This window comes from Arthrobacter sp. PM3 (assembly GCF_003352915.1).
Classification (GTDB): Bacteria; Actinomycetota; Actinomycetes; order Actinomycetales; family Micrococcaceae; genus Arthrobacter.
On record NZ_CP022314.1, the window covers coordinates 3733172 to 3790342 of the forward strand.

Annotated in this window: 52 protein-coding genes and 1 tRNA gene (1 of these 53 running past the window's edge); 33 read left to right on the plus strand and 20 right to left on the minus strand. The window is 68.2% G+C overall.

Annotation, left to right across the window (positions count from 1 at the left end; all coding sequences use genetic code 11):
• On the plus strand, nucleotides 1–234 hold the final stretch of the coding sequence (locus CFN17_RS17000; protein WP_208748896.1) for a MaoC/PaaZ C-terminal domain-containing protein. 681 nt of this gene lie to the left of the window's left edge; 234 of the gene's 915 nt are visible here — the last part of the coding sequence; its start codon lies beyond the left edge, outside the window; its stop codon occupies nucleotides 232–234.
• Between the two features lie 21 nt (nucleotides 235–255).
• Here the strand turns inward: CFN17_RS17000 and CFN17_RS17005 are convergent, their stop codons facing one another.
• The 4 genes from CFN17_RS17005 to CFN17_RS17020 form a co-directional block, all read right to left on the minus strand.
• On the minus strand, nucleotides 256–1323 hold the full coding sequence (locus CFN17_RS17005) for an aromatic acid exporter family protein (RefSeq protein ID WP_395925447.1): 1068 nt from the start codon (nucleotides 1321–1323) through the stop codon (nucleotides 256–258).
• Between the two features lie 161 nt (nucleotides 1324–1484).
• Nucleotides 1485–2552 (minus strand): glutathione S-transferase family protein, encoded by a 1068-nt coding sequence (locus CFN17_RS17010; RefSeq protein WP_208748898.1) that lies wholly within the window; start codon nucleotides 2550–2552, stop codon nucleotides 1485–1487.
• Nucleotides 2553–2582: 30 nt separating this feature from the next.
• Nucleotides 2583–3353 (minus strand): M50 family metallopeptidase, encoded by a 771-nt coding sequence (locus CFN17_RS17015; RefSeq protein ID WP_208748899.1) that lies wholly within the window; start codon nucleotides 3351–3353, stop codon nucleotides 2583–2585.
• A 9-nt stretch (nucleotides 3354–3362) separates the two neighbouring features.
• Nucleotides 3363–3716, minus strand: a complete 354-nt coding sequence (locus CFN17_RS17020; protein ID WP_208748900.1) for a TraR/DksA C4-type zinc finger protein — start codon at nucleotides 3714–3716, stop codon at nucleotides 3363–3365.
• 59 nt (nucleotides 3717–3775) lie between these two features.
• Here CFN17_RS17020 and malQ point away from each other — a divergent pair, with 59 nt between their 5' ends.
• Nucleotides 3776–5959 (plus strand): 4-alpha-glucanotransferase, encoded by a 2184-nt coding sequence (malQ, locus tag CFN17_RS17025; protein WP_208748901.1) that lies wholly within the window; start codon nucleotides 3776–3778, stop codon nucleotides 5957–5959.
• A 45-nt stretch (nucleotides 5960–6004) separates the two neighbouring features.
• Here malQ and CFN17_RS17030 read toward each other — a convergent pair whose 3' ends face one another.
• Entirely contained in the window at nucleotides 6005–6274 is a 270-nt protein-coding gene (locus CFN17_RS17030) for a hypothetical protein (protein ID WP_208748902.1), read from the minus strand.
• A gap of 173 nt (nucleotides 6275–6447) precedes the next feature.
• On the opposite strand from CFN17_RS17030, the gene CFN17_RS17035 reads away from it, so the two are divergent.
• On the plus strand, nucleotides 6448–7971 hold the full coding sequence (locus CFN17_RS17035) for a CYTH and CHAD domain-containing protein (protein ID WP_208748903.1): 1524 nt from the start codon (nucleotides 6448–6450) through the stop codon (nucleotides 7969–7971).
• A gap of 30 nt (nucleotides 7972–8001) precedes the next feature.
• A complete protein-coding gene (locus CFN17_RS17040) occupies nucleotides 8002–9099 on the plus strand; it encodes an AI-2E family transporter (protein ID WP_261792250.1) in 1098 nt (365 codons plus the stop codon).
• A 77-nt stretch (nucleotides 9100–9176) separates the two neighbouring features.
• Here CFN17_RS17040 and CFN17_RS17045 read toward each other — a convergent pair.
• Nucleotides 9177–9259, minus strand: a tRNA-Leu gene (locus CFN17_RS17045).
• A 164-nt stretch (nucleotides 9260–9423) separates the two neighbouring features.
• On the opposite strand from CFN17_RS17045, the gene CFN17_RS17050 reads away from it, so the two are divergent.
• Nucleotides 9424–10740, plus strand: coding sequence for a M20/M25/M40 family metallo-hydrolase (locus CFN17_RS17050; RefSeq protein WP_208748904.1), 1317 nt, complete (start codon nucleotides 9424–9426; stop codon nucleotides 10738–10740).
• Nucleotides 10741–10751: 11 nt separating this feature from the next.
• Entirely contained in the window at nucleotides 10752–11915 is a 1164-nt protein-coding gene (locus CFN17_RS17055; protein WP_208748905.1) for an acyl-CoA dehydrogenase family protein, read from the plus strand.
• Between the two features lie 21 nt (nucleotides 11916–11936).
• On the opposite strand, the gene CFN17_RS17060 is transcribed toward CFN17_RS17055, so the two are convergent.
• Complete coding sequence (locus CFN17_RS17060; RefSeq protein WP_018772920.1) at nucleotides 11937–12170, minus strand: DUF5703 family protein; 234 nt, start codon at nucleotides 12168–12170, stop codon at nucleotides 11937–11939.
• A 39-nt stretch (nucleotides 12171–12209) separates the two neighbouring features.
• Here CFN17_RS17060 and CFN17_RS17065 point away from each other — a divergent pair, with 39 nt between their 5' ends.
• A complete protein-coding gene (locus tag CFN17_RS17065) occupies nucleotides 12210–12488 on the plus strand; it encodes a hypothetical protein (RefSeq protein WP_208748906.1) in 279 nt (92 codons plus the stop codon).
• Nucleotides 12489–12514: 26 nt separating this feature from the next.
• Here CFN17_RS17065 and CFN17_RS17070 read toward each other — a convergent pair whose 3' ends face one another.
• Entirely contained in the window at nucleotides 12515–13450 is a 936-nt protein-coding gene (locus CFN17_RS17070; protein WP_208748907.1) for an aldo/keto reductase, read from the minus strand.
• Between the two features lie 52 nt (nucleotides 13451–13502).
• Here CFN17_RS17070 and CFN17_RS17075 point away from each other — a divergent pair, with 52 nt between their 5' ends.
• The gene (locus CFN17_RS17075; protein ID WP_208748908.1) at nucleotides 13503–14336 is read left to right on the plus strand and encodes an undecaprenyl-diphosphate phosphatase; all 834 of its coding nucleotides are present in this window, start codon (nucleotides 13503–13505) and stop codon (nucleotides 14334–14336) included.
• A gap of 15 nt (nucleotides 14337–14351) precedes the next feature.
• The gene (gene mshC, locus CFN17_RS17080) at nucleotides 14352–15659 is read left to right on the plus strand and encodes a cysteine--1-D-myo-inosityl 2-amino-2-deoxy-alpha-D-glucopyranoside ligase (protein WP_208748909.1); all 1308 of its coding nucleotides are present in this window, start codon (nucleotides 14352–14354) and stop codon (nucleotides 15657–15659) included.
• Between the two features lie 133 nt (nucleotides 15660–15792).
• Here the strand turns inward: mshC and CFN17_RS17085 are convergent, their stop codons facing one another.
• Nucleotides 15793–16698, minus strand: coding sequence for a PAC2 family protein (locus tag CFN17_RS17085; protein WP_208748910.1), 906 nt, complete (start codon nucleotides 16696–16698; stop codon nucleotides 15793–15795).
• 163 nt (nucleotides 16699–16861) lie between these two features.
• On the opposite strand from CFN17_RS17085, the gene CFN17_RS17090 reads away from it, so the two are divergent.
• From CFN17_RS17090 to CFN17_RS17175, 18 genes are all read left to right on the plus strand, one after another.
• Entirely contained in the window at nucleotides 16862–17623 is a 762-nt protein-coding gene (locus CFN17_RS17090; protein ID WP_208748911.1) for an HAD family phosphatase, read from the plus strand.
• On the plus strand, nucleotides 17610–18800 hold the full coding sequence (locus CFN17_RS17095) for a site-2 protease family protein (RefSeq protein ID WP_208748912.1): 1191 nt from the start codon (nucleotides 17610–17612) through the stop codon (nucleotides 18798–18800). Before CFN17_RS17090 ends, CFN17_RS17095 begins: the two co-directional genes overlap by 14 nt.
• Before the next feature lie 101 nt (nucleotides 18801–18901).
• Nucleotides 18902–19978, plus strand: a complete 1077-nt coding sequence (locus CFN17_RS17100) for a tRNA (adenine-N1)-methyltransferase (RefSeq protein ID WP_208748913.1) — start codon at nucleotides 18902–18904, stop codon at nucleotides 19976–19978.
• 84 nt (nucleotides 19979–20062) lie between these two features.
• A complete protein-coding gene (gene arc / locus CFN17_RS17105; RefSeq protein ID WP_208748914.1) occupies nucleotides 20063–21862 on the plus strand; it encodes a proteasome ATPase in 1800 nt (599 codons plus the stop codon).
• Entirely contained in the window at nucleotides 21859–23532 is a 1674-nt protein-coding gene (gene dop, locus CFN17_RS17110; RefSeq protein ID WP_395925459.1) for a depupylase/deamidase Dop, read from the plus strand. The genes arc and dop overlap by 4 nt, the downstream gene beginning before the upstream one ends.
• Nucleotides 23533–23623: 91 nt before the next feature.
• The gene (locus CFN17_RS17115) at nucleotides 23624–23827 is read left to right on the plus strand and encodes a ubiquitin-like protein Pup (RefSeq protein ID WP_208748915.1); all 204 of its coding nucleotides are present in this window, start codon (nucleotides 23624–23626) and stop codon (nucleotides 23825–23827) included.
• 84 nt (nucleotides 23828–23911) lie between these two features.
• The gene (prcB, locus tag CFN17_RS17120) at nucleotides 23912–24754 is read left to right on the plus strand and encodes a proteasome subunit beta (RefSeq protein WP_208748916.1); all 843 of its coding nucleotides are present in this window, start codon (nucleotides 23912–23914) and stop codon (nucleotides 24752–24754) included.
• Between the two features lies 1 nt (nucleotide 24755).
• Nucleotides 24756–25463, plus strand: a complete 708-nt coding sequence (gene prcA / locus CFN17_RS17125) for a proteasome subunit alpha (RefSeq protein ID WP_208748917.1) — start codon at nucleotides 24756–24758, stop codon at nucleotides 25461–25463.
• Between the two features lies 1 nt (nucleotide 25464).
• Nucleotides 25465–26829 carry a Pup--protein ligase gene (gene pafA / locus CFN17_RS17130; protein ID WP_208748918.1) on the plus strand — a complete coding sequence of 455 codons (1365 nt, stop codon included), beginning with the start codon at nucleotides 25465–25467 and terminating at the stop codon, nucleotides 26827–26829.
• Between the two features lie 110 nt (nucleotides 26830–26939).
• Entirely contained in the window at nucleotides 26940–27875 is a 936-nt protein-coding gene (locus tag CFN17_RS17135; protein WP_208748919.1) for an FKBP-type peptidyl-prolyl cis-trans isomerase, read from the plus strand.
• A 52-nt stretch (nucleotides 27876–27927) separates the two neighbouring features.
• Nucleotides 27928–28323 (plus strand): FKBP-type peptidyl-prolyl cis-trans isomerase, encoded by a 396-nt coding sequence (locus tag CFN17_RS17140; protein ID WP_090956012.1) that lies wholly within the window; start codon nucleotides 27928–27930, stop codon nucleotides 28321–28323.
• 102 nt (nucleotides 28324–28425) lie between these two features.
• Nucleotides 28426–30435, plus strand: coding sequence for a YafY family protein (locus CFN17_RS17145; protein ID WP_208748920.1), 2010 nt, complete (start codon nucleotides 28426–28428; stop codon nucleotides 30433–30435).
• Between the two features lie 10 nt (nucleotides 30436–30445).
• Nucleotides 30446–30823, plus strand: coding sequence for a hypothetical protein (locus CFN17_RS17150; RefSeq protein WP_208748921.1), 378 nt, complete (start codon nucleotides 30446–30448; stop codon nucleotides 30821–30823).
• A 35-nt stretch (nucleotides 30824–30858) separates the two neighbouring features.
• Nucleotides 30859–31128: a Sec-independent protein translocase subunit TatA gene (tatA, locus tag CFN17_RS17155; protein ID WP_208748922.1), complete on the plus strand. Its 270-nt coding sequence runs from the start codon at nucleotides 30859–30861 to the stop codon at nucleotides 31126–31128.
• Between the two features lie 48 nt (nucleotides 31129–31176).
• Nucleotides 31177–31971, plus strand: a complete 795-nt coding sequence (gene tatC, locus CFN17_RS17160) for a twin-arginine translocase subunit TatC (protein WP_208751559.1) — start codon at nucleotides 31177–31179, stop codon at nucleotides 31969–31971.
• Nucleotides 31972–31995: 24 nt separating this feature from the next.
• Nucleotides 31996–34902: an RNA helicase gene (locus CFN17_RS17165; protein WP_208748923.1), complete on the plus strand. Its 2907-nt coding sequence runs from the start codon at nucleotides 31996–31998 to the stop codon at nucleotides 34900–34902.
• A 102-nt stretch (nucleotides 34903–35004) separates the two neighbouring features.
• Complete coding sequence (locus tag CFN17_RS17170) at nucleotides 35005–36666, plus strand: amidohydrolase (protein ID WP_208748924.1); 1662 nt, start codon at nucleotides 35005–35007, stop codon at nucleotides 36664–36666.
• A 441-nt stretch (nucleotides 36667–37107) separates the two neighbouring features.
• Nucleotides 37108–37842, plus strand: a complete 735-nt coding sequence (locus CFN17_RS17175) for a polyprenol monophosphomannose synthase (RefSeq protein WP_208748925.1) — start codon at nucleotides 37108–37110, stop codon at nucleotides 37840–37842.
• 187 nt (nucleotides 37843–38029) lie between these two features.
• Here the strand turns inward: CFN17_RS17175 and CFN17_RS17180 are convergent, their stop codons facing one another.
• The 4 genes from CFN17_RS17180 to CFN17_RS17195 form a co-directional block, all read right to left on the minus strand.
• Nucleotides 38030–38377 (minus strand): RNA polymerase-binding protein RbpA, encoded by a 348-nt coding sequence (locus CFN17_RS17180; protein ID WP_208748926.1) that lies wholly within the window; start codon nucleotides 38375–38377, stop codon nucleotides 38030–38032.
• A gap of 425 nt (nucleotides 38378–38802) precedes the next feature.
• Entirely contained in the window at nucleotides 38803–39762 is a 960-nt protein-coding gene (locus CFN17_RS17185; RefSeq protein ID WP_208748927.1) for an SPFH domain-containing protein, read from the minus strand.
• Between the two features lie 96 nt (nucleotides 39763–39858).
• A complete protein-coding gene (locus CFN17_RS17190; RefSeq protein ID WP_208748928.1) occupies nucleotides 39859–40320 on the minus strand; it encodes an NfeD family protein in 462 nt (153 codons plus the stop codon).
• 189 nt (nucleotides 40321–40509) lie between these two features.
• Entirely contained in the window at nucleotides 40510–41421 is a 912-nt protein-coding gene (locus CFN17_RS17195; RefSeq protein WP_208748929.1) for a putative RNA methyltransferase, read from the minus strand.
• Nucleotides 41422–41543: 122 nt separating this feature from the next.
• Between CFN17_RS17195 and CFN17_RS17200 the strand changes: the two genes are divergently transcribed.
• Nucleotides 41544–43604 (plus strand): S9 family peptidase, encoded by a 2061-nt coding sequence (locus CFN17_RS17200; RefSeq protein WP_208748930.1) that lies wholly within the window; start codon nucleotides 41544–41546, stop codon nucleotides 43602–43604.
• Here the strand turns inward: CFN17_RS17200 and CFN17_RS17205 are convergent.
• The 5 genes from CFN17_RS17205 to CFN17_RS17225 are packed head-to-tail and all read right to left on the minus strand — an operon-like array spanning nucleotide 43601 to nucleotide 48514.
• The gene (locus CFN17_RS17205) at nucleotides 43601–44275 is read right to left on the minus strand and encodes a peptide deformylase (RefSeq protein ID WP_208748931.1); all 675 of its coding nucleotides are present in this window, start codon (nucleotides 44273–44275) and stop codon (nucleotides 43601–43603) included. The genes CFN17_RS17200 and CFN17_RS17205 overlap by 4 nt on opposite strands.
• Nucleotides 44276–44284: 9 nt before the next feature.
• The gene (locus tag CFN17_RS17210) at nucleotides 44285–45307 is read right to left on the minus strand and encodes a hypothetical protein (RefSeq protein WP_261792251.1); all 1023 of its coding nucleotides are present in this window, start codon (nucleotides 45305–45307) and stop codon (nucleotides 44285–44287) included.
• A 54-nt stretch (nucleotides 45308–45361) separates the two neighbouring features.
• Nucleotides 45362–46525 (minus strand): NAD(P)/FAD-dependent oxidoreductase, encoded by a 1164-nt coding sequence (locus tag CFN17_RS17215; RefSeq protein WP_208748932.1) that lies wholly within the window; start codon nucleotides 46523–46525, stop codon nucleotides 45362–45364.
• Nucleotides 46518–47240 (minus strand): class I SAM-dependent methyltransferase, encoded by a 723-nt coding sequence (locus CFN17_RS17220; protein WP_261792252.1) that lies wholly within the window; start codon nucleotides 47238–47240, stop codon nucleotides 46518–46520. Before CFN17_RS17220 ends, CFN17_RS17215 begins: the two co-directional genes overlap by 8 nt.
• Before the next feature lie 26 nt (nucleotides 47241–47266).
• On the minus strand, nucleotides 47267–48514 hold the full coding sequence (locus CFN17_RS17225; RefSeq protein WP_208748933.1) for a type III polyketide synthase: 1248 nt from the start codon (nucleotides 48512–48514) through the stop codon (nucleotides 47267–47269).
• Nucleotides 48515–48619: 105 nt separating this feature from the next.
• Here CFN17_RS17225 and CFN17_RS17230 point away from each other — a divergent pair, with 105 nt between their 5' ends.
• Genes CFN17_RS17230 through CFN17_RS17240 form a run of 3 tightly spaced genes read left to right on the plus strand, consistent with a single transcriptional unit; the run spans nucleotide 48620 to nucleotide 51952 of the window.
• A complete protein-coding gene (locus CFN17_RS17230; RefSeq protein WP_261792253.1) occupies nucleotides 48620–49087 on the plus strand; it encodes a helix-turn-helix transcriptional regulator in 468 nt (155 codons plus the stop codon).
• Between the two features lie 5 nt (nucleotides 49088–49092).
• Nucleotides 49093–49503: a VOC family protein gene (locus CFN17_RS17235; RefSeq protein ID WP_208748934.1), complete on the plus strand. Its 411-nt coding sequence runs from the start codon at nucleotides 49093–49095 to the stop codon at nucleotides 49501–49503.
• Between the two features lie 55 nt (nucleotides 49504–49558).
• Nucleotides 49559–51952: an excinuclease ABC subunit UvrA gene (locus CFN17_RS17240; protein WP_208748935.1), complete on the plus strand. Its 2394-nt coding sequence runs from the start codon at nucleotides 49559–49561 to the stop codon at nucleotides 51950–51952.
• 3 nt (nucleotides 51953–51955) lie between these two features.
• On the opposite strand, the gene CFN17_RS17245 is transcribed toward CFN17_RS17240, so the two are convergent.
• On the minus strand, nucleotides 51956–53053 hold the full coding sequence (locus CFN17_RS17245) for an ATP-binding protein (protein ID WP_208748936.1): 1098 nt from the start codon (nucleotides 53051–53053) through the stop codon (nucleotides 51956–51958).
• A 192-nt stretch (nucleotides 53054–53245) separates the two neighbouring features.
• Here CFN17_RS17245 and CFN17_RS17250 point away from each other — a divergent pair, with 192 nt between their 5' ends.
• Nucleotides 53246–54115 carry a ThuA domain-containing protein gene (locus CFN17_RS17250; RefSeq protein WP_208748937.1) on the plus strand — a complete coding sequence of 290 codons (870 nt, stop codon included), beginning with the start codon at nucleotides 53246–53248 and terminating at the stop codon, nucleotides 54113–54115.
• A gap of 795 nt (nucleotides 54116–54910) precedes the next feature.
• Here the strand turns inward: CFN17_RS17250 and CFN17_RS17255 are convergent.
• Nucleotides 54911–55213: a DUF4193 domain-containing protein gene (locus CFN17_RS17255; RefSeq protein ID WP_208748938.1), complete on the minus strand. Its 303-nt coding sequence runs from the start codon at nucleotides 55211–55213 to the stop codon at nucleotides 54911–54913.
• Between the two features lie 539 nt (nucleotides 55214–55752).
• Here CFN17_RS17255 and CFN17_RS17260 point away from each other — a divergent pair.
• On the plus strand, nucleotides 55753–57042 hold the full coding sequence (locus tag CFN17_RS17260) for an MFS transporter (RefSeq protein WP_208748939.1): 1290 nt from the start codon (nucleotides 55753–55755) through the stop codon (nucleotides 57040–57042).
• The last annotated feature ends 129 nt before the right edge of the window (nucleotides 57043–57171 follow it).

Consider the following 57171-nt stretch of genomic DNA (forward strand, 5'->3'; position numbering starts at 1 on the left):
GCCCACGGCATGTACCTGGCCTCGCGTGCGCTGGCCGACGTCGGCGCCGTCAAGGGGGACGCGTTCAGCTGGGAGGTGGCGTTCGAGGCCCCGGTGTTCCTGCCGGCCAGGGTGGCGCTGGACATCAGCACCGTACAGGCCGACGGCGGCGCCTGGCAGCGTTCGGACTATGTGGCGTGGAACCCGCTGTCCGGCCGCCGGCACTTCAGCGGCACCGTGGCGGCGCCGGCCTAGGCGAATTGCTGAGGGAACTGCTCAGGCCGGGTGCTTCACCACCCGCAGCATCCGGTGCAGGCTCACGAGGATGGATTCCACCGCGCTGGCCGCACCAACGGGGCGCGGTTCGGAGGCGAGCCTGGCGGTGAGGCTGTCGATCGCCGCGTCGGCGGCTGCGGAAAGCTCGGCCTGGCGTTCCGGCTGGTCCTCTTCCGTGGCCCGCAGCACGTCGCCGACGGCGGACACGGCATCGCCGAGCGGCTCCGTGTACTCGTCGGGCACCACGAAGGGGGCGTCCTCGGCCCAGATCACGTCCGAGAGGACCTGGGTGACGTCCTGGACGTGAAACGTAAGCCGCTCGAGGTCCCGCAGGTTCCGGTAGTCGCGGTCCATGTCGCGCGGGTGCAGGTGGCGCCGGGGATTGGCCCGCCGGCTTGCGTCGGCCTTCTCGACGGCGAACCGCACCGAGCGGGCGTGCGCGGCCAGCGCCTCGGAGCGGCGGGACCAATCGACGTGCTCCGGCGGCCAGCTCTCCTTGAGGGCCTTGCCCATGTCCCAGAGCTGCTGGGCGAGGGCCTGGCGCAGTTCGGCGATGCTCAGGGCCGCGGCCCGGAAGTGCAGCGGCGGGAACACCAGAAGGTTGACGACGATCCCCACCGTGACGCCGACCCCCATTTGGAAGAGGTAGCCGAACGAGAACGTGTCCGGGTTGTGGCCGCCGACCAGCAGGACCAGGAGCGCCGCCGTCGGGATCCAGTCCCGGCCCGAACCGATCTTCGGCAGTCCGGCCAGGATGACCCCCACGCCCATGACCACCGCGACTGTCACCGGGGACGGCTGGCCCAGGCTGAACAGCACGAACGCCAGCCCCACCCCGATCGCGAGCCCCACGAGCGTCTGCAGGCCCTGCCGCATGGATCCGGCGACGTTCTCATACATGGCCACCAGGGCGCCAAGCGGAGCGTAATACGGGTATTCAGCGGCGGAGCCGGGCATATAGGGCGCTATCGCGAAGGCAATGCCCGCCGCAATCGCCGCTTTCAGGGCCAGTTGGAGCCGCGGCCACAGCACGGCCGCGGCGACCGCGCTGCCCGCGGAGCGGGACAATCTGAGCAGGCGGGAGGGGGGTCGGGCGGTTGTCTTTTCACGGGTGACCATCCCGGTTCACCCTAGGGCGGGGGAATTGCTGCGACAAATGGACGAAAGCCGGCTCTGCCGGAACCAGATACTGCCGGAATCAGATGCAGCCGGAATCAGATACAGCCGGGTCAGGCTGCCCCGTGCCCCGGGGTAACCTCCTCACCGGCGCGGACCGGGCCCGGCGGGGTGCCGTCGCCGAACGGCCGGCCGCCGAGTGATTCGCGGCCGTGCGTTGAGAGCCAGCCGGCGAGTTCCGGTCCTTTCGGAACGATCCCGGTCGGATTGATGTCCTCGTGGACGATGTAATAGTGCTGCTTGATCTGCACGAAGTCGATGGTGTCGCCGAACCCCGGGGTCTGGAAGAGGTCACGGGCGTAGGCCCAGAGCACGGGCATTTCGCTGAGCTTGTTCCGGTTGCATTTGAAGTGGCCGTGGTAGACGGCGTCGAAGCGGACCAGCGTGGTGAAGAGCCGGACGTCGGCCTCGGTAATGGTCTCGCCCACCAGGTACCGCTGCCCGGAGAGGCGTTCCTCCAGCCAGTCCAGGGCCGTCCACAGCCGGTCGTAGGCGGCATCGTAGGACTCCTGGGACCCGGCGAAACCGCAGCGGTAAACGCCGTTGTTGACTTCGGTGAAGACGCGCTTGTTGACTGCGTCGATCTCCGCCCTGAGGTGCTCCGGGTACAGCTCCGGAGCGCCGGGCCGGTGGTAGCCGGTCCATTCCGTGGAGAAGTCCAGCGTGATCTGGGGGAAGTTGTTGGTCACCACCTGGCCGGTGGGGACGTCCACGACCGCCGGAACGGTGATCCCGCGCGGGTAGTCGGGGAAGCGGCGGAAGTAGGCGTCCTGGATGCGCTCGATCCCGAGGACGGGGTCCACGCCGTCCGGGTCGAGGTCGAATGTCCAGGATCGGGAGTCGTGGGTGGGTCCGGGCTGGCCGAGGGAGATGACGTCCTCCAAGCCCAGGAGCCGCCGCACGATCACGGTGCGGTTGGCCCACGGGCAGGCGCGCGCCGCGATGAGGCGGTAACGGCCAGGCTCCACAGGCCAGCCGGGCTCGCCATTGTTGCCGGGAGCGCCGTCCCGGGTGATCCGGTCCTCAATGTAATTGGTGTCCCGGGTGAATTCCGCACCACCGGTCACGTAGGCGCCTTTGGTGCTGAATCCGGGATCGTCGGTGTGGGTTGTCTGGCTCATGGTCCCAGCCTAAGGCCGGGACTCGGGCTGTCAGAACAGGGCAGCGAACACCGGCGCCATCGGCTGCCAGGCAAACCACCAGGCACCGGCCACGACCGCGGCGAAGAGCGCGATCCACAGCGGGGCGGGCACCGCCGTGGCCCGGGCAAGTAAGTACGCGTCCGACGTCGGGAGCCGGTCACGGTGCCGCAGGTGGACGTTGGCCAGTTTGCCCAGGTCCCGGACGGCGGCGACCAGAAGCGCCAGTCCCAGCACGATCATGACGTGCCCGATGAATGCCGGCGGCACAAACAGCACCAGGAGCGCCGCGGCCAGCACGGCGGCAGCGGTGATCAGCAGGCCCGCTCCGTTGCGGAGGAACAGCAACGATGCCAGGAGCACCAGCGTGCCCACGGACATCGCCGCGGGGCCCCAGCCGTTGAAACCGCACCACACCATCACGGCGCCGACGACGGCGGGCACGGGATAGCCCCAGAACGTGGACCAGGCCGCGGAGGCCTTGCTCCTGCTGTAGGTCGTGGTGGTGCCGGAGTGGTCCAGGCCCAGCCGGATGCCGCCGAGCCGCTGGCCCGTGGTGACGGCCGCGAAGGCGTGGCCCAGTTCGTGGGTGACGGTGGCGAGCAGGCCGAAGTAGCGCCAACTGGCACGCGGCAGGCAGAGCGCGACAGCGACGCCGACCACCAGCAGCAGTTCGGTACCGGTGACCACGGGTGCAGGGGCGTGGCTGAAGCCGCCCACGACCCGCTGCCACCACGTGCCGGCGAGGTCGTCCGCCGCGAGGACTGTCAATGCGAGGCCCATACCCGGCGGCTACGCCTTCCCGGCAGAGTGCCGGATGCAGTAGGGGGTCCACGGCCTGGCGCCGAGCCGGCCCTCGGCGATCGGGCCGCCGCACACTTCACACACCCCGTAGCTACCGGCGTCGATCCGGGCCAAGGCCGCCTCGATCTGCGCGAGCCCGGCCTTGCTCTGCTCGAGCAGGGCCGAGGCCTGGGAGAGCTCGAAGGCGATCGTCGCGCCCTCCGGATCGTGCTCGTCGTCGACGTTGGAATCCTGCCGGGCGGCATTGACCGAGGTGATGTCCCGGCGGAGGGCGGGCAACAGGGCGAGCTTCCGGTCGCGCTCCTGAGTGAGGAGGATCCGGAACCGTTCAACGTCAACCATAGGGTCCAAGGCTAGCGCGGGCCCTGTGACGGCGCCTAAACAACGTCTAGAGTGGGCGCATGGCGGACCGTACGCACCCCGTGAACCCTGTCCACTTCGAGCGTCCCGGACACACTGATACAGCCGACGCCCTCCTGCGCGAACTGGCCACGGCCCATAGGGTCGGCACCACGTATTGGGGCTGGGACGGCGTCGAGCACCCCGTTGCCGCCGAAACGCTAAGGAATGTCCTCACCGCCCTGGGGGTCCCGGCGAACGGGCCCGCGGAACAGCAACGATCGCTGGCGGAGCTCCAGCTGGCGGCCTGGCGGCGCATCCTTCCCCCGGTCGTGGTCCTGACAGAGGGCCGGGATACCCGCATCGACGTCCACGTGCCGCACGGAAGCGAGGTGCGCGTCTGGATCGACGCCGAGGACGGCACCCGGCACGAGGCCGCCCAGCAGGAGAACTGGGACGCACCGGTCTACGTCGACGGCGTCCTGACCGGCCGGGCGACCTTTGCCGTTCCCGGGCACCTGGGTCTGGGCTGGCACACCCTGGTAGCGGAGGCCGGGGACGCGCTGGCGCAGTGCCCGCTGATTGTCACACCCGCCAAGCTCCGGACCCCGGCCCGCCTCGCTGGGCGGCGCACCTGGGGCCTGACCGCCCAGCTCTATTCCGTGCGCTCCTCCCGGTCCTGGGGGCTCGGGGACCTCGCGGACCTCGCGGACCTCGCGGAGGTTGCCGGGGAGCAGGGGGCAGGCTTCGTGCTGGTCAATCCGCTGCACGCCGCCGAACCCGTGCCGCCGGTGGAAGACTCGCCGTACCTGCCCGCCACGCGGCGCTTCTTCAATCCCCTGTACCTGCGGGTCGAGGACATCCCGGAGTACGGGTACCTGGACGCCGCCGGCCGGGCCAAGGTCTCACGCCTGGCCGAGGACATGGCTGCGGCCAACACGTCGGGGGAGCTGCTGGACCGCAATGCAAGCTACGCGGCGAAGCTGGCCGCCCTGGAGCTGGTCTTTGCCGTCCGCCGCGGGCCGGCACGCAACCGGCAGTTCGCGGACTTCTGCGCCGGGCAGGGCCAGGGACTGGAGGACTTTGCGCTGTGGTGCGCACTCGCAGAGCAGCTGCCGGCGTCGGCTCCGGAGTGGGCCGGGGAGGCGGCTGATCCCGCATCGCCGTATTGTGCCGCAAAGCGCTCGCAGCTTGCGGACCGGGTCGAATTCCACCGCTGGCTCCAATGGCTCTGCGATCAGCAGCTCGAGGCGGCGCAGCGCGCGGCCCGCCAGGCGGGGATGGAGATCGGCGTCGTCCATGACCTCGCGGTGGGGGTCAAACCCGGCGGCGCCGACGCCTGGACCCTCGCCGGGGTGCTGGCCCGCGGCGTGACGGTGGGCGCACCGCCGGACATGTTCAACCAGCAGGGCCAGAACTGGTCCCAGCCGCCGTGGCACCCGGGACGGCTCGCCGAATCCGGCTACGCCGCCTACCGGGACATGCTCCGGACCGTGCTGCGGCACGCCGGCGGGATCCGCGTGGACCATATCCTCGGCCTGTTCCGGCTGTGGTGGATTCCGGAAGGCGCCGGCCCTGGCGACGGGACCTACGTCTACTACGATCACGAGGCCCTGATCGGCATCCTGGCGTTGGAAGCGGAACGGGCCGGGGCGATCGTCATCGGCGAAGACCTGGGCGTCTTCGAGCCCTGGGTCCGCGACTACCTCGCCGAACGCGGGATCCTCGGCACCTCGATTCTCTGGTTCGAACACGACGCGGACGGTCCGATCCCGCCGGAGCATTACCGCAAGCAGTGCCTGACCAGCGTCAACACCCATGATTTGCCCCCGACGGCGGGGTACCTTGCCGGCGAACACGTCACGTTGCGCGAATCCCTGGGGCTGTTGGGACGCCCCGTGGAGGAAGAACGCGCCGAGGCTGCGGCCGAGCAGGAGGCTGTGCTGGCGCAGGTCCGGGCGCGCGGGCTGCTGCGGGACCCGGACGGCGCCGACGTCAGGGCGACGGTGGAGGCACTCTACGCCTACACCGCGCTCGCGCCGTCGTCCCTTCTGGGCGTCGCACTCGTGGACGCCGTGGGGGAGTCAAGAACGCAGAACCAGCCGGGCACCAGCACGGAGTACCCGAACTGGCGCATTCCGCTGGCCGGGCCCGACGGCGTGGTCCTGATCGATGACCTGCCGGCCAATGAACGCTTCCTCTCGCTCCTGGGCACCGTCCGGGGTGCGTTTCATCCCCGGCCCTGACGCGCTGTGCGGCGCCGCATCCTCCTGCCGCTCGCCGGCGTGCAGCTACGGCGTTTCTTCTACGAGGATGACCAGCGTCTCCGGCAGGACGCCGTCGTAGGCCATCGCCTCGCCCATTGCCGCGCTCTGCATCGCGGTCTTGAGGGCGTCCAGATCGGGAACGTCCATCAGCACAGCAACGTGCGTCGGGTTGTTCGGGTCGACAAAGGTGCGGATGTTGGTGACGCCCATTGGGCCGAACACCTCTTCGCGCTTGGGCGAGGCAAGCCAGTGGTTCTTGTCCTTGATGTCGTGGTGGCCGATGATGGTTGGCATGGCGTGTCCTCTCGCAAGGGGCCGGCGGACCGCGGGCCCACTGCGCCGAAGATTACTCGCCGACCAGGGTGCGGGCAAGGCAAATTTCCGGCGAGGTCCTGCGGCCGAAACCCTGCTGCGAAAGGGGCCTTTGGCCACAGGGCGTGCCGGTTCGGGTGTACCTAAAATGAGGCATGGCCGCCGACGCGATCGAGGTCGAACACAAGTACAGCCCGGCGGAATCCGCGGCCCTTCCGCGGCTGGCATCGCTTCCGGGGGTAGCCCGCGTGGGCGAGTCCGCCGTCGACCGGCTGGACGCCGTCTACTTCGATACCGACCAAATGGTGCTGGCAGCCCACCGGATCACGCTGCGCCGGCGCACCGGCGGCCACGATGCAGGGTGGCACCTGAAGCTCCCGCTCGAGGAGGCGCGGCGCGAGGTTACCGAGCCCCTTGGCGGGGATGCGGAGGCCGTACCGGAACGCCTGCGCCAACTGGTACAGGTCCATGCCCGGAGCCGCCCGCTCATGCCGGTCGCACGGCTCACCACCCTCAGGACCTCAATTCCTCTCTGCGCGGCGGACGGCACAGTCCTGGCGACATTCAGCGACGACCGTGTGGAGGCTCAAACGCTCCTGGCCCTCGGGGCGCCGGCGGAGCCTGAGCGGTGGCGGGAATGGGAGATTGAACTGGTCGAGGGCACCAACGAGCTGCTGGCCGGCGCGGATGACCTCCTCGCCGCGAACGGAGTCCCGGTTGCCGCCCTCCCGTCCAAGCTGGCCAGGGCGCTCGGATCGAATGTGCCTGCGGTTCCGCCGGCGGTTCCGGGCCCGAGCAGGCACGGGCCGGCGTCGGAAGTCCTGCTGGCCTACGTGAGCGAACAGGTCCGCGCCCTGACGGCACACGATCCAGGCGTCCGGATGGATGCGCCCGACGCAGTGCATCAGCTCCGGGTGGCCGCGCGCCGGCTGCGGTCCGCGCTGGCGTCGTTCCGGAAGCTCATGGACCCCGAGCCGCCCCGCCTCCTGCGGGCAGAACTCCAGTGGCTGGCCGGCGCCGTGGGTGAGGCGCGGGACACCGAAGTCATGCGCGCCAGGCTGCGGGACCTGGTCGGTTCTGAACCGCCGGAGCTGCTGCTCGGTCCGGTGGCGCAGCAGATCGAGGAGAACCTCGGCGCCAGCTACCACCAGGCCCGGGCAGCGGGGTTGGCTGCGCTGGACAGCGACCGATACTTCCGACTCCTCGATGCGCTCGACGCGTTCCTGGACGATCCGCCCCTCACGGAGGCCGCAGGCCGGGACGCGCGGCAAACAATTGGGCGGCTCGTCTGCGCTGAACGGCAACGGCTGAAGAGCGCCGTCCGCGCCGCGGCGGCGGCCAAAGGGACGCCGCCCGAGGACGCCGCCCTGCACGAGGTTCGAAAGGGCGCCAAGCGGCTGCGCTACGCCGCCGAAGCGGCGACCCCGGTTTTCGGCAAACAGGCCACCGGGCTCGCCCAGGCCGCGGAGGGCATCCAGGAGATCCTGGGGGACCTCCAGGACAGTGTGGTGACCAGGGAAACCCTTCGAAGGCTCGCGGCGCAGTCGGCGGCCGGCGGGGGCAACAGCTTCAGCTACGGGCGGCTGCACGCGTTGGAGCAGCAACGCGGCGAGGATGCCCGCGCCAGGTTCTATCTCGCGTGGCAAAAGTCCAGGCCGGAGCCCCTCCGCTGGAATTGATCACCGTCCCCGACCTGAGAGGGAGGTGCCGTGGCCCAACCCCGCACCGGCATGCCGGCCATCTGGGCGGACGGGCTCGGCCGTGCCGGCATCCGTTCCGTCCAGGTCCTCGCGGTGACCGCTCTTGCCTATGCGATCCTTTGGGCGGCTACCCGGGTGCTGCTGGTCATCATCCCGGTACTGATCGCCCTCATCCTGGCCGCCGCCATCTCCCCGCTGGTCCGCTGGCTCACCGGGCACGCCTGGCCACGGGCCCTCGCCGTTGTAGCCTCGTTCGTGGCCATCCTCGCCGTCGTCGGCGGCTTCGTCACGGGCATCGTGTTCCTGGTCACCAATCAGTGGGCGGAGCTCTCGGCCCGCGCCGCCACCGGGGTTGACCAGCTGCACAGTTTCCTGAACAACGGACCAATCCCCGTTACCGACCAACAAATCTCGGCAGCCATCGAGTCCGCCCGGGTTTTCTTCACCTCGAGCTCCTTCGGGGCGGAGGCCCTCACCGGGGCCCGCACCGTGGGCGAAATATTCACCGGCGCGGTGCTCATGGTGGTCACCTTGTTCTTCTTCCTCAAGGACGGCCCGGAGATCCGGACCTTCCTGATCGGTTTCATGCCCATGGACCACCGTGACCGGGCCCGCCTGGCCGCAGACCGCAGCACCTCCGTCCTGGGCGGGTACGTCCGCGGCACCGCCCTCGTCGCCGCCATCGACGGCCTCACCGTCGGGATCGTCCTCGCCATCATGGGAGTGCCGCTGGCCCTGCCGCTGGGTGTCTTCATCTTCATGGGCGGATTCATCCCGATCCTCGGGGCCACCGTGGCAGGCACCCTGGCGATCGTCGTCGCGCTCATCTCCAACGGCCCCGTCCAGGCGCTGATCGTCCTCGCCCTCGTCATCGCAGTGAACCAGCTCGAGCACCACTTCCTGCAGCCGGTACTGATGGGCAAGGTCCTCAGCATCCACGGGCTCGCCATCCTGCTCGTCCTGGCCGCCGGGACCATCCTTGCCGGCATCGTCGGCGCCCTGCTGGCCGTGCCAACCACCGCCGTCGCCTGGACCGTCTACAAGACGTGGACCGGCAACGAGCCAGGGCCCGACGTCGATCATGTGCCTGAAATCACAACCGAATAGAGCCGCCGCAGAACACAACGTCACGCAACACAAAGAAAGGCCCCGGAACCGCATGGTTCCAGGGCCTTTCTCTTTTGTGCGCGGAGGGGGACTTGAACCCCCACCCCCTTTCGAGGACTAGCACCTCAAGCTAGCGCGTCTGCCATTCCGCCACCCGCGCAGGTGGTATTTCCGGGATTGTTTCGCCTTTCAGCGTTTTGCTTTTCTCGGAAGCAGCGAGAAAGACTCTAGCACTACTTTTCGGGAAACAAAAAATCGGGGCCCGCCGGGGCTGTGTGGGTAGGCTGAAGCCAGCAATTGAGCCACCCGCCACGAGGAGCTGCCATGACTGACAACCGGACTGAGACCAGGCCCGAGGACGAGGTCGTCAGGATCTGCCAGGAGCTGATCCGGATCGACACATCCAACTACGGCGACGGCTCCGGCCCCGGTGAGCGGGCGGCGGCCGAGTACACCGCGGGGCTCATGGCAGAAGTCGGGTTGGACGCCGAGATTTTCGAGGCGGCGCCGGGGCGGGCCAGTGTGGTCACCCGGCTGGCGGGGGAGGACCCTTCCGCCAGTGCCCTCGTGGTCCATGGACACCTGGACGTGGTCCCGGCCCTGCGCGACCAGTGGTCCGTGGATCCGTTCGGCGCCGAATTGAAGGACGGCCTGATCTGGGGCCGCGGAGCCGTGGACATGAAGGACATGGACGCCATGATCCTGGCCGTGCTGCGCAACTTCGCCCGCACGGGCCGCAAACCCAAGCGCGACATTGTCTTCGCCTTCTTCGCCGATGAGGAGGCCGGCGGCACCTACGGCGCCCGCTACGCCGTCGACAAGCGGCCCGAGCTTTTCGAAGGCGCCACGGAAGCGATCTCCGAGGTCGGCGGCTTCTCCGCAACTATCGGCGGCCAGCGCACCTACCTGCTCCAGACGGCCGAGAAGGGCCTCTCGTGGCTCCGCCTGGTGGCGCACGGCCGCGCCGGCCACGGGTCCCAAATCAACACCGACAACGCCATCACCAGGCTCGCCGCCGCCGTCGGACGGATCGGCGCCTACAACTGGCCGATCGAACTCACGCCCACCACCCGGCAGTTCCTTGACGGCGTGACCGAACTCACCGGCGTCGAGTTCGATCCTGACGACCCGGACAAGCTCCTCAAGGAACTCGGCACGGTGGCCCGGTTCGTCGGCGCCACCCTGCAGAACACCACGAACCCCACCCTGCTCAAGGGCGGCTACAAGCACAACGTCATCCCCGAGTCCGCTGAGGCCCTGGTTGACTGCCGGACCCTGCCCGGCCAGGAGCAGCACGTCCTGGAGATCGTCCGGGAACTGGCCGGCACGGGTGTGGACATCAGCTACGTGCACAACGACGTCTCCCTCGAAGTCCCCTTTGCCGGGAACCTCGTCGATTCGATGATCGATGCGCTGCACGCGGAGGACCCGGGCGCCAAGGTCCTGCCGTACACGCTCTCCGGCGGAACGGACAACAAGTCCCTGAGCCGGCTCGGCATCACCGGCTACGGCTTCGCCCCGCTGATGCTGCCGGACGAGCTCGACTTCACCGGCATGTTCCACGGCGTCGACGAGCGCGTCCCAGCCGATTCGCTCAAATTCGGTGCGCGGGTGCTCGACACCCTGCTCACCAACTACTGATCGGGGCCGCTGTGACGGACGAGGAGATCCTGCCGGAGCCGCTCCTGGAGCGGATCCGCGGCCGAGCAGCGGGCTATGACCGCGACAACGCCTTCTTCCATGAAGACCTCGCGGACCTGAAAGCAGCCGGCTACCTGAAAATCTTTGTCCCGGAACCCGACGGCGGCCTGGGACTCGGGCTTGCCGGCGCGGCCCGGCTCCAGCGGCGGTTGGCGACGGCGGCGCCGGCTACCGCGCTGGCGGTCAACATGCACCTGGTGTGGACCGGCGTCGCACACGTGCTTGCCGCCCGGGGCGATTCGTCGCTGGATTTCATCCTCAAGGAGGCCGCACAGGGGGAGATCTTCGCGTTCGGGAACTCCGAGGCCGGGAACGACTCCGTGCTGTTCGATTCCCGGACCGAGGCGGTCCCGCTGCCCGGCGGCGGCTACCGCTTCACCGGCCGCAAAATCTTCACCAGCCTCTCGCCCGCGTGGACCCGGCTGGGGATCTTCGGGAAGGACGCCTCCGCCCGGGACGGCGCGGGGGAACTGGTCCACGGGTTCATCACACGGGACACGCCGGGGTACGAGATCCTGCCCGACTGGGACACGCTCGGGATGCGGGCCAGCCAGTCCAACACGACCGTCCTGGACGGCGCCGTCGTTCCGGCCGACCGGATTTTCCGGAAACTCCCGGTAGGCCCGAACCCGGACCCGCTGATCTTCGCGATCTTCGCCTGTTTCGAGACGCTGCTCGCGGCGGTCTACACCGGACTCGGCGAACGGGCCCTGACCCTCGGAGTGGAAGCCGTCAAGAGGCGGACCTCGTTGAAGAACGGCGGCCGCAGCTACGCGCAGGACCCGGACATCCGCTGGAAGGTCGCCGAAGCGGCGATGGCCATGGACGCACTCTACCCGCAGCTGTCCGGGCTGGCGGCCGACGTCGACGACCTCACGGACCACGGCAGCCAGTGGTTCCCCCGGCTCGTGGGCCTCAAGGTCCGGGCCACCGAAACAGCCCGCACCGTGGTGGATCTCGCCATCCGGGTCTCCGGCGGCTCCAGCTACTTCCGCGGCTCGGAGCTGGAGCGGCTCTACCGGGACGTACTGGCCGGCCTGTTCCACCCCTCGGATGACGAGTCGGCGCACAACACCGTCGCGAACGCCTGGCTGGGTCCGCTGGAGTCCGCGTAGGCGGACCGGGCAACAGGGGTCTTAGACCGTGCGCTGGACCTGGATGACTTTCCGGCGCAACCAGAAGCGGCGTCCGCCACCCACGTAGAGGCGGCTGCGTTCCAACTCCCATTTGCCGTACTCGGAGTGCTCCACGAGCCGGCGCCGGGCCTCGGGCAGGGAATCCTCAGGACCGACCGTCAGCACGAGGTATTCGTACTGCTTCACATAGTCCCGTTCCCGCCGGACCGAGCTGCTCAGAAAATGTTCTTTCATTGCTCTCCATTTTCGTCTTTTTCCGACTAACGTGAAGTCATGAGCATCGATCCGCGTGTCGCGCTTCAGTCCCTGACCACTGCACTGGAAGAACACCTGGCGGCGGTCGCCGCACGCAGGAGTGACGGGGACCCCGCGGTCGAAGCGGCGTTCTTCGCCGTCGCCGATGCTTTTGAAGTCTACGACGACGCCCTCTACGAAGCGTACGGGGAAGTGACGCCGCTGGAAGTGATTGACGGCGACGAGGAAGACGAAGACGACGACGAGGATGTCGACGACGAGGAAGACCTCGAAATCCTGCAGAACTCGGAGAACTGAGCCGCTCCCGGAACGCCCTGCCGGCCTCAGCCCGGGTCTGAGACGTCCTCGAGTGCCTGCGCAATCTCCGGCGGCAGCGGCGCGAGCGCCGCGTCCAGGATCTCCTTGAGCTGCACCTGGGTCCGTGCGCCGACGACGGCGGTGGCCACACCCTGCTGGGACAGAAGCCAGCTCAGTGACACGTCCAGGGCGGTCCGGCCCAGACCCTTGGCCGCCATGACGACCGCCTCCACCACGCTGGACGCCGGCGCCTCGAGGTATGGCTCAACGTACGCGGCGAGCCGCTGCTGGGCCGCGCGGGAATCCGCGGGAATATGCCCGCGGTACTTTCCGCTCAGGACGCCGCGTCCCATCGGCCCCCAAGCCATCAGGCCCATCCCGGCGTCCTCGATGGCCGGGACCAGCTCAATCTCCGCGCCGCGCTGCAGGAGCGAGTATTCGGACTGGTTGGCAACGAGCGGGAAGCCGGCGATGGCCGCGGCCTTGGCGGTCTGCCAGCCGTTGAAATTGGAAACGCCGGCGTACCGCGCACGGCCCGACCGCACGGCATAGTCCAGCGCGGACAGCGTCTCCTCCAGCGGCACGTTGTGGTCCCAGGCGTGGGCGAACCACAGGTCCACGTAGTCCGTCCCCAAGCGGGCCAGACTGGCATCCAGGCCGGAGAGCATTCCGTTGCGGGACGTGTCGACGCTGCGCCGCCCGTCCGACGCGGTCAGCCCCGCCTTCGTGGAAATCACGACCTCGGAACGGGCCACCACATCGCCCAGCATCCCGCCGAGCATGGCCTCGGCCTGCCCGTCAGCGTAGGAGGCCGCCGTGTCGATCAGGGTCCCGCCCGAATCCACAAAGGTCCGAAGCAGCGCGGCGGCGTCCTGCTCTTCGGTTTCCCGGGCCCAGGACATGGTGCCAAGGGAAAGGGCGGACACGCGCAACCCACTGTTGCCGACATAACGCTGCTGCATGTCAGCAAGCTTACGGGGATTCGCGCTGCTTCATAACGTAGGGTCTATAAACGTGAACTGGATACAAGCGGCTTTTCTGGGCCTCGTACAAGGACTGACCGAGTTCCTCCCGATCTCCTCAAGCGCCCACCTGCGGATTGTCGGCGCGTTCCTGCCGGAGGCCGCCGACCCGGGTGCCGCCTTCACGGCCATCACGCAGCTGGGCACCGAGACGGCCGTGATCGTGTACTTCTGGCGCGACATCCTGAGAATCATCCGTGCCTGGGTGGGTTCCCTCACCGGCAGAACGTCCCGGCAGGACCCGGATGCGCGGATGGGCTGGCTCGTGATCCTGGGCAGCATCCCGATCATTGTCCTGGGGCTTCTGTTCCAGGACCAGATCGAATCGGTGCTCCGCAGCCTGTGGGGTGTGGCGACCATGCTGATCATCTTCGGCATGGTCCTCGCCGTGGCCGACACGGTCGGTAAACAGAACCGCGATCTCACCCAGCTGACCTACAAGCACGGCCTTTATTACGGCCTGGCCCAGGCCCTGGCCCTGTTCCCCGGCGTGTCCCGGTCCGGCGGCACCATCAGCGCCGGCCTGCTCATGGGGTACACCCGGGAGGCCGCCGCCCGCTACTCGTTCCTGCTGGCCATCCCGGCAGTGTTCGGCAGCGGGCTGTACCAGCTGTACAAGGTGGTGACCAAGGAAGGCATCACCGGCCCGTACGGCCTCCCGGAAACCGCCCTGGCCACCGTGATTGCCTTCATCGTGGGCTACATCATCATCGGCTGGTTCCTTAAGTACGTCTCCACGCGCGGCTACCGGCTCTTCGTCTGGTACCGGATCCTGCTTGGTCTGTCCCTGTACCTGCTGCTCGGTTTCAATGTCATCAGCGCCTAGCACTAGGCTTGGGCTGTGAAATCCTGGATCTCCCGCCCTGTTCCCCAGCTCCCGGGCAGCATGCCTGCCCTGCGCCTCTTCGACACCGTCAAAGGCGGCCTCGTCACCCTGGAGGCCACGGGCGAACAGTCCATGTACGTCTGCGGCATCACCCCTTACGACGCCACCCACATGGGGCACGCGGCCAGCTACGTCGCCTTCGACCTGCTTAACCGTGCCTGGCGGGACGGCCGCCAGCACGTCGCCTACGTCCAGAACGTGACCGACATCGACGACCCCCTCCTGGAACGCGCCACGGCCACCGGCGTTGACTGGCGCGAGCTCGCCGCGAGCCAGATCGAGCTCTTCCAAACGGACATGGAAGCCCTGAATGTCCTCGCCCCGGACCACTACGTCGGCGCCGTCGAGGCCGTCCCGCTGATCGTTCCCGCCATCGAGCGCCTCCTGCACCAGGGCCTCGCCTACCGCGTGCCCGGCACCGGCGGCGAGCCCGACGGCGACGTCTACTACGACGTCGAGGCCGCCGGAAAGCACTCGAGCGACGCAGCCGACGCCTGGACGCTGGGCGCCGTGTCCGGACTCTCCGACCACGACATGCTGGAACTCTTCGCCGAACGCGGCGGAGACCCGGGCCGGGCCGGGAAGCGCCAGGCTCTCGACCCGCTGCTGTGGCGCGTCGCCCGCGACGGCGAACCCAGCTGGCCCGGCGGCGAACTGGGGGAGGGCCGGCCCGGCTGGCACATCGAATGCACGGTCATCGCCCAGCAGTACCTGCCCAAGCCCTTCACGGTCCAGGGCGGCGGCTCCGACCTCGTCTTCCCGCACCACGAAATGGGCGCGGGCCACGCGTACTCCCTGGCCGGCGTACCCCTGGCCCGGCACTTCGCGCACGCCGGCATGGTGGGACTCGACGGCGAAAAGATGAGCAAGTCCAAGGGCAACCTGGTCCTGGTGTCCCGGCTCCGGGCGCAGGGCGAGGAACCGGCAGCGATCCGCCTGGCGATCCTGGCCCACCACTACCGCTCGGACTGGTCCTGGACCGACGCCGGGTTCGCCGAAGCCAAGGACCGGCTGCGCACGTGGCGGGACGCCCTGGCCGTGGCCCCCACCGGCTCCGCCGCATCCCTGGTCGGGCAGCTGCGGACCGAGCTCGCCAACGACCTCAACGCACCCGGCGCCTTGGCCGCCGTCGACGTCTGGGCCGCGGCCGCCCGGTCCGGTCACGGTGCCGGTGCCGACGCCGGCCGGGGCGCGGAGGCTTCGGCCGCCGACGCCGCGCTCGTCTCGGACGCCGTCAACGCGCTGCTCGGTGTTGAACTCTAGGCAGTCGAACTCCAGGCACCTGCCGACGCGCAGATAGGCTTACGACACGCAGATGGGCCGGCGCCCCCACATACGGGGGCGCCGGCCCATCTGCGCGTCGCCGGGTAATATCGGCGTCCCCGGCGGGCCGTGACTAGGGCTTGTCCTTGCCGCGGCGCTTGAGGTACCGCTCGAATTCCCGGGCGATCGATTCGCCGCTGGCCTCCGGGAGGTCGGCGGTGTCCTTCGCCTCCTCCAGCTGGCGCACATACGCCGCAATCTCCGGGTCCTCGGTGGCGAGCTCGTCCACGCCCCGCTCCCACGCATCGGCTTCCTCGGCGAGCTCGTGGGTGTCCAGCGGCACCTGCAGGAGTTCCTCGACCCGGTGCAGGATCGCCAGTTGCGCCTTCGGGGACGGAGCCTGGGCCACGTAGTGCGGCACGGCGGCCCAGAGCGAGACGGTCGGCAATCCGGCCAGCAGCGCCACCTCCCCGAGGACGCCCACAATGCCCACCGGGCCCTCATACTGCGACGCGTCCAGGTCCATCCGCTCCCGCAGGGCGTTGTCGTCGGTGGAGGTGCTGACCGGGATCGGGCGGCTGTGCGGCACGTCGGCCAGAAGCGCGCCGACCAGGATTACGTAGTCCACGTGCAGGGCCTCGGCGTGCACGAGCAGCTCCGCCGTGTAGGCCCGCCACTTATAGGACGGCTCGGTGCCCTGGACGAAGATCACGTCCACATTGGAATCCGGGACGCTGGCTTTGAAGATCCGGGTGGAGGGCCACTTGATCTTCCGCTCGCCGGACGCGGTCCGGCGGATCGTGGGCCGGGTGAACTGGAAATCGTAGTATTCGTCGGCGTCGATCGATGCGACCTTCTTGCCGTCCCAGAGTTTGTTCAGGTACCGCAGGGCATCACTGGCGGCCTCTCCGGCGTCGTTCCATCCTTCGAAGGCGGCCAGCATGACCGTGATGCGCCGGCCGTCCGAGACTGGCAGGAGCAGCCGCTCCGGTTCGGAGACGGCGCCTGGTTCGGTGGGGTCTGCCTCGAAGCTGTTCATGCCATCACCCTACGTCCAACAACCTTCCGCGCGCAGGCAATGAAGCGCCGGAAATGCGCGACGCCGTGCCGGATCCGCGCTGAATCCGGCAGGCGGGCGCCCGAAATTCGCCGTAGGCGTAGCGTGCGCGCCGCCCGGCCGGGTTCCCCGTAGACTGGAAAACATGCGATCCCCAGCTTCCCGGTCCCTCCTCAAAGCAGCGCTATGGGACATGGATGGCACCATTGTCGACACCGAGCCGTACTGGATCGAAGCCGAACGCGCACTGGTGGAAGCCCACGGCGGACGCTGGTCCCACGACCAGGCCATGCAGCTGGTGGGGCAGTCCCTCATGTTTTCCGCCGGCCTCCTGCAGGACGCCGGCGTGCGCATGGAACGACGCGAGATCGTCGACCACCTCACCGGCCATGTGGTCAGCCAGGTCCGCAAATCCGTGCCGTGGCGGCCAGGCGCCCGCGAACTGCTCGACGAACTCTACAACGCCGGCGTCCGCTGCGCCCTCGTGACCATGTCCGAGGCCCCGCTGGCACGCGAGATCGTGGCCGCCCTGCCGGTGCCCTACTTCGACTTCCTGGTCACGGGGGACACCGTCACGCACGGCAAGCCGCACCCGGAGGCCTACCTGACGGCAGTTGAACGCCTGCAGGAGCAGGATCCGGACCTTGGCCTGCATCACTGCGTGGCCCTGGAGGATTCCGCGCCCGGCGTCGCCGCCGCCGTCGCCTCCGGCGTCGTGACCGTCGCCATCCCGCACATCGTGCCCCTGCCGCACGATCCCCGCCGCGCAACCTGGGACACCCTCGAGGGCCGTACGGTTGCCGATCTTGAGGAGCTGGTGGCCTTCCGGCACGAATTCCCGGACGCCACGTTCGGCCTCGACCCGGAACCTGCCGCCGCCCCGGCCGCGGGTCATGCCCGTGGCTGACACCGGCAGCCAGGGACAGCCCGGCCCCACGACCGCCCGCAGGGACGGCATCCCGCTGGGCCGCATTGCCGGCATCCCGGTGTACCTGGCCTACTCGTGGTTCATCATCGCCGCATTCACCGTGATCGCCTACGGTCCGGTCCTGCAAGGCAACAATCCCCGGCTCGGCATCACGGCCTTTTTCGTCGCCTTCGCCTATGCCCTATTGCTGCTGGTCTCGGTCCTGGCCCACGAGCTTGCCCACGCCCTGACCGCCAAACTCTTCCACTGGCCCACGGAGAAGATCGTCCTCAACCTCTGGGGCGGACACACCCAGTTCCAAAGCTTCACGGCGTCGCCGGGCCGTTCGGTCCTGGTGGCCATGGCCGGCCCCGCCACCAACCTCGTCCTTGCCGGCGCCGGCTGGCTCGTGTTGTTCTACGGGGAACCGGGCGGAGTGGCGGGCATCCTCGCCAACATCTTCGTCTGGGCCAACCTGCTGATCGGCCTTTTCAACATCCTTCCGGGCCTGCCCCTGGACGGCGGCCGGCTGGTCGAATCCGCCGTTTGGAAAGCCACCGGAAGCCAGGAGAAGGGTACGATTGCCGCCGGCTGGGCCGGCCGGATCATCGTGATCGCCCTGGCGCTGTGGTTCATCGTCCTGCCCTTGCTCAGCGGGGCGCAGCCCGACATTTCGTTCACCATCATCACCGCCCTGGTCGGCAGCTTCCTGTGGATGGGAGCCTCGGCGTCCATCCAGCAGGCCCGCCTCCGGAGCAGGCTGCACCTTGTCGACGCCGCCGCCCTCGCCGAGCCGGCGATCGGCCTTGCGGAGAGCGCCACGGTGGCGGAGGTCCTGGGCCGGGCGCCTGCCGGCACCCCGACTGTGGTCCTGTGCGACCGGGACGGCCGTCCCGTGGCCGTCGTCGACGCCGGGGCTGCCGCCACCGTTCCCGGCGCGCTGGCGGCGACGACCCCGGCCTCCGCCGTCGCCTACGCCCTGGCCGCCGGCGCGTACGTCCCCGCATGGTCCAAGGGCCAGGAACTCGTGCAGTATCTGGCCCAGCTCGAAGGCCGGGAGTATGCGGTAGTGGACGGCGCGGGCGCCGTCACCGGGCTGCTGCGGCAGTCCGCCGTCATCGATGCCATGACGGGCAAGTACCGGGCCCAGCCTCAGAACCAGGGACAGAACCGGTAGAGTTACTGGTCGGTCGTGAATACCCGGCCCCCATGCGCAAAGACCCGTGCCCGTCGGCATGGCCGCGACCACACAGCTTTACAGGAGCGAGGAACATCTTCATGAGCAGCGACACCGCCGGAGGCACCAACACCGCCACCACTCCCGCCGCCCCGCACCCCGTAGATGCCGCCGCCACGGCCGGCGCCACCGGCGCCGGGCGCCGCCGCGGACCGTTCCGCGAGGGCGAACGGGTCCAGCTCACGGACGAGCGCGGCCGCATGAATACGATCACGCTTGAGGCCGGCGGCGCCTTCCACACGCACCGCGGCTTCCTGAACCACGACGAAATCATCGGCAAACCGGACGGCTCCGTCGTGGTTAACAACGTCGGGCAGCAGTACCAGACCCTGCGGCCGCTGCTCTCGGACTTCGTGCTCTCCATGCCGCGCGGCGCGGCCGTGGTCTACCCCAAAGACGCCGGCCAGATCGTCACCATGGCGGACATCTTCCCCGGCGCACGGGTCGTTGAAGCCGGCGTCGGCTCCGGCGCCCTGTCCATCTCGCTACTGCGCGCGGTGGGCGACAATGGCTACCTGCATTCCTTCGAACGGCGCCAGGAGTTCGCCGACATTGCCCGCGGCAACGTCGAAACCATCTTCGGCGGACCCCACCCGGCCTGGAAGATCTCGCTGGGCGACTTCCAGGAGGAAGTGGTCCGGACCGAAGAGCCGGGCTCCGTGGACCGGGTCGTGCTGGACATGCTCGCCCCATGGGAATGCCTCGACGCCGTCGCGACCGTCCTGGCGCCCGGCGGCGTGTGGATCAATTATGTCGCGACTGTGACGCAGCTTTCGCGCACAGCCGAAGCCATCCGCGCCGACGGCCGCTTCACCGAGCCGGACGCGTGGGAATCCATGGTCCGCGGCTGGCACCTGGAAGGCCTGGCCGTCCGCCCGGACCACCGCATGGTGGCGCATACCGGTTTCCTGCTGGTGACCCGCCGGCTGGCCGACGGCGTCACGGGAATCTCCGTCAAGCGCCGCCCCTCCAAGACCGAATTCAACGAAGAGGACGTCAACGCCTGGACCCCCGGGGCCGTCGGCGAACGGGCCGTCTCGGACAAGAAGCTGCGCCGCGCCGCCCGCGACGCCATCGCCGGAACCAACGTCGTGGACGCGCCGGAGATAACGAACTAGGCAGCATATTTCGGATGTCTCCAGCGGCACCCGCCTTCTTAGGGCTATGGTCTTAACAGAAGAGCAGGAAGGGGCTGATGCACGATGGAGACTCCGAACACTGACCCGGGCCGCACACCGGCTGAGGACACACCGGAGGCCGCCGCGCGCGCGGCCGCGGCCGGCGAGGGGGAGCGGCTCGCCGCCAACGAACTCTCGGTCGCCGAGCGGCAGGTCAATATCCTCCGGGACAAGCTCAGGCACATAGACCGCCAGCTCGCCGCCGCGACGCAGAACAACTCCAAACTGGTCAGCATGCTGGAGACCGCCAAGGCCGAGATCCTGCGGCTCAAGAACGCCCTGGACCAGGAGGGACAGCCGCCGTACAGCTTCGGCACGATCCTCCAGCTGAACCCTAAGCGGCAGCCGACCGCCGGGAACAGCGGCCAGGCGGCCACGGAGGAATCCGTGGACATCTTTAACGCCGGCCGGAAAATGCGGGTGGGGATCAGCCCGCTGGTCAACATCAGCCAGTTGGCCGTCGGGCAGGAAGTCCTGCTCAACGAGGCCCTGATGGTGGTCGCCGGGCTCGGCTACGAGCGCGCGGGGGACCTCGTCACCCTGAAGGAACTGCTGGGAGCGGACCGCGCCCTCGTCGTGGGCCGGGCCGACGAGGAGCGGGTCATCCGCTTGTCCGGACCGCTGCTCGCCCAGCGCCTGCGGGTCGGCGACGCGCTGTCGGTCGATTCGCGCACCGGGTATGCCCTCGAAAAGATTCCGCGCTCCGAGGTGGAGAACCTCGTGCTGGAGGAAGTACCGGACATCACATACCAGGACATCGGCGGCCTGGGCCCGCAGATCGAGCAGATCCGCGACGCCGTCGAACTTCCTTTCCTGCACCCGGACCTGTACCGCGAGCACGGGCTGAAGGCCCCCAAGGGCATCCTGCTGTACGGCCCGCCGGGCTGCGGCAAGACCCTGATCGCCAAGGCTGTGGCCAACTCGCTGGCCGCCCGGGCCGCCGAGCGCGCCGGCAAGACGGACATGAAGAGCTACTTCCTGAACATCAAGGGACCCGAACTCCTGGACAAGTACGTCGGTGAGACGGAGCGGCATATCCGGCTGATCTTCGCACGGGCCCGGGAGAAGGCGTCCGAGGGCAGCCCCGTGGTCGTGTTTTTCGATGAGATGGACTCGCTGTTCCGCACCCGCGGCACCGGGATCTCCTCCGACGTCGAAACCACGATCGTTCCGCAGCTCCTGAGCGAGATCGACGGCGTCGAACGGCTGGACAACGTGATCGTGATCGGCGCCTCCAACCGCGAAGACATGATCGACCCGGCGATCCTGCGCCCGGGCCGGCTGGACGTCAAGGTCAAGATCCAGCGTCCCGACGCCGAAGCCGCGGCCGACATCTTCAACAAGTACATCACCAGGGATCTGCCCTTCCACGAATCCGACCTCGCCGAGCACAACGGCGACGTCCAGGCCACTGTGGACGCCATGGTCCAGCGCACCGTCGAGGCAATGTACTCCACCGAGAAGTCCAACGAGTACCTCGAGGTGACCTACGCCAACGGCGACACCGAGATGCTCTACTTCAAGGACTTCAACTCCGGCGCCGTGGTGCAGAACGTCGTGGACCGGGCCAAGAAGTATGCCATCAAGGACCTGCTGACCATCGGGCAGAAGGGCCTGCGGATCGACCACCTGCTGCGAGCGGTCGTGGACGAGTTCCGCGAGCACGAGGACATGCCCAATACCACCAACCCCGATGACTGGGCCCGGATCTCCGGCAAGAAGGGCGAACGCATCACCTACATCCGCACCATCGTCCAGGGCAAAGCAGGCCAGGAGCCCGGCAAGTCCATCGAGACGATGCCCAGCACAGGGCAGTACCTGTGACGGCTGCTGTCCCTGGCCGGCCGGCGGACGCTGCCGGCGGCCTGCCCGTGGGCGGGGCGATGCGGGTGATGGGCTCGGAGACCGAGTATGGAATCCATGCGCCTTCGGCCCCCGGCGCGAACGCCACCATGATGTCGGCCCGGGTGATCCAGGCCTACGCGCAGGTGACACGGCAACGGGCCGCCGGCGGCGCCGAAACCCGCTGGGACTACACGGACGAGGAACCGCTGCATGATGCCCGCGGCTGGACCTTGGAGCGCAGCAAAGCGGACCCGGAACAGCTCACCGACCAGCCCCCGGTCCTGGACGCCGAAGCCGTAGCCCTCGCCTACGGCCGCCAGGAACTGGAGGCCGACGGCGAGGACGAGTCCGGCACGCTGCTGATGAACATGGTTCTGGGCAACGGGGCACGCCTGTACGTCGACCACGCCCATCCGGAGTATTCCAGCCCCGAGGTGACCAATCCCCGCGCGGCCGTGACATGGGACGCCGCCGGCGACCTCGTGGCGCTGGCCGCCGTCCGGCGCCTCGCCGCCGACCCCGAGCTGCCGCCAGTCAACCTGTACAAGAACAACACGGACAACAAGTCCGTGTCCTACGGCTCGCATGAGAACTACCTCATGCCGCGTTCCGTTCCGTTCGGTGAGATCGTCCGCGGGCTCACGCCGTTTTTCGTCACGCGGCAGATCATTTGCGGCGCCGGGCGGGTGGGCCTCGGGCAGGACAGCGCGCGGCCGGGCTACCAGATCAGCCAGCGGGCCGACTTCTTCGAGACGGAAGTGGGCCTGGAAACCACCATCCGCCGGCCCATCATCAACACCCGTGATGAACCCCATGCCACCGCGGACAAATACCGCCGGCTCCACGTCATCATCGGCGATGCCAACCTCAGCCAAGCCTCCAACTTCCTCAAATTCGGCGCCACTGCGATGGTCCTGAGCCTGATAGAGGCCGGGCTGGCGCCGCGGGTTGAAGTCCACGAACCCGTCGCGGCGCTGCAGGCCGTCAGCCACGACACCTCGCTCACGGCGATGTTCCGCCTGGGTGACGGCCGCCGGATCACGGCCCTGGACCTGCAGTGGATCTATTTTGAGGCCGCATCCAAGCACGCGCAGGACACCGGGGTGGCCGACGCCGTGGACGGCGACGGGCACACCCACGAAGTTCTCGAACGCTGGTCCGCCACCCTGAGCGCACTCGGCAGCGACCGGGCCGCGGCAGCCTCGTCTGTGGAATGGCTCGCCAAGCTGTCCCTGCTGGAGGGTTACCGCCAGCGCGACGGCCTCGGCTGGGACAGTGCGCGGCTGGGCCTCGTGGACCTCCAGTGGGCCGACATCCGGCCCGAAAAAGGCCTCTACTACCGGCTGTTGGCGCGCGAGAGGATGCAGCGCATCGTCGAGGACGCGGCGATCGGACGCGCGGTGACCGAACCGCCGTCGGACACGCGGGCATATTTCCGCGGACGCTGCGTGAGCCGTTTCGGCGCCGACCTCGCCGGCGCGAGCTGGGACTCGGTGATCTTCGACGTCCCCGGCCGCGGCAGGCTCCAGCGGGTCCCCACGCGCGAGCCGCTGCGCGGAACGGAGGCCCTCACGGGCGGCCTCTTCGCCCGGCACAGCGACGCCGGGCCGTTCCTGGCCGAACTGCTCGGACTCAGCCCGGGTTCCTAGGACCAAAGCCCCCCGCGGGCGCCCCGCGCGTGGCACTATTGCTACAGGATGTCCCAACAAGTCAGACAGGGACGGACAGAAGGAGAAGACAATGGCAGGCCAGGAGCAGCAGCAGCCGCAGTCGCGGGACACCGAGGTTGAGGAAGACGTCCCCGCCACGCCGCCCGCCCCCGCGGACGCGCAGGCATCGGCAGCCACCCAGGGCGTTGACGATCTCCTGGACGAGATCGACGGCGTGCTGGAATCCAATGCCGAGGAGTTCGTCCGCGCCTTCGTGCAGAAGGGCGGCCAGTAGGAGTGCCGCCGGCCGCCGGATGAGGGCGGCAGGAGGGGCTAAGGGCCGGAAGAGTCGTTGATCCACCACGTCGAGGGAGCGTCAGTGCAGGAAACAACAGCCAACCGCGTAGCAGCCAATGCGACGTCCTCATTCACCGAGCATCTGCAGCGCGAACGGCCCGACTTACTGCCATTCGGCCAGGGGCCCTTCGGCCACCTGGGCGCCGCCGGGCACGCCAGCCACGCCGCAGCACCCCTCCAGGCACCGCACGGGACCACGATCGTGGCCATGAGCTACGCCGGGGGAGTGCTGATGGCCGGGGACCGCCGGGCCACCATGGGGAACGTGATCGCGAGCCGCCACATCGAAAAGGTCTTCCCGGCCGACCAGTACTCCGTGCTGGGGATCGCCGGGACCGCCGGAATCGCCCTCGACATAACCCGGCTGTTCCAGGTGGAACTTGAACACTACGAGAAAATCGAAGGCACGCTCCTCAGCCTGGACGGCAAAGCGAACCGGCTCGGCGCGATGGTCCGCGGCAACCTGCCCATGGCGATGCAGGGCCTGGCGGTCGTTCCCCTGTTCGCCGGGTTCGACCGGCCCGCCGGCATCGGCAGGCTCTTCTCCTACGACGTCACCGGCGGCCGCTACGAGGAACAGGAACACCATGCCGTGGGCTCCGGCTCCATGTTCGCCCGCGGCGCCCTGAAAAAGCTCTGGCGGCCCGGCCTCTCCGAACAGGACGCCGTGGCCATCGCCGTGGAGGCCCTCTACGACGCCGCCGACGACGACTCCGCCACGGGCGGTCCGGATCCGGTGCGGCAGCTCTGGCCCGTCGTGTACGTGGTGAACCGGGCCGGGGCGGTCCGCGTCCCGGACAGCGCCCTCGCCGCCGTGGCCGGCGGCATCATCGAATCCCGGGCCGTCGCCCAGCGGGAGGCCTGAGATGACGCAGCAGTTTTATGTATCCCCCGAACAGCTGATGAAGGACCGTGCGGACTTCGCACGGAAAGGCATCGCCCGCGGACGCTCGGTGGTAGTGATCAGCTGCCGGGACGGGATCGCGCTCGTGGCGGAGAACCCGTCCCCGTCACTGCACAAGATTGGCGAGATCTACGACAAAATCGCGTTCGCCGCCGTCGGGAAGTACAACGAATTCGAGAGCCTGCGGCAGGCCGGGGTGCGGTACGCCGACGTCCGCGGCTACTCCTACGACCGCGAGGACGTCACGGCCCGCGGCCTGGCCAGCGTGTACGCCCAGAGCCTGGGTGCGGTGTTCACGGCTGAGCAGAAGCCCTTCGAGGTGGAACTGGCCGTCGCGGAGGTCGGCCCGGTCCAGGAAGCGGACCACTTGTACCGGCTGACTTTTGACGGCTCCATTGCCGACGAGCACGCTTTCGTGGTCATGGGCGGCCAGGCGGAGACGGTCTCCGAGGCGGTCGCGGCGGGCTGGCAGGGCGAACTCGACTTCGCCGGGGCCATCCGGCTGGCCCTGGCCGGGCTCGTGTCGGACAAGGAAACAACCACCCTGCCGGCATCCGCGCTGGAAGTCGCGGTACTGGACCGCGGCTCGGAAAGCAGCCGCGGCACCCGCCGGGCCTTCCGGCGGCTTGAGGACGCGGACATCGTGGAACTGCTGTCTGAGGAGAGATGAGATGGACAAGCGCATATTCGGCATCGAGACCGAATTCGGAATTTCCTATTCGAGCCCCGAATCCCGGCCCCTGGCGCCGGAGGAAGTAGCCCGCTACCTCTTCCGCAAGGTGGTCAGCTGGGGACGATCCTCCAACGTCTTCCTGACCAACGGCTCACGCCTCTACCTCGACGTCGGGTCCCACCCGGAGTACGCAACCGCTGAATGCGACGACCTCGCCCAGCTGATCGCCCACGACCGGGCCGGGGAACTGATCCTGTGCGACCTCGTCGATGAAGCCCAGGAGCGTCTCGCGGCGGAAGGGTTCAACGGCACGGTGTACCTGTTCAAGAACAACACCGACTCCGCCGGGAACTCCTACGGCAGCCACGAAAACTACCTCATTCCCCGGCGCGGGGAGTTTTCCCGGCTCGCCGAGATTCTCATCCCGTTCCTGGTGACGCGGCAGCTGATCGCCGGGGCAGGGAAGATCCTAAAGACCCCGCACGGGGCCACGTTCGCATTCTCCCAGCGGGCAGACCACATCTGGGAAGGCGTGTCCTCGGCCACCACCCGGTCGCGGCCCATCATCAACACCCGTGACGAGCCGCACGCCGATGCCGAGTTCTACCGGCGCCTGCACGTGATCGTGGGCGACTCGAACATGTCCGAAACCACGGCCCTGCTCAAGATCGGGACTGTGGACCTGATCCTGCGGATGATCGAGGCCGGGGTGATCATGCGCGACATGCGGATGGAGAACCCGATCCGGAGCATCCGGGAAATCTCGCACGACCTCAGCGGCCGTGCGCTGGTGCGGCTCGCCAACGGCCGGCAGTTGACGGCACTGGAAATCCAGCGCGAGTACCTGACCAAGGTGTCGGCATTCGTGGCCGAGAACGGCGCCCACAACGCCCATGTTCCGCTGATCCTGGACCTTTGGGAACGCACCCTCGACGCGATCGAAAGCGGCGACACGAGCACGATCGACACCGAGGTGGACTGGGCCATCAAGAAGAAGCTCATGGACAACTACCGTGAACGGCACGGCCTGGGCCTCGACGCGCCACGAATTGCGCAACTGGACCTGACCTATCACGACATTTCCCGCAGCCGGGGGCTGTTCTACCTGCTCCAGGCCCGCGGGGCGGTCCGCCGGGTGGTGGACGACACCGCCGTCAAGGACGCTGTTGACGCCCCGCCGCAGACCACCCGCGCCAAACTCCGTGGCGACTTCGTCCGCCGCGCCCAGGAACTGGGCCGCGACTACACGGTGGACTGGGTCCATCTGAAGCTAAACGACCGCGCCCACCAGACGATCCTGTGCAAGGATCCGTTCCGGAGCGTCGACGAACGGGTGGATGCCCTGCTGGATTCGATGGGCTGACACCCAGCTTCGCACGTTATTCTGGGTAGGGCGGCCCTGCGGCCGCCGCTTGCTGTGCCCCGGGAAACCGAACGGCACTGCGTCCATCCTGCCCCGACGAAAGTTTCTAAGTGCGCCGACTACTAGCAATTCTTCTCCCCGGACTGCTGCTGCTGACCGCCTGCGGCGGCAACGAAGCGCCCCCGGCTCCGGAACCCACCAGCCAGTCCGCGGGCGAAACCGCCAAGCTGGACTCGGTCAAGCTGACGGAGAACGGTGACAAGAAGGCCCCCGGTGTCGAATTCACCAAGCCGCTCGACGTCAAGGAACCCACGGTCAAGGTGATCACCGAGGGCAGCGGAGACCGGGTCAAGGCCAACCAGATCGCCGACATCTCGATCGTTGCCCTCAGCGGCAAGGACGGCTCGACCCTTGAGGACACGTTCCCGAACGATCCCGAGCCCCTCGAGCTGAACGACGAGCTCAAGAGCAGCAGCCCCGTCATCTACAACGCTTTCGTGGGCGCCAAAGTAGGCTCCCACATTGCCTTGGCCGTTCCCGGCCAGGCCGCCGCCGAAGGCACCGAGGCCAAGCCGACGCAGCTGCTGATCGTCAAGGTACTCGCCGCCAAGGACGCTCCGCCCGTCCTGGACAAGCCCGAAGGCGACGCCGTCACCCCGCCGGCCGGACTGCCCACCGTGAAGGAAAACGACAAGGGCGTGCCGGAGATCTCGGTAGCCGGCGTCGCGGCACCGACCGCGTTGGTTTCGCAGGACCTCATCAAGGGCAAGGGCCAGGCGCTCAAGGAGACCGATACCATCACGGTCAACTACGTCGGTGTCGCCCTCGCGACCGGCAAGGTGTTCGATTCCAGCTTTGACAGCGGCAAGAAGGCAACCTTCCCGCTCACCGGCGTCATCAAGGGCTGGACCCAGGGCCTGACCGGCAAGACGGTCGGTTCCCGGGTGCTGTTGGTGGTCCCGAAGGACCTCGCCTACGGTGATCAGGGCCAGGGCGACGCGAAGGGCGACCTCGTCTTCGTCGTCGACATCCTCGGCGTCAAGTAATCCAGCCAAGCAATTCACCACATCCACCACTCGTCCCCCAAAAGGAGCAACCATGTCATTTGGAGAGCGCAAGCTTGACCGCGAAAAGCCGGAGATCGACTTTCCGGAAGGCGATGTCCCCACCGAACTGGTCATCACTGACCTGATCGAAGGAGACGGACCGGAGGCCAAGGCCGGCGACACCGTGTCCACGCACTACGTGGGCGTCGCCTGGTCCACCGGTGAAGAATTCGACGCTTCGTGGGGCCGCGGCGCGCCGCTGGACTTCCGGGTCGGCGTCGGCCAGGTCATCCAGGGCTGGGACCAGGGCCTGCTGGGCATGAAGGTCGGCGGCCGCCGCCGCCTCGAGATCCCGTCCGAGCTGGCCTACGGCTCCCGCGGGGCCGGCGGAGCGATCGGCCCCAACGAGGCCCTGATCTTCGTCGTGGACCTCGTCGCCGTCCGCTAATCCCAGCTCAGGCTGCGGAAGCGCGGTAACAATCGGAAAAGTTCTTCCGGCTGTTGCCGCGCTTTCGTCATTTTCGCCTACCGGCTTTAGTACCCTTGCGGGGTGTCCGCCTCACGTACAGAACGCCTCCTGAACCTGCTCATCGCCCTGCTGAACACCACTTATGGCCTGCGCCGCAGTGAACTGCGCGAGAAGGTCTACCGTGACACCACAGCCAGCGACACGGCGTTTGGCCGCATGTTCGAACGGGACAAGGACGAGCTGCGCCGGTTCGGCTTCGATGTCGAGACCGTGACTGACACGGGCTGGGGCTCCGACGATCCGGCCACGACCCGGTACCGGATCGGCAAGGAATCGAACCGGCTGCCCGATGTCAGCTTTAGTGCCGAGGAGGGAACTGTCCTGATCCTCGCGGCGCAGCTGTGGGAGCACGCCGCCCTGGGATCCGCGGCCGTGGACGCGGTCCGCAAGCTGCAGGCCGCCGGCGGCCTGGCGGACACCGAGCTCCCCGCCGGCGTGCAGCCGCGCATCCGCCCGGCCGGGCAGGCCTTCGAAGACCTGGTCGCCGCCATCCATGCCCAGCACCCGGTCAGCTTCACGTACCTCGCCGGCAGCACCGGCCGGGAAGAGGAACGGTTCGTGGAACCGTGGGGCCTCGGCAGCCGCTTTGGCCAGTGGTATCTGGTGGGCCACGACCGTACCCGCGGAGACAAGCGCTTCTACCGGCTGTCCCGCCTGACCTCCGCCGTGACCGTGCTGGAGAAGGACCACTTCACCGCCCCGGCCGGATTCAACGTCCGCGCCGAACTGGCGGGGCTGCCGGAACTGCCGCCGCAGACCGCCGTCGTCGACGTCGACCGCGGGCGCCTGCACGGGCTCCGCAAACGGGCGCAGGCAGTCCCCGGCACCGGCGGCGCCGGCACAACGCAACCGGCGGCGGACCGTGACCGGCTCGCTGTGCCGTTCCGCGACGCCGAGACGCTGGGCGAGGAGCTGGCCTCCTACGGCCCCCTGGTGGCGGTGGTGTCGCCGCCCGAGCTCGTGGCGGCCGTCCGCCGGCGCCTCGCCGCGGCGGCCGCGTTCACCGCCGCGCCCGTGCCGGCCGTGGCCTTTCCGGAAACCGGACGCGCAGGGCACACCCGCAAAAGCACCTCGGAGGACCAGCTCAAGCGCATGCTGCAGCTTGTCCCCTTCCTGGTCCACAACCAGGGCCTGCACATCAGCGAGGTCGCCGCGAGGTTCGGGATCACCCGCAAAGCCCTCGAGGACGATCTGAGGATCCTGATCTGCTCCGGCCTGCCGGAAGGCTACCCGGACGACCTGCTGGACATCCAGTGGGACGATGACCACGTCTTCATCACCCAGGACCTGGACCTGACCCGGCCGGTGCGGTTCACCGTGGACGAGGCCTGTGCGCTCCTGACCGGGCTGGAGACCCTCAACGGCCTGCCCGAACTCGCCGAGGGCGGCGCCCTCGAATCGGTCACGCTCAAGCTCATGGCCGCCGCGGGGGAGGAGGGGCGCAAGGCAGCCGCGCTGTCCGGCCCCGAGGTGGCGCCCGGCAACACGGCCACCCTGCAGACCGCGCGCGACGCCATCCGTGACGGCGCGCAGCTCCGGCTCGTGTACTTCTCCCCGCAGCGCGACGCCGTGTCCGAACGCGACGTCGACCCCCTGCGGCTCTACTCCCTGGACAACACCTGGTACCTGGAGGCGTACTGCCACTCCGCCCGGGGTCTGCGCAACTTCCGGCTGGACCGGATCGAGGCCCTGGCGCCGAACGGCCGCCCGGCAGAACGAACAGCCGCTCCGGCGGACGGCTTCCCGGTCAAACTGTTCACCCCGAACGACGACGACACGCTCGTCGTCGTCGAACTGGCCCCGCGCGGCACCGGACTGGCCGCCGACTACTACGCCGAGCGGACCGCCGGCCTTCCCGGCGGCGGCCTGCTCGCCGAAATCCGGTTCGGCAGCACCGACTGGCTGCCCATGTTCGTCGCCCAGCACGGGGGCATGGTGCGGATTCTGCAGCCGGCTGCCCTGGCGGACGCATCCCGGCAATGGCTCACCGCCGCCCTGACGCAATACACGCCCGCGCCGGGCGCCCGATAGACTGATCCGTATGCCTTGGTGGTCCTGGATCCTGCTCTGGATAGCGCTGATTGCGCTGTCCCTGTTGTTCTACGGCGTGCTCGGCGTCCGGCTGTTCCGGAAGTTCACCACCACGGCCCGGGAACTGAGCGAAGCCGCGGACCGGTTTTCCCGTATCCCCGCCCCTGCAGTGCCCGGTACGGAGCCCGCAGCGGCCGACGCCGGCACCGCGGACGGTACGGTGCACAGGCTGGCACCCGGCGCCGCTGTTTTTGCCTCTCCTGCACGGATGCGTCATGATTACGACGCATCCAAGTTCGCCCGGCAGGAGGCCCGCCGGCTGCGCCGCATCCGGCGCAGAAAGGACCGGCGGCAGCCGCAGGCGCTGCGCGACATCGAATTCGGTTAGACGTAGGATGTATTCAAACGAAAGGACCTCCTCCCATGAGGCTTGAAGGCTGGCATCTCATCATCATCATCGTCCTGGCACTGGTGCTGTTCGCTGCACCGAAGCTGCCGGGCATGGCCCGCAGCCTGGGCCAGTCGATGCGCATTTTCAAGTCGGAAGTCCGGGAAATGAAGAAGGACGGCACGCCCGAAACGAAGGACGGTTCCGAACCGGTCGAGGGCCGCGTCGTCAACCACCCGCAGACCGGCGCCCCGGAAAGCCGCACGGGTGACGGTACCGACGCGCCGCCGTCGACCCGCGCCTAAGACCGCATGGCAGTAACCATGAGCCGTCGATCGAACCCCGAGGGGAGGATGGCGCTCCTCGACCACCTGAAAGAACTGCGGAACCGGCTCTTCAAGGCGGCCATCGCCGTCGTCGTCGGCACAGTGGTGGGTTTCCTCGTCTACCAGCCGATGCTGTCGGCGCTGATCAAGCCGATCCGCGACCTCAACGGACAAGACGGCCGCCAGGCGACCCTGAACTTCGACGGCGTCGCGAGCTCGTTCGACCTCATGATCCAGGTGTCCGTGTTCCTGGGCGTGATCATCGCCAGCCCCGTCTGGCTCTACCAGCTGTGGGCCTTCATTGTTCCGGGGCTGCACAAGAAGGAACGGCGCCTTGCGTTGTCCTTCGTGGCGGCGGCCGTTCCGCTGTTTATCGGCGGCGTCCTGCTGGCCTGGATGGTGCTGCCGAACGCGGTCCGCGTCCTGACTGAATTCACGCCGTCGGGCGGCTCCAACTTCATCAGCGCCCAGGTGTACCTGTCCTTTGTCCTGCGCCTGCTGCTCGCATTCGGCATCGCGTTCCTGCTCCCTGTGGTCCTGTTCGGGCTGAACCTGGCCGGCCTGATCAAGGGCCAGCAGCTGCTCAAGAGCTGGCGGATCACCGTGTTCCTCGTGTGCCTGTTCGCCGCGATGGCCGCACCCGGAGCCGACGCCATGAGCATGTTCTACCTTGCGGTGCCCATGCTGGCACTGTTCTTCGCCGCAATCGGTCTCTGCCTGCTCAACGACCGCCGGCGCGAGCGGCGCGCTGTCAAGCGCGACGCCGAGACCGAAGCCACAGCGGACGTTGCCACCCCGAGCTCCGAGCTGGAGAATCTCTAGGGTTTCGCGCATTAGGCTGGGAGTATGTCGTCACATCCCGGGCCGGAATCACCGTCCGAACGTTACCGCGCCAGCGTCGAGCGGGCCGCCGAAGCCAAGACCCATCTGGGCGGCTTCATCCGCTCCCTGGAATTTGAACTCGATGATTTCCAACGCGAGGCGTGCCTGTCCCTGCAGGCCGGCCGTGGCGTGCTCGTGGCCGCCCCGACCGGGGCGGGGAAGACGATCGTGGGGGAGTTCGCCATCTATCTGGCCCTCCAGCGCGGACTCAAGGCGTTCTACACCACCCCGATCAAGGCCCTGAGCAACCAGAAATACGCCGAACTCGCGGCCAAGTACGGTGCGGCGCAGGTGGGTCTCCTCACCGGTGATACGAGCATCAACGGCGACGCGCCCGTGGTGGTCATGACCACCGAAGTCCTCCGGAACATGCTTTACGCAGACTCGGACACCCTGGATGACCTGGGTTTCGTGGTCATGGATGAGGTGCACTACCTCGCCGACCGCTTCCGCGGGGCCGTCTGGGAGGAAGTAATCATCCACCTGCCTAGCGAAGTCCAGGTGGCCTCGCTCAGTGCCACGGTCTCCAACGCCGAGGAATTCGGTGCCTGGCTGGACACGGTCCGCGGCCAGACCGACGTCATCGTCTCCGAGCACCGCCCGGTGCCGCTGTGGCAGCACGTCATGGTGGGCCGGAAGATCGTGGACCTCTTTGCCGGCGACACCAGCTTTGATGAAATCGCCCCGGCCGGCGAGGCTGCTGAGGCAGCGGCGGCCGCAACCGCGGAGACCACCGCCCGCGCCGCCGCCGTCACGGAACGGGCAGGCTTCGAGGTCAACCCCGAGCTGCTGTCCATGGCACGGGCCGAAAGCCAGATGAACTTCCGCGGCCGTTTCGGCCACGGCGGCCGCAGCCAGCGCCGGAACCAGCGCGGTCAGCGGGACGAACAGCCCGCCGGGCAGCGCAGCCCGGTGCGGAAGGCCAGCCGGCCGCAGGTCATCGCCAGCCTGGACCGGCAGGACCTCCTGCCGGCCATCACGTTTATCTTCTCGCGGGCGGGCTGTGACGCCGCCGTGGCCCAGTGCGTGTCCGCCGGTCTCTGGCTGACCAACGAACGCGAGCAGCAGCTCATCGCCCGGCGCGTGGACGAGGCCGCCCAGGACATCCCCTCCGACGACCTCGATGTACTCGGCTTCTGGAGCTGGCGGGACGGCCTGCTCCGTGGACTCGCCGCCCACCACGCCGGCATGCTCCCCACGTTCAAGGAAGTCGTGGAGAAGCTGTTCGCCGACGGCCTGGTCAAGGCCGTCTTCGCGACCGAAACGCTTGCGCTGGGCGTGAACATGCCGGCCCGCTGCGTCGTGCTCGAGAAGCTGGACAAGTTCAACGGCGAGGCGCACGTGAACATCACGGCCGGCGAGTACACCCAGCTGACGGGCCGCGCCGGCCGCCGCGGCATTGATGTCGAGGGCCACGCCGTGGTGTTGTGGCAGCCGGGCACCGATCCGGCCGCCGTCGCCGGCCTCGCCTCGCGCCGGACATACCCGCTCAATTCAAGCTTCCGGCCCACCTACAACATGTCCATCAACCTCCTGGCGCAGTTCGGCCGGCCCCGGGCCCGCGAAATCCTCGAGTCGTCCTTCGCGCAGTTCCAGGCGGACCGTTCGGTGGTCGGGCTGGCACGGCAGGTCAGGAGCCGGGAGGAATCACTGGCCGGGTTCAGCAAGGCCATGACGTGCCACCTGGGGGACTTCACCGACTACGCCCGGCTGCGGCGCGCCCTTGCTGACGCCGAGAAGACAGCTTCCCGGGGCAGTTCGCGGGCCAGGAGATCCCTCACCGAGGACTCCCTGAGCCGGCTCCTTCCCGGCGATGTGGTCGATGTCCCGGCCGGCAAGTCACCGGGCCTCGCGGTGGTGCTCAGCTCCGACCACGAATCCCGGGAGCCGCGCCCGGCGGTGATGACACTGGACAACCAGCTCCGCAGGATCGGCCTGCACGACGTCGAGGGTCCGCTGTCGCCGATCACCCGGATCAGGATTCCCAAGTCGTTCAACGCCAAGGTCCCCAAGTCCCGCCGGGATCTGGCGTCCTCGGTCCGTAACGCCATCCGCGAAAACCGGCCGCCGGCACCGCCGCGCCGCGACGACGACTTCGGCAGGTCCGCGGCCGCACCTAACCAGGAGAAGCGGATCGCCGAGCTGCGCCGGGAGCTCCGCGCACACCCGTGCCACGGATGCAGCGAACGAGAGGACCATGCCCGCTGGTCCGAGCGCTGGTGGAAACTCCGCCAGGAAACCGACGGGCTCATCCGGCAGATCCAGGGCCGGACCAACACCATCGCCAAGACGTTCGACCGGGTCTGCGGCGTCCTGACCAGCTACGGCTATCTCGAGACCTCCGACGCCGGCGCGTTGACCATCAGCCCGGACGGCCAGCGGCTGCGGCGGATCTACGGCGAAAAGGACCTGCTGATCTCGCAGTCGCTGCGGATGGGCGCCTTTAACGACCTCGACGCCGCCGAGATCGCCGCCCTGGCCAGCGTGCTGGTCTACCAGGCCAAGCGGGAAGACCGCGGCCTGCGCCCCAAGATGCCGAGCATCTCGCTGGAATCCGCGGTGGACACCGTGGTGCGTGAGTGGTCCGCCCTCGAAGACGTGGAGGAAGCCAACAAGCTACCCCTGACCGGCGAACCTGAGCTGGGGCTGGTCTGGCCGATCTTCAAGTGGGCCAAGGGCCGGCACCTGCAGGATGTCCTGAGCGGCACGGACCTCGCCGCCGGCGACTTTGTCCGCTGGGTCAAACAGGTCATCGACCTGCTGGACCAGCTCGCCGACATCCCCACGCTTGACCCCCGGATTGCGCGGCTGTGCGCGGAGGCCATCAAACTCGTCAAACGCGGCGTCGTCGCCTATTCGTCGGTGGCCTAAGCGCTGCCGGGCTGCCACGGCCCGCCGCACCCTGGCCCGTCTTCGGGCCTTCCCAAACTGCCGGCCCCGGGCCGGCCACCCGTTACAAGGAGTTCCCGCCCCATGACCGCTTCACCTGCCGCACCCCGTAACGTCACGCTGTACCGCAACGGTTCCGTCTACACTGCCGCCGATCCGTTTGCCACCGCCATGCTGGTCGACGGCGACACGGTCGCCTGGGTCGGGTCCGAGCAGGCCGCCACCTCCATCGCTGACGCGTCCATGACGGTGATCGACCTGCAGGGCGCGCTGCTGGCCCCCGGCTTCGTCGATTCGCACGTCCACCTGACCGAAACCGGGATCGCCCTGGATTCGCTGCAGCTGGCGGGCGTGCGCTCGGCCGCTGAACTACTCGACGCCGTCGCTGCTTCCAGCGGACCGGCATCCGGTGCGGGAGGAACCGTGCTGGGGCACGGCTGGGACGAGACCGCCTGGGCGGATCCCACCCTCCCGACGCGGGACGAAATCGATCGCGCAGCCGGCGGCCGCCCCGTCTACCTGTCCCGGGTGGATGCCCACTCGGCCCTGGTCTCGGGCTCCTTGGCGGCAAAAGCGGGATTGAAAGGCCTGGACGGCTACGGCACGGGCAGCCAGGTCAAACGCAGCGCGCACACCGCCGCCCGGCTCGCGGCCCGCCGGCTGCCGGCCGACATCCTGCGCGGCTACCAGCAGCGGGCCCTCGCCGAAGCGGCCGCCAACGGCTACGTTGCCCTCGCCGAAATGGCGGCGCCGCACATCGGCAGCGTCGAGGACCTGCAGCTCGCGGCGGCCTGGAACGACACCGGAACGGACGGCGCCAAAGTCCCGGAGGTCCTGCCGTACTGGGGTGAACTCGCCACCTCCACGGAGCATGCCCGGTCCCTCCTGGACGGACTCGGCGTCCCGGTGCTGGGCCTGGCCGGCGACCTCACCCTGGACGGATCCATCGGTTCACGCACCGCGTCCCTCCGCGCCGACTACACCGACGCGCCGGGGGAGCGCGGCAGCCTGTACATCTCAGTCGCCGACGCGGCCGCCCACCTTGCGGCGTGCTCGCTCCTGGGGATCCAGGCCGGCTTCCATGTGATCGGAGACGCCGGCCTGGACGCCGCCCTTGACGCGCTCGACCTCGCCGCGGCCGAGGTAGGGGAACAGCGCGTCCGGGCAGCCGGGCACCGCTTCGAGCACGTGGAACTGGCAGACCCCGACGCGATCAGCCGGCTGGCACGCTATTCCGTCACCGTCAGCGCCCAGCCCGTCTTCGACGCCCTGTGGGGCGGCGGCAGCAGCCTGTACCAGCAGCGCCTCGGCGACCGCCGCCAGGGCATGAACCCGTTCGCCAGCTTCTACGCCGCCGGGGTGCCGATCTGCTTCGGCAGCGACAGCCCGGTCACGCCGCTGCGGCCGTGGTCGAGCGTGCGTGCCTGTCTGGAGCACACCAGTCCGGCCGAGCAGATCTCCGCCCGCGCCGCCTTCCTCGGCCACACCCGGGCCGGCTGGCGGGCAGCCCGCTACCGGAACCCCATAGCCGGCCAGCTCGTCCCCGGCGCGCCGGCCACCTTCGCGGTCTGGGAAGTCGAAGAGCTCATGGTCCAGGTGGCCGACGGCCGGGTGCAGTCCTGGAGCACAGACCCGCGGGCCCGCACACCGCTGCTGCCCGCCCTGGACACCGGCACCGATCCGGTCTGCCTCCAGACCGTGCGGGACGGCCGGGAACTGTACACAAACGGTGCGCTCGGCGCCTGATCCCGCCGTCGTCGCCCCGCCCTCCGGGCCGAAAACCTTGCTGCCCGGAACCCTGCCTTGAACTGCGGCGATGAACAAAACGGCAGGTCACGGGTCGGTTGACAGATCAGGGTGCCCCCGTAGCATTGAGGGTCAACGGAGTGTTGCTTACGGTGGGCGCTCCGGGAGTCCCCGGTTCATTCCAGGTTGCCGCACCCGCGGGAGCTTGCTTGGTCGTGGCCGCGGGCACCCCGAGGGGGCGGGTCTACTTCGCAGCAGAAAACTGTTCCGGTGCCGCAATTCGCGGTCTGCCGGAACTGGCCCGAAGCGGGTGGACCTGCCCGGGGGAGGTCATGAGGCCTTTCAATCGCGTGCGACTGCCTATAATGGGGAGTTGCGCCGGACATCGATGATGATTCTCTGCCGGCGCGCCGACCGCTCCCTTCAAGGAAAGGCCTCGCTGTGCGTGTCCTCACCATCATCCCCACCTATAACGAGCTGGAATCGTTGCCCAAGACCCTCGGCCGCCTGCGCACAGCCGTGCCGGCGTCGGACGTGCTTGTTGTCGACGACAACAGCCCTGACGGCACCGGGCAGCTGGCGGACCGCATGGCGGCCGAAGACAGCCAGGTCCACGTCCTGCACCGCGCCGGCAAGGCCGGTCTCGGTGCAGCATACATCGCCGGCTTCAAGTGGGGCCTGGAGGCCGGTTACGACATCCTTGTGGAGATGGACGCCGACGGCTCGCACCAGCCCGAGCAGCTGCCGCAGCTGATCGAGGCCGTGGAGCAGGGCGCGGATCTGGCCATGGGGTCGCGCTGGGTTCCCGGCGGCCGCGTGGTCAACTGGCCCCTGTACCGGCAGGCGATCAGCCGGGTCGGCAGCACCTACGCCCGGATCATGCTCGGCGTGAAGATCAAGGACGTCACCGGCGGGTTCCGCGCGTTCCGCCGGACCACCCTGGAAAAGCTGAACCTCGATGCCGTGGACTCGGTCGGCTACGGCTTCCAGGTGGACCTGGCCTGGCGGGTGGCCAAGCTCGGCCTGACGATCGTGGAGCGTCCCATCACGTTCGTGGAGCGTGAGCTTGGCGCATCGAAGATGAGCGGCAACATCGTGGTTGAAGCCATGATCAACGTCACCAAGTGGGGCCTGACCGCGCGCTGGAACAAGCTGCGCGGCAAGCAGGACGCCTAGGGCACGGTCATCCGGGGCCCGGACGGCTCAGCCGAATGACGGCAGAAGCGAGGGACTCCACCATCTGGTGGGGTCCCTCGCTCCGTCCAGCTCCTGTGCGCGGCGTGTGGCGCCGGCACAGAAAAGGCCGGGCCCGCATCCGTGGATGATGCGGGCCCGGCCTTTGTGCAGGGGGTGCGTCGGACGGCTAGGCCGAACGCCGTTCGCCCCGGCGTTCGCGCAGAATCGTCAGGCGGTCCTCGAGGATCTGCTCAAGCTCGGGAAGAGTGCGACGCTCCAGCAGCATGTCCCAGTGCGTGCGCACTGCCTTCTCGTTGCTGTTGACGGGGCGTTCTCCGTCCACCAGCAAGGCCTCTTTGCCAGTCTTCGAAACCCAGACCGGGGGGATTTCTGCTTCCGAGGAGAACGTCACGAACACCTGCTCGCCGTCCTCGCAACGGTATTCAACCCGCTGGCGCGGAGCCGGTTCGACGCCGGATTCGGTCTCCATGCTCTGTGCGCCAAGGCGCATACCCCGCAGGCTGCGATCGCTCATCTTCTCTCCCTCTATTCGGTTCGCAGGGTCTAGCCCTGCGTTATCCGGGGACCGTCAGGCGCCGGACTTCTGGTTGCACCGCGCTGCCCGGAACTGCCCGTTCAGGCAGGCCGCGTGACAGTCACCAGTGGTCAAAAACTGCTTGGAACGTCACTGGAATCAACGCTGTGCGAAGTGTTTTTGTTCCGGACGGCCGAACCGGCCGGACAAATATTCAAGTATACGGCAGTGGTACATATGCGGTAAAGCGAGTAGCCGGGCTGCCCGGACTGCGTAACCGGTACCGTGGGTTCCCGGACCGCCCCGGCGCCAGAGTTGAGCCGTCCGGGGCGGCTTTGCGGCGCCGGGCCGGAGAAAACGAACCTGCAAGGGGTGTTTTCGTGTCAGAGTGCCCCCGGTCGGATCGACCTCCCGGGCCAGTCCTCCTAAACCGCGCCTCCTAGGCGGTCAGCGCCATCCGGGTTTGGCCGCGGCGCAGCGCCCGGCGCCGGCGACGGTGCCGCTTCCGCGTGCGTGCCGGCCCCGAGGACACCGCCGATTCCCTTGAGGGCCTCGCCGACCTCGCTGGGAATGATCCACAGCTTGTTGGAGGTCCCTTCGGCGATCTTCGGCAGGGTCTGGAGGTACTGGTACGCCAGCAGCTTCGGATCCGGGTTGCCCTTGTGGATCGCGTCGAAGACCTTTTGGATGGCTTGCGCCTCGCCGTCGGCCCTCAGAATGGCGGCCTTCGCGTCACCCTCGGCCTTCAGGATGGAGGACTGGCGCTGGCCTTCGGCGGTCAGGATGGCGGACTGCTTGGTGCCCTCGGCGGTCAGAATGGCCGCACGGCGGTCCCGCTCGGCGCGCATCTGCTTCTCCATGGAATCCTGGATCGAGTGGGGCGGGTCGATCGCCTTAAGCTCCACCCGGGACACGCGGATGCCCCACCGTCCCGTCGCTTCGTCGAGGACGCCGCGGAGCTGGCCGTTGATCTGGTCGCGCGAGGTCAGCGCTTCTTCGAGGTTGAGTCCGCCGACGACGTTGCGGAGCGTCGTGGTGGTGAGCTGCTCCACGGCCTGGATGTAGTTTGCGATCTCGTAGGTGGCGGCGCGGGCATCGGTGACCTGGAAATAGACCACCGTGTCAATGGAGACCACCAGGTTGTCCTCGGTGATGACCGGCTGCGGCGGGAACGACACCACCTGCTCGCGCAGGTCCAGCAGCGGCAGAAGCCTGTCCACGAAGGGAATGAGCAGGGTGAGGCCGGGGTTCAGGGTGCGTTGGTATTTGCCCAGACGTTCAACGACGCCGGCCCGGGCCTGCGGGATGATCCGGACAGACCGGACCAGCACAATAATTACGAACGCAATCAGTACCAGCAGCACAATTGCGATTGCGATATCCATACATCACCTATTCCCCAGTTGTTTGATTGTGGTCTCGTTCTGGCAGCTTCGCGGCGGTGCGGCCTGCCGGCCTGCACGGGCAGGAAATCCTACGGCTTACTGGATGGCCGATTCCGGCTGCGCGGCCACGATCGCCGTGGCGCCCTCGATGGCGCTGACCACAGCCTGCTGGCCGGGCGCGAGCACCCCCGATTCGGACCGGGCGCTCCAGACGTCCCCGCCAATCTTGACGAGGCCGCCGCTTTCGCTCACTGCCTCCATGACCAGGGCGGATTCACCGATGAGCCGTTCGATGTTGGTGCGCTGGTCCGCCGGGCCCTTGTGCAGGTGTTTGAGGGCCACGGGGCGGACGAAGCCGATCATGAGCAGCGACACGACGCAGAAGGCGATGATCTGCAGCCACAGATCCGCGCCGGCGAAGTCGGCGATGAGTCCGGCGAGGGCGCCGCCGCCGAGCATGATGAAGAACAGGTCCAGCGTGAGCATCTCGACCACGGCAAACAGCAGGAACAGGGTGAGCCACAGCGCCCACCAGTTCTCGGCCAGCCATTCGGACATCGTTTCCCCCTTGAGTTCCGGGAGCCGACGGCGCAGCTCCCCAGTAACTGTCTTTCCATCCTAAGCGGATGGGCGGGGAGTGGTACCGGGCGCCGGGAATTGGTGGACAACGTGGCCAAGTCGTTACGCGCCGGGGCGGTTTGCGCGGCCCGCGGCGGTCGGGAATGCAGTCCGGCGCGGGCTGACGACTCAGTGGATCGGTGTGAAGGCGCTGATCCTGAAGCGCGCGGAGACGGGCGTCCGCGGCGGCAGCCCCGCTTCGAGAGCGGCCAGCGCGGCGAGGTCCAGGTGGTGCCCGGCCGGCCCCATGAGGGCAAGGTTGGCGACGTCGCGCGGGCTCAGTGACAGCTCCACGTCCAGGTCGCTTGCCGCGACCGGCGTGAAGTGTTGCTGCAAGGAGGCCGCGAGCCGCTCGTCCTTCGCGGGCTCGATCCCGAGCATGCCGGCCCGGCGGGCGATCTCCGCGAGGTGCCCGGGCCGTGGCGTGACCACCACCAGGCGGCCACCGGTGCGCAGGACCCTGGCGAACTCTGTTGCGTTGCGGGGCGCGAAGACCACCGTGACGACGTCCACCGCGCTGTCCGGCACCGGCAGCGGCTGCCAGACATCCCCGACGACGTTCAGGGCCTCCGGGTTCATCCTGGCGGCCCGGCGCAGGGCGAACTTGGAGATGTCCAGGCCGAGCGCCGCCACCGGCGCACGGTCCCGGGAAACGGATTGTTCTGGGCCGGGGTTCCGGGCTGCCCGGTCCCGGGCAGCCCAATCCAGCAGGGTCCGGAGGTAATGGCCAGTACCTGTGCCGGCGTCGAGCACCGCTGGCCGGGCGGCCGGGGTCAGAGCCGGCGCGGCCAGGCCGGCCACAGCTTCGGCGAGGGGGCGGTAGTGCCCGGCGGACAGGAAATCGAAGCGCGCGGCGACCATGTCTGCTGAATCCGCCTCGAACACTGTCCCTTTGCCCACCAGGAAGTTGAAGTAGCCCTGCTTGGCCGCATCGAAGCTGTGGCCCGTGCCGCACACGAGGTTCCTTGTGCCGCCGTCGCCGTACCGGAGGTTGCCCCGGCACACCGGGCACAGCAGGGGAAAGGCGGGAACGGGAGGCATACCTTCATCCTAGACGCGGATCCAGAGGCGCTCTGGAGACCCGGAGCCGCCCGCCCGCCGCGGCGCACCGTGACCGCGTGAGGTATTTCACAGCCGGGGCGGCACGGGCTAGGCTCGCACACGTGAAATCCGAACATCTCCCGCTGCTCAATTCCGTTTCCGTCCCCGCCGTGCACCCGGACGGCACCCGCGCCGTCGTGTCCGTGACCCGACCGGACTTCGACGCCGACTCCTACGTGGGCCAGTTGTGGAGCATTCCCCTTGACCCGCACGGGCCGGACCAGCGGCCGCGCCGCCTCACCCGCGGTTTCCGCGATACGGCGCCGGAGTTTTCGCCGGACGGCCGCACACTGGCCTTCCTGCGGTCGGCCGCCGGCGGAAAGCCCCAGCTCCACGTCGTGGAGGCCGACGGCGGCGAACCGCAGCCGCTCACGGCAGCGCCGCTGGGGGTCGGCTCCTTTGCCTGGTCGCCGGATTCGGCGCGCATCGTCTTCACGTCCCGGACCCCGGCGGAGGGCCGCTACGGCAGCATCGACGGCGTCGGTGCCGGCAGCGAGGACGCCCGCCTGATCACCGATTTCCAGTACCGGATGAACGGACTGGGCTACACCGCCGACAAGCCCCTGCAGCTGTTCGTCCTCGAGGTCCCCGCACTGGACGCCGAGCCGAAGGTCGCCCCCGCCGGGCGCGCCGCGAAAGCCCTCGGCGCTGCCGCCGATCCCAAAGGCACCGCCGCCGCCATGCTCCCGGCCGCCACACAGCTCACCAGCGGGCCGGCCGACCACGACGGCGCCAGCTTCAGCGGTGACGGCGGCACCATCTATTTCACCGCTGCCCTGCACGAAGGCCGCGACGCCGACCTCGTCAGCGGGATCTATGCGGTCCCGGCCGCCGGCGGAGATCCGCAGCCCGTCACGCCGGCGAATGCCGGTCGGCAAAGCGTCACGGCCGTGCGCCAGTCCGCCGACGGGCAGTGGCTGTTCTTCCTTGCCCAGCAGCTGGGGCCGTCAGGCAAGGACTTCGTGGCCCGGAACACCGCCCTGTTTGCCATGCCGGCCGCCGGCGGGACCGCGACGGCGCTCAGCGACGCCGAGACCATGGACCTCTCTGCCAGCAGCCGGATCCAGCTGCGCGGCGCCGCGGCCGCCCTGGTGCTCAACAATGCGCGCGGAACGGTGGAGCTTCACGAGTTCGGCGCGGACGGCAGCCACACCGTGCTCCTGGACGGCAACCGCGTGGTGACCGGCGCCGCCGCCGGCGGCGGCGCGCTCGTGGTCAGTTTCAGCGACCCCTCGACCGCCGGTGATGTCGCTGTCGTGGACGCCGGACAGCCCAGGCGTCTGACTGACTTCTCCGAACCGCTGCGCCGCCTGGCCGGGATCATCGAGCCGCAGGAGCTGACGCTGCCGTCTTCCGACGGCTACCCGGTCCATGGCTGGCTTGTGAAGCCGGAGGGTCCCGGGCCGCACCCGGTCCTGCTGAACATCCACGGCGGCCCGTTTGCCCAGTTCAGCGTGGCATTGTTCGACGAAGCCCAGGTCTACGCCGGGGCCGGCTACGCCGTGCTCATGTGTAATCCGCGGGGTTCGGCCGGCTACGGCCAGGCGCACGGACGGTCGATCAAGGAGCGGATGGGCAGCGTGGACATGCAGGACGTCCTGGCATTCCTGGACGGGGCCGTGGAGAAATTCGAGGACCTGGACGCCGGGAACGTCGGCATCATGGGCGGTTCCTACGGCGGCTACCTCACCGCCTGGACCATCAGCCATGACCACCGGTTCCGGGCCGCCATCGTTGAACGCGGTTTCCTGGATCCGGTCAGCTTCATCGGGTCCTCGGATATCGGCTGGTTCTTCGGTGGCGAATACACGGGCCGGTCGGCGGAGCAGATGGCGGCCCAGAGTCCCATGGCCCGCGTGGACCAGGTCCGGACGCCCTCGCTGGTGATCCACAGCGAGGATGACCTCCGGTGCCCCGTGGAGCAGGGCCAGCGGTACTTCACCGCCCTCAAACAGTCCGGGGTCGAGACCGGGTTCCTGGTCTTCCCGGGGGAGAACCACGAACTCTCGCGCTCCGGCACCCCGCATCACCGCAGGCAGCGGTTCGACGAGATCCTCCGGTGGTGGGCGCGTTACCTGCCCTCAGCCGGGAATCCGGCGCCGCAGTCCCAGCAGCAGGCCTAAGAGCCGTCCACCGGGCCCGGCAGGAATCCCAGTTCCTGCCGGGCCCGGGTGATGTCGGGCTGGGCCCAGCGGGCCGAATACTCCGCGTTGCTGCTGAGGGAGCGCAGCTCGGCCCGGTCGAGGTAAAGGATGCCGTGCACGTGGTCGGCCTCATGCTGGACGATGCGTGCCTGCCATCCGGTGAAGGTCCGCTGCAACTGCGTTCCGTCCGGTGCCGTGAAGTCGAGCTGCACGGTCTCCGGCCGCAGCACCGCGGCCTGCAGGCCTCCCACGGACAGGCAGCCTTCGTAGAAGGCCACGGCCGTGGTGCCTACCGGCTGGTAGCGCGGGTTCAGCATAGCGAAGAACGGCAGCGGCTCGCGGCCGCGAACGGACGCCACGTCGGGGTCGACGGGGAACTGGTCTTCCAGCACGGCGATCTGCAGCGGAATCCCCAGCTGCGGTGCCGCCAGCCCGACGCCCGGGGCTTTGTGCATGACGCTGCGCATGAGGTCGATAAGGTGGCCGAGCTCGGTGTCGGTCAACTGGCCGTCATAGGGTGCGGCCACGTGCCGCAGCACCGGGTGGCCCGCCTGGACAATGTGCGGAAGGATGCCCGCGCCCAGAATTTGCTGGACGGTCTCGGAAATCCGGGCGGCGCTGTAGTCTGTGGGCCTCGCATCAAAGGACATGCCCTCAGACTACTGGCGGCCGCAGGCGGTTGTAACAAAATCGTAGATACGAGCCCGAAGTTTGTCGCCGGCGTCGATCTTCAGAACACCCTCACGGCCTGCCACGCTGACCCGCAGGGGCAAGAGCGTGCCCACCTTGTCCTCGGCCACGGAGTGCGGATCGCAACGGGCGGGCCGGATGCTGAGCGGGAGTCCCACCGCCGGTCCGCCGGGCCGGAGCGTCAGCATCCGGGGCCACGGCGCGGCCGGTGACTGCGCCAGCAGCGTGGTTTCATCAATGCGCTGTATCACCAGTTCGCCGGGAGCCGCTCCGCCGGCGGTGTCCGTCCCGGCACTGGTCGGCGTGATCAGCAGGCGGACGACGGCGGTGCGCCCGTCCGGGGACGCCTCGAGGTTCGGATCGAGCATGATGGTGGCGACGGCGGCGGCCTCCTTGCGCAGGCACAGCTCGGCGTTGTTCCGCGCCAGGACGCCGAACGGGTCAGCGGCTGCGGCTGCAGCGACCGTCGGCGCCGGCGTTGGCGATTGTGGTCCGGGCACGGTGCCGGCAGGCGTCGACAGCCGCAGCGACACGTGTGCCGATGCAGCCGGAGCGCCACTTTGGTCCGACGGTGAGACCGGGGCGGAGGCTGCCGCGGGGGTGGCGCAGTCCGGTGCAGGGAGCGGCGCAGGCAGGCTCTTCGTCTGCCCGGGCGGAAGCTGGATCCCGCCGGGCTGGGCCGGCCAGGTGATCGGGCCGGAGAAGAGCGGGCTGTTCAGCTCGGCACCGAGGACCGTCAGGATTCCGCCGGTGGTGTTGGTGAGCTGTATCTCGATGATCTGCTTGCTGTAGTTGTCGCGGAACTGGCTGATTTCCGCGGTCACGGGCCCGGCGGCTGTCGCCGCCTTCGCCGCTGCGGGAGTCGCCGGTGCAGTGCCGGCTTTCCCGCTGCCCGTACCGGAGCTGCAGGCTCCCGTCACGCCAACCACCCACACGGCAACCGCAACCCGCCACAGGGTTCGGTGCCGGCGCAGTGCGGGGACGCCGTCCATGCGCACAGTCTATTCCTGCGACAGCTCGTGATCCGCCTGCCCGTGCAGGATGCGTCAGTGCATGGTGAAGCGGCGCGCAATCAAGGAGTTCAGCGCAGGGACGGCCGCCACGCCCCCGATGGCACAGTTGCGCGCCGCCAGGAGCCGGTCCGGGAGGGGCCGGCCCAGGGCCATGTTGATTTCCGCCTGTCGGGCGGCCTTGGCCGCGGCCCGCAGCCGGGCCAGCTCAAAATCCCGCAGCCGGCGCGCTATGTCCTGCCCGTCCCGCGCCGCCGTCACAAGCGGGGCCAGGGCGGCGGCATCCAGCCAGCCCAGGTTCATGCCTTGTCCGCCGATGGGGCTGACCTCATGGGCGGCATCCCCGATCAGCACTGTCCGGCCGGACACCATCCGGCGCGCCAGGCGGGTGCGGACGCCGAAGCTGCTGAGCATGCTGTTGCTTCCCTCATCCACCTCGTGCCCCGTCCGCTCGCGCACGCAGTGGGCCAACCAGCGGGGGTCGGGACTGCGGCCGCCGGCTTGCACGTCACGGGCTGCAGGATCGCCGGGACCCAGCCGGACCACCCAGCGGCGCAGCCGTCCCGGCAGGGGGAACGATTCCACGATGCCTGCGCCTGCCAGGAACAGGGCAGCGTCAGGACCAAACCCCGTTCCGTCCGCAAAGTCACCCATGAGGTATCTGTCCGGGTAGTCCTTGCCGCGGACGCCAACGCCCTGCAGACCGCGCACCCCGGACCGCACCCCGTCGGCAGCGATGACCAGCGGCGCCGAATACCGGGCCGGTCCGTGCGGACCGGCCGCCTCCACGGAAACCCGGGCGTCGTCGCCGCAGAGCCCGGTGACGCGCACGCCGCGGTGCAGGGCGCCGCCGTCGAGCTCATTGACGCGCTGTTCCAGCAGCACCTCGGTGCGGGCCTGGGGCAGGGACAGCACGAACGGAAAGCGCTCCGACACACCGTCGAAGGACATGGTGGCGAGCGTCTTTCCCCGGGCCACGGCGACTCCGCGGCGGATCCGGACGCCCTCGGCCACGAGGGCGTCCGCAGCGCCGGCCCGGGCCAGGGCGGCGAGCGACGGCGGATGGATGCCGATGGCACGTGAATGAGGTTCCGGCCCACGTCGCTGTTCGAGCACCTGCACCTCCAGCCCCTCCTGCAGCAGGAGCGCGGCCGTGAACAGACCCACCGGGCCCGCGCCGATGATCAGCACGTCAGCCACGGTCAGCGGGTCCCCGCGGCCGGCCGGCGGCAGCGTCCAGGCGCAGCACGTTCCGGAACGGTGCCCGGCGGGCCACCGTCCAGCCCGGGGGAGCGGCGGCGGCCAGCTCCGTGGCGGTGTAGCTGCGCCGGATTGAGGTCAGCCCGTCCTGCCGGATGTAGGAGCCCGTGAACACCCAGGACACGGCGAAGAAGAGCGCATAGGCGGCGGGGCTGCGGCGCAGGTCGTTGTGGATCACCCTGCCCCGGGACAACGTGGCCGACTCGGCGAGAAACGCCGGAAGCCCGTCAAGGTGATGCAGCACGTGGTTGGACACCACGAGGTCGTACCGCCGGCCTTCGCCGACCAGGTCCGCCGCCGTCGCCTGACGGAAGGTGACGCCGGAACCGGCGTGCCGGCTCCGGGCGAAAAGGCTCGCCCGGGGGTCCGGGTCGATCGCCGTGACGTCCAGGAGCAGACCGTCCCGGGCGGCCCAGCGCGCCAGCAGCACCGGAACGTCGCCTCCGCCGCACCCGATGTCCAGCAGTTCGGTGCGAAGGTCCGCGCTCAACCGCGGCCGCACGTGTTCCCGGTAGAGGCCGTGCCAGCCGGCGAGCGCCCGGTTGATGAGCGCGAACTGCGCGTAGGTGCGCTCCAGGCGGCCCGGATCACAGCCGGGCAGGTCCATCTCCTCGACGGCGTCGGCCGCCCGCTGCCGTAGTAGTGTTGCCCGCAACAGAGCCGCCCGCAACACGCCCGCGCTCAGGCCTGTGCCGCGACGGGTTGCTCTGCCGGCTTGCCGGCAAGCGCGCCGGGCGTCGCGGCTGCCGCCCCGGCAGGCCGCGGGGCTGCCAGCCGGGTGAACAACGCCGTCTCCACCGTCAGGCCCGGCCCGAAGGCCATGGAGCAGATCCGTTCCTCTCCTGGTCGGACAGCAGCGTCCGCGCCGTCAGGTCCCCCGGGGGCGGCCGGCAGGTCGAGGATGTGCCTGATGACGAACAGGACGGTGGCGCTGCTCATGTTGCCGAAGTTGCGGAGAGTTTCGCGGGCCGGGATGAGCTGTTCGTCGCTGAGTTCCAGCCTGCTCTGGACCTTGTCCAGGATGCTCCGTCCGCCGGGATGGATCGCCCAGTGCCGGATGTCCCGGTACGGGAGGCCGTGCAGCGAACTGTCGCGGGACAGGAGGGGGTCGAGGGCACCGATGATGTGGTCGTCGATGATGTGCGGGACATAGTTGCCCAGCACCATCTCAAAGCCTTCGTCACCGATGTTCCAGGCCATGGATTCCTCCCCGACCGGGGTGAGGACGGTTTCGAAGTGGTCCAGTTGCAGCAGGGCGGGTTCGCCCGGGATGTCCCGGGCCGTGATGACTGCCGCGGCGGCGCCGTCGGCGAACAGCGCCGAGCCCATGATGGTGTCCGGGTCGTTGGAGGTCCGGACGTGGAGCGAGCACAGTTCGGCGCAGACCACCAGCACCACGGCGCCGGGATCGGCCTCGCAGAAGGACTTGGCTGCCCGCAATGCCGGGAACGCGGCGTAGCAGCCCATGAAGCCCAGGTGGTAGCGCTGGACGGCAGGGTTCAGGCCGAGGGCGCGGACAATCTTGTAGTCCGGGCCGGGATTGAAGAACCCGGTGCAGGAAACGGTGATTAGGTGGGTTACGTCCAGGGGATCGATTCCCTGACAGGCGTCCAGGGCGTTTTGGGCAGCCTCAATGAAGAGCTTGGTGGCTTCTGTGGCGAAGATGTCGTTCCGGACCTTGGTACTGGGGCTGAGCAGCAGTCCCGTGGCCGGATCGAAAAACTGGGGGTCCTGTGCCCGGCTGTCCGTGGTGAGTTCCTGCACCGCCGTGTGCCGGGTGTCGATGGCCGCGGAGTCGAAGCACGTGTTGACGAGCCGGGATCCGAGCCTCGTCAGGCCCGGCTGGGCGGCGAACACTGCCCTGGCCTCGGGCTGGACCAGAATGGTCGGCGGGACTGCAGTTTCCAGAGACCTCAGGTAGACCGTCATGGTTCATTCTCAGCGAGCATGCTGTCAAAGACAATGGACCGGCCCGAGAATCCCTGGCCCCGGCCGCGCTGGACAACACCGTCGCGGCGTAGCACGATCGCACATGTGACCAGCATTCCCGCCCCCAGTCCGCAGCCAAGGGACGTCCAGCGTCTGCGGGACCTTGCGCGGCTGCGCCGGGTCCGAGACCGGATGGACAGGGAGTATGCGCAGCCGCTGGACGTCGAAGCCCTTGCCCGTGACGCGCACATGTCAGCCGGGCATCTCAGCCGCGAGTTCCGCCTGGCCTACGGCGAGTCTCCGTACAGCTACCTCATGACGCGGCGGATTGAGCGGGCAATGGCGCTGCTGCGCCGCGGTGACATCAGCGTCACCGAGGCCTGTTTCGCCGTCGGCTGTTCCTCGCTGGGCACCTTCAGCACCCGCTTCACCGAGCTGGTCGGCGTGCCGCCGAGCGTCTACCGGCGGGAGGCGGCGCGCGCTCCCGCCGGGATGCCGTCCTGCGTGGTGAAACAGGTGACAAGACCGGTCAGGAATCGAGAAGCGCCCGCCGCCGGGCCGCAGCTAGCATGAACGCCATGGACATCACAATTCACGCGAGTTTTCTTCCACACAACGACCCCGACGCCTCCCTGGCGTTCTACCGCGACACCCTCGGTTTTGAGGTCCGCAACGACGTCGGCTACGGCGGGATGCGCTGGATCACCGTCGGCCCGGTGGGCCAGCCCGGCACCTCGATCGTGCTGGAGCCGCCGGCTGCGGATCCGGGCATTACCGACGAGGAACGCCGCACCATCGCCGAAATGATCGCCAAGGGCACCTACGCGCGTGTACTGCTGGCAACCAGCGACGTCGACGGCACGTTCGAACGGCTGCAGGCCAGCGGCGCGGAGGTCGTCCAGGAGCCGACCGACCAGGCGTACGGGGTCCGCGACTGCGCGTTTCGCGATCCCGCGGGGAACCTGCTCCGGATCCAGGAGCCCCGCTGAGCCCGGTGCCGCCGGATGAGACCAGACGTACTGCCCAATGACAGAGGGAGACACCATGAGTATGGCCACGGGAACGGACACGGAGTCGCCCGCGCGGCAGCTTGCCGACAGCCACGATCTGATCCGCGTCCAAGGCGCCCGTGAGAACAATCTCAAGGACGTCAGCATTGAAATCCCTAAGCGCCGGCTGACGGTCTTCACGGGTGTCTCCGGCTCAGGCAAGAGCTCGCTGGTGTTCGGCACCATCGCCGCCGAATCGCAGCGCATGATCAACGAGACCTACAGCGCCTTCCTCCAGGGCTTCATGCCGTCGCTGTCACGGCCGGACGTGGACCGGCTGGAGGGGCTGACGACGGCGATCATCGTCGACCAGGAGCGGATGGGCGCCAATCCGCGCTCCACCGTCGGTACTGCCACCGATGCCAACGCGATGCTCCGCATCCTCTTCAGCCGGCTCGGCCAGCCGCACATCGGCCCGCCCACCGCGTTCGCCTTCAACGTCCCCACCCGCAAGGCGAGCGGGGTGATGAGTACCGAGAAGGGCGGCAGGGTTGAGCGGAGCGTGGTCCGCGACGCGGTCTACCAGGGCGGCATGTGCCCGCGCTGCGAAGGCATGGGCTCGGTCAGCGACTTCGACCTCACGGCACTCTATGACGACACGAAGTCCCTCAATGGGGGCGCCCTGACGATCCCCGGCTACAGCATGGACGGCTGGTATGGCCGGATCTTCAGCGGCTCCGGCTTCTTCGACATGGACAAGCCGATCAGCAAGTTCACGAAAAAGCAGCTGGACGACCTGCTCTACAAGGAACCGACCAAGGTCAAGGTCGAAGGCATCAACCTGACCTACGAGGGCCTCATCCCCAAGATCCAGAAGTCGATGCTGTCCAAGGACGTCGACGCGCTGCAGCCGCACATCCGCGCCTTCGTGGAGCGCGCGATCACGTTCACGACGTGCCCCGAATGCGGCGGAACGCGGCTCAGCCAGGAGGCCCTGTCCTCGAAGATCAGGGGCAAGAACATCGCCGAGGCCTGCGCCTTGCAGATCAGCGACCTCGCCGACTGGGTGCGGGACATCAACGAACCGTCCGTCGCTCCGTTGCTCACCGGGCTGCAGCACATCCTCGACTCCTTCGCCGGAATCGGCCTGGGGTACCTTTCCCTCGACCGGCCGGCCGGCACGCTGTCCGGGGGAGAGGCCCAGCGCACCAAGATGATCCGCCACCTCGGTTCCTCGCTCACCGACGTCACGTACGTCTTTGACGAACCGTCGATCGGCCTGCATCCCCACGACATCGAGCGGATGAACGAACTTCTCCTGCAGCTGCGGGACAAGGGCAACACGGTGCTGGTCGTCGAGCACAAGCCGGAGATGATCGCGATCGCCGACCACGTCGTCGATCTTGGACCGGGCGCCGGCACGGGCGGCGGCACAGTCTGCTTCGAAGGTTCCGTGGACGGGCTGCGGGGGAGCGACACCATTACCGGCCGCCATCTCGGCGACCGGGCCAGCCTCAAGCCTTCAGTACGTCCGTCCACCGGCACGATGGAGGTCCGCGGCGCATCGACGCACAACCTCAAAGATGTGGACGTGGACATCCCGCTCGGGGTCCTCTGCGTGGTCACGGGTGTCGCCGGATCCGGCAAGAGTTCGCTGATTCACGGCTCGGTCGATGGCCGCGACGGCGTGGTGGTGATCGACCAGGGCGCGATCCGCGGTTCGCGGCGGAGCAACCCGGCCACCTACACCGGGCTGCTGGAGCCGATCCGCAAGGCGTTCGCGAAGGTCAACGGCGTGAAACCGGCCCTGTTCAGTTCCAACTCCGAGGGCGCGTGCCCTGCCTGCAACGGCGCGGGCGTCATTTACACCGACCTCGGCGTCATGGCCACGGTCGAGTCCACCTGCGAGGAGTGCGAGGGACGGAGGGTCCAGGCGTCCGTGCTGGAATACAGGCTGGGCGGGCGGAACATCGCCGAAGTCCTTGAGATGTCCGTGGCCGAAGCCGAGGCGTTCTTCAGCGACGGTGAGGCCAAGACGCCGGCCGCCCACAAGGTCCTGGACCGGCTCGCCGACGTCGGCCTTGGCTACCTCAAACTCGGCCAGCCGCTCACCACGCTCTCCGGCGGCGAGCGGCAGCGGCTGAAGCTGGCCGCCCAGATGGCCGACAAGGGGGACACCTACGTTCTCGACGAACCGACCACCGGGCTGCACCTGGCCGACGTCGAACAACTGCTGGGCCTGCTTGACCGGCTGGTCGAATCCGGCAAGTCCGTGATCGTGATCGAACACCACCAGGCTGTCATGGCACACGCCGACTGGATCATCGATCTGGGACCGGGTGCAGGGCACGACGGCGGCAGGCTGGTTTTCGAGGGCACGCCCGCCGACCTCGTGGCCGGCCGCCCGACGCTCACCGGCCGGCACCTGGCGGCCTACGTGGGCTCGTAGGCGTCAGGGGCCCGTTTGGGCCCGGAGGTGCTGGCGCAGCCCCGGGATGGCGAAGTCGACCTTTCCGTGGCCGGCGGGTTCGATCAGGCCTGCCGCCAGCAGCCTGGCCCGGTAGTTCGCGACGAGATTGGGCCTGGCACCGATGCGCCGCCCGATGTCGCCGGCCACGGCCGGGCCGTCGTCCTCAGCCATGGCGTGAAGGAAGTCCAGATCCTTGGGGGAGACGGTGGCGAGGGCAGCCTCAATCACGGTCCGGGCGTTGCGCCGGTGTGCCGCTTCGATGGCCCGTTCGACGGTCGCGGCCGTGAGGACTCCCTGGTTGACCTCCGCTTCCTTCCACAGGAAGTAGCCGACCAGCTGGATGAGAAAGGGATATCCTCCCGTAGCTTCTGCCGCGCGCCGGACCAGCGCGGGGGAGACGTCGAAAGATGCTTCGGCGAAGGTGTTGGCGAAGGAGACTTCCACTTCCCGCACGGCGGCGGCGTGGAGGTCGATCTTGTCGGCCCGGCGGAGAAAGGTTGCCACGCCCTCGTTGAGCAGATCCGACACTGCGGCCGGCAGGCCGGCGAAGACCAGGCCGATGGGGAGCCGGTCCTGGATAAAGTGCTGGATACTGGCGGCCAGCTGGGCCAGTTCGCTGCGGTCGGCGGCATGAATCTCGTCCACCGTGATAACGAGTCCATTGCTCCGCTCGTCCAGTAGCTTGAGCAGATCCTCGCCGAGTGTCCGCCACGCGACCTGGCGATCCGGCGGAAGCTGGGTGGTGATGCTGAAGCCCGCGGCGGCCACCGCGGTGATGCGCCGGACTACCGGGCCCGAGCCAAGTTCTTCGCCGAGCTGGCGCATGGATTCGCCGATGCGGCCCATAAACCCCGCCGTGGCCGTCTCGGAAATGACAGCCCAGCCGTGTTCGCGGGCGATGTCGTGGGCCGCTCCGATCATCACGGTCTTGCCGATGCCGCGGGCGCCCGTGAAGATTGTCAGCAGCCCGGGAGCGCCGGATCCGAGTTGAAGCCCGTACTCGAACTCGTCCAGGACGCCGGCACGGCCGAGGATCTCCGGCGGCGTGGCCCCTGCAGAGGGTCGGAACGGATTTCCCATCGGCAGGCTCCTGTGAGTGCTTGTGTGTCTTGTGAGTTTCCTTGGACGGGATGAGTCTATGTGAGTTTTGTGAGTTTGCGTCCGCCGCCACGACGTAGTGGAATCCCAGCGAATCAGTTATGTTTCATTTCCGCAAAAGTGTGTAAAGTTTTGCCGGAAGCTATGACGACCTTAGAGGAACGAGGCAGCACAGTGGCTGAGAAGCTAAAAGCTCTCATCTTGTCGGGGCACATGACCCGGGAGCACGACAATGAATTCCGCAGCTTTCGGGCGCACAACCAGTGGCTCACAACAGTTCTGGAGGACACGGGCCGGTTCCACGTCCGCGTCATTGAGGACCCTCGGGGACTGGGGGCAGAAATCATAGACAAGTACGACGTGGTCCTTGTGGCGTTCGAAGGCAGGGACGGTTACCACGAGAAGGCGGTAGGTTTCGGCGCGGAAACCGATGCCGCCCTGCTGAAATTTGTGCACCAGGACGGTAAGGGCATTGTGTGGTTCCACGGCTCGGCGGTCCAGGAGGACGACTGGGGCTACCCGGAAGAGTACAACGTCATGCGGGGCGCAAAGCTTAGTGTGCCCACCGGTCTGCGGCCGCGGCCCTGGGGCGAGGCACAGCTTCAAACCGCCGAGCCCCGACACCCCATTACCGAGGGCATTAGTGAGACCTGGACGGTGACGGGTGACGACATTCTGACCGGCGTGCAGCTGTATGACGGTGCGGAAGTATTGCTGTCGGTCTTCGATGACCTTGAGTCGTACGAAAAGGCGCCGGTGTGGCCGATGTCGCATTACCCGGTGGATATTCCGGACGGAGAGTTGAGCAAGCTGCCCGGCATCAACACCCAGCAGCCCCTTGCCTGGATCAACAATTATGGCAGTGGCCGCAGCTTCACCATCACCATAGGCCACGACATCGACACATTCCGGCGAATCGAGTTCATCCGGATGTTTCCCCGTGGCGTGGAGTGGGCCGCGACAGGCAAAATCACACTCGAAGGGCCGGACCGCCGCGGAGAGCGCCGTTTTCTGCCCTGGCCGTACTACAACCAGGAAGGGTAGATCATTGCTGGACGAAAGTCGGTGACATGTGGCTGCGATTCAACGTGGGGCGGAGCTCTCGCAGCCGCTTCTAGCGCGTTACAATAACGCCGATAATCAACATTATGTAAAGTAGAACCGTAAATGGCCCAACTGGGGCCCGAGCAGACCCTCCTCCGCGCCCGAGAATCGCTCTCATCCACTACCGCGACGCTCCAGGGAAATTGCCGGCCAAACTTCCCCTCGGAACGGTACGACATGACTGGTCCGGGTCCATCAAGAAAAAGGCGGCAGTGGAGAAGACCGCCCCGGCCATGCAAGCCAGTGTCACGACAATGGGCCCGGCGAATCCCGGCATATAGGCGCTGACGTTGATACTGGCAGGGAACCACAGCACAAACCACACCAAAACACTGAGCCAGCAGGCCCCGCGATGGCCCTTGCGCAGGAGCAGAAACGAGCAAGCGCCAAGCACCGCCATGACAAGGCCCGCCGCAATCGCGATATAAGGTCCGCGCCTGACGTCGCCATCGACATGCCCCCCTGAGATTCGATACTGGCGACCGCTTCTGCGTAGCGGATTGATACTGCTGCCACCACGAAGGCGCCGGCCAGAAAGAACAACAGGTGCGCTGCCTGCATGGCCAGATACACCCCGCGGCTACCACCGCGCCGCTCCCCCGGATCCCCATTCATGCCCCGAGAATACGTGCCTACCGTCAGCTTGTCGTTTCAGACTCGTGGTCTCGATTCGGTCCCGCTCCCCCGCGTCACGAGTCCGTGCCGGCGCATGACACGCAAGATGGCAGGGTAGCCCTAACCCTCGCACTCGATGCAGTAGGAGTGACCGTCTTTTTCGCGTGCGAGCTGGGACCGGTGCCGGACCAGGAAGCACGAATAGCACGTGAATTCATCCGCGGCCTGGGGAACGACCTGGACGATGAGTTCCTCGGAAACGAACTCGCCACCCGGGGTCATCGCGTCATCCAGCGCATCAGTTTCGTCCAGCTCGCGGACGACGCTGCGGGCATCCGGGGCGTTCGCGGACTGCAGCGCCTCCAGGGAGCGCTCCTGGGATTCCTTGACGTCGGAACGTACTTCGTCGTAGTCGGTTGCCACTGGGGACTTTCTCTTTTCTGGTGTTCTTGACTTACGGAACTGAAACATACAGCGGGTTCCTGATATTCCCCTGTCAAAGAAACAGCCCGCGAAGAGCTCCGCTGAACGCCGCTCCGATGACAGATCACCCGGCGTGCGACGCTCGTCCACCTCGCCCCGAAGGGCGGCGGCTATTTCTCCGACGGTGCGGATCCGCTGCCGGTACTCGCGGCACAGGATGGCCGGCACCGCGTCGGCAGCCCATCCCGGCGTACTGCCAGGGCCGGATCCTCGAAGAACGCATTCTGCATGTCGATCACCAGGACTGCGATCACGCTAGCCTCCGCCTCACCATGGACAACCCCCACGGTACCCCCAGGTGCGGCTATTCACTCCCCCGGGACCATGTCGACCGCAATCTCCAGTGCGGGAATCCGTGCTGCCGAAACCGCAGGGCGCTCTCAGGTGATATACCCCGTGGGGTATTATTGAGGGGAGTAGCCAGGCGGATAACCCGCCCCGACACGTGGAGTCCGATGACACCCGGGAGCCCCTCCCCCATGACAACAGGCCCCGCCGGGCCCCGGCAACGGCCGCCACGGTCCGGCCTCGCCTTGGGCCTGCGCCAAAACCTGGCCCAGTTCATGCTCCTGGTCGCCGTCAATGCGCTGGTCGGCGGCACTCTGGGCCAGGAACGCACCGTACTGCCGCTGCTGGCGGACCAGGTCTTCCACCTGGACCTGTACACGTCCGGACTGACGTACATCCTGGCGTTCGGGCTCGCCAAGGCCGGCACCAACTACTTCGCCGGCACGCTCTCGGACCGCTTCGGCCGGAAACCCGTCCTCGTGACGGGCTGGATCATCGCGCTGCCGGTGCCGCTGCTGCTGATTTTCGGGCCCTCCTGGGGCTGGATCGTCTCCGCCAACGTGATCCTCGGCATCAGCCAGGGCCTGACCTGGTCCACCACCGTCGTGATGAAGATGGACCTGGTGGGGCCGTCCCGGCGGGGGCTGGCCATGGGCCTGAACGAGGCCGCGGGCTACCTTGGCGTCGCCGCCACCGCACTGGCCACCGGCTACATCGCCGCGAGCCACGGGCTGCGGCCCGGGCCGTTCCTCCTCGGTGCGGCTTACATCGCCCTGGGCCTGGGCCTGTCCGTCTTCGCCGTCAAGGAAACCCAGGGCCATGCCCGGCTCGAGGCATCGACGCACACCGCGGCCCATGCCGGCGCGCACGGCGAATTGAGCAACGGGGAAATCTTCATGCTCACCAGCTTCCGGGACAAGTCGCTGTCCTCGGTCAGCCAGGCCGGCATGGTCAACAACCTCAACGACGGCCTGGCCTGGGGACTGTTCCCGCTCTTGTTTGCCGCCGCGGGACTGAGCATCGAAAAGATCGGCATTCTCGCCGCCGTCTACCCGGCCGTCTGGGGGGCAGCCCAGCTGGTCACCGGCGGCCTCTCGGACCGATACGGGCGCAAGTGGCTGATCGCGGGCGGCATGCTGGTCCAAGCCGTGGCCCTGGGCCTGGTCGCTGCCGGATCCGACTTTGGGATCTGGTTGGGCGCGGCTGTGCGTCTCGGCCTCGGGACCGCCATGGTTTACCCGACCCTGCTGGCCGCCATCGGCGACGTCGCCCACCCGGAATGGCGGGCACGTTCGGTGGGCATCTACCGGCTGTGGCGCGACGGCGGTTTCGCCGTCGGCGCCCTGCTGGCCGGAGTGCTCGCGGACGCCTTCGGCATCCCGGCCGCCGTTGCCGCCGTCGGCCTCCTCACCGCACTGTCCGGCATTCTCGTGGCGGTGCGGATGCGCGGTTCGGACCACATGGTCCCCAGACGGGGATGAAGCAGGAGCTCCTGCACGGCTGGGACTTTCAGCACTGGGGCCCCGCCCCACATCCGGAGAGGATCAAAGGGCGTGCGGTGCCCAGGCCCGGCGCCGCCCCGGGGCCGCCGAAGGGACCCGGACCTACAG

Coding starts and splice junctions, on each gene's coding strand:
- CFN17_RS17235 (WP_208748934.1), top strand. CDS start 49,093: ATGGACATCACAATTCACGCGAGTTTTCTTCCACACAACGACCCCGAC.
- CFN17_RS17240 (WP_208748935.1), top strand. CDS start 49,559: ATGAGTATGGCCACGGGAACGGACACGGAGTCGCCCGCGCGGCAGCTT.
- CFN17_RS17100 (WP_208748913.1), top strand. CDS start 18,902: ATGAGCAGCGACACCGCCGGAGGCACCAACACCGCCACCACTCCCGCC.
- CFN17_RS17150 (WP_208748921.1), top strand. CDS start 30,446: ATGCCTTGGTGGTCCTGGATCCTGCTCTGGATAGCGCTGATTGCGCTG.
- CFN17_RS17225 (WP_208748933.1), bottom strand. CDS start 48,514: ATGACGGTCTACCTGAGGTCTCTGGAAACTGCAGTCCCGCCGACCATT.
- CFN17_RS17015 (WP_208748899.1), bottom strand. CDS start 3,353: ATGGGCCTCGCATTGACAGTCCTCGCGGCGGACGACCTCGCCGGCACG.
- CFN17_RS17260 (WP_208748939.1), top strand. CDS start 55,753: ATGACAACAGGCCCCGCCGGGCCCCGGCAACGGCCGCCACGGTCCGGC.
- CFN17_RS17070 (WP_208748907.1), bottom strand. CDS start 13,450: ATGCAGCAGCGTTATGTCGGCAACAGTGGGTTGCGCGTGTCCGCCCTT.
- CFN17_RS17090 (WP_208748911.1), top strand. CDS start 16,862: ATGCGATCCCCAGCTTCCCGGTCCCTCCTCAAAGCAGCGCTATGGGAC.
- CFN17_RS17035 (WP_208748903.1), top strand. CDS start 6,448: ATGGCCGCCGACGCGATCGAGGTCGAACACAAGTACAGCCCGGCGGAA.
- CFN17_RS17095 (WP_208748912.1), top strand. CDS start 17,610: ATGCCCGTGGCTGACACCGGCAGCCAGGGACAGCCCGGCCCCACGACC.
- arc (WP_208748914.1), top strand. CDS start 20,063: ATGGAGACTCCGAACACTGACCCGGGCCGCACACCGGCTGAGGACACA.
- CFN17_RS17085 (WP_208748910.1), bottom strand. CDS start 16,698: ATGAACAGCTTCGAGGCAGACCCCACCGAACCAGGCGCCGTCTCCGAA.
- CFN17_RS17010 (WP_208748898.1), bottom strand. CDS start 2,552: ATGAGCCAGACAACCCACACCGACGATCCCGGATTCAGCACCAAAGGC.
- CFN17_RS17115 (WP_208748915.1), top strand. CDS start 23,624: ATGGCAGGCCAGGAGCAGCAGCAGCCGCAGTCGCGGGACACCGAGGTT.
- CFN17_RS17065 (WP_208748906.1), top strand. CDS start 12,210: ATGAGCATCGATCCGCGTGTCGCGCTTCAGTCCCTGACCACTGCACTG.
- CFN17_RS17165 (WP_208748923.1), top strand. CDS start 31,996: ATGTCGTCACATCCCGGGCCGGAATCACCGTCCGAACGTTACCGCGCC.
- CFN17_RS17185 (WP_208748927.1), bottom strand. CDS start 39,762: ATGGATATCGCAATCGCAATTGTGCTGCTGGTACTGATTGCGTTCGTA.
- CFN17_RS17060 (WP_018772920.1), bottom strand. CDS start 12,170: ATGAAAGAACATTTTCTGAGCAGCTCGGTCCGGCGGGAACGGGACTAT.
- pafA (WP_208748918.1), top strand. CDS start 25,465: ATGGACAAGCGCATATTCGGCATCGAGACCGAATTCGGAATTTCCTAT.
- CFN17_RS17180 (WP_208748926.1), bottom strand. CDS start 38,377: ATGAGCGATCGCAGCCTGCGGGGTATGCGCCTTGGCGCACAGAGCATG.
- CFN17_RS17170 (WP_208748924.1), top strand. CDS start 35,005: ATGACCGCTTCACCTGCCGCACCCCGTAACGTCACGCTGTACCGCAAC.
- CFN17_RS17050 (WP_208748904.1), top strand. CDS start 9,424: ATGACTGACAACCGGACTGAGACCAGGCCCGAGGACGAGGTCGTCAGG.
- CFN17_RS17020 (WP_208748900.1), bottom strand. CDS start 3,716: ATGGTTGACGTTGAACGGTTCCGGATCCTCCTCACTCAGGAGCGCGAC.
- CFN17_RS17245 (WP_208748936.1), bottom strand. CDS start 53,053: ATGGGAAATCCGTTCCGACCCTCTGCAGGGGCCACGCCGCCGGAGATC.
- tatA (WP_208748922.1), top strand. CDS start 30,859: ATGAGGCTTGAAGGCTGGCATCTCATCATCATCATCGTCCTGGCACTG.
- CFN17_RS17205 (WP_208748931.1), bottom strand. CDS start 44,275: ATGTCCTTTGATGCGAGGCCCACAGACTACAGCGCCGCCCGGATTTCC.
- CFN17_RS17030 (WP_208748902.1), bottom strand. CDS start 6,274: ATGCCAACCATCATCGGCCACCACGACATCAAGGACAAGAACCACTGG.
- tatC (WP_208751559.1), top strand. CDS start 31,177: ATGGCGCTCCTCGACCACCTGAAAGAACTGCGGAACCGGCTCTTCAAG.
- malQ (WP_208748901.1), top strand. CDS start 3,776: ATGGCGGACCGTACGCACCCCGTGAACCCTGTCCACTTCGAGCGTCCC.
- CFN17_RS17190 (WP_208748928.1), bottom strand. CDS start 40,320: ATGTCCGAATGGCTGGCCGAGAACTGGTGGGCGCTGTGGCTCACCCTG.
- CFN17_RS17210 (WP_261792251.1), bottom strand. CDS start 45,307: ATGGACGGCGTCCCCGCACTGCGCCGGCACCGAACCCTGTGGCGGGTT.
- CFN17_RS17140 (WP_090956012.1), top strand. CDS start 27,928: ATGTCATTTGGAGAGCGCAAGCTTGACCGCGAAAAGCCGGAGATCGAC.
- CFN17_RS17195 (WP_208748929.1), bottom strand. CDS start 41,421: ATGCCTCCCGTTCCCGCCTTTCCCCTGCTGTGCCCGGTGTGCCGGGGC.
- prcA (WP_208748917.1), top strand. CDS start 24,756: ATGACGCAGCAGTTTTATGTATCCCCCGAACAGCTGATGAAGGACCGT.